Origin of the sequence: Pseudomonas sp. B21-054 (genome assembly GCF_026016345.1) — a bacterium.
Classification (GTDB): Bacteria; Pseudomonadota; Gammaproteobacteria; order Pseudomonadales; family Pseudomonadaceae; genus Aquipseudomonas.
In genome coordinates this window covers 2063997-2121667 of the sequence record NZ_CP087204.1, presented here as the reverse complement: position 1 = coordinate 2121667, position 57671 = coordinate 2063997, and the positions used below count along the sequence as shown (strand labels likewise).

Here is a 57671-nt window from a genome sequence, read left to right as displayed (position 1 = left end):
CCGGCATCGCCGTGCTGCGGGCCGACGGTTACAACGTGCCGGCCTCACCGTTGATCACCACCACCGGTATCGCTTCGCTGCTATTGGCTCCGTTCGGCTCCCATGGCATCAACCTGGCCGCCATCAGCGCGGCCATCTGCACCGGGCCGCACGCCCATGAAGATCGCAACAAGCGCTACACGTCAGCGGTCTGGTGCGGGGTTTTCTACGGGATTGCCGGGGTGTTCGGCGCGACCCTGGCGGCGTTGTTCGCGGCGCTGCCCAAGGAACTGGTGCTGTCCATCGCGGCGCTGGCATTGTTCGGGTCGATCATCAATGGCTTGAGCATCGCCATGAGCGAAGCCCGGGAACGGGAAGCGGCGCTGGTCACCTTCATGGTCACGGCATCGGGGCTGACGCTGTTTTCCGTCGGCTCGGCATTCTGGGGGATTGTGGCGGGGGTGTTGACCCTGGTGATTCTGAACTGGCGCAAGGATTGATCGTTCCCACGCTCTGCGTGGGCATGCAGCCCGTGACAGACAGGCACAAAAAAACCGGCACCCAGACGGGCTGCCGGTTTCGGAACATCATCGGAACATCAAGCGACCGGATTGATCGGCTTTTCCGGGTACCAGACGTCCATCAGCGGGCTGACTTCAACGCTGGTCAGCTCAGGACGCGCCTTGAGCCAGGCCTCAACGGCTGCACGCTGCTCTTCGGTCACCGAACCACGCTTCTGCAGGCAAACCAGACCGTAGTCGTCGCCGCCGACATAGCCCAGGCCATTGGCTTCCATGGCTTCTTTCAGGAACGCGTCGAGGAAAGCGTCAATAGCCTCATCGGCCAGATCTTCTTTGAAATCCAGGTTCAGTTCGAAACCCAGCTCTTGAAATTCATCCACGCACAGTTTTTTGCGCAGACGCTGGGAACGGTTAGTCGCCATTGGAACAATCCTCATAAGTAATAACGGCCGGCACTTTACCAGTTTGATGCGTCGATTGCCCGACTGATCGGGTGCATCGACCTACCGTCGGTAAAAAAATAGCGCCTGGAAGGGCTCAGGCACGGCACAAGCCGTTGCACCTTGGGGCATAATGCCGACACTTTCATGACCGTTGAGGGCGTTCATTTTCATGTCCTCGTCTTTTTCCCCCCTCGCCCGTAGGGTTTTATTTCACATGATCAAATCTTTGCGTCCACTGCTTCTGGCCAGCCTTCTGCTTCCCTTGGCCCTCCCTGTCACCACCAGCGCCGCCACGATCAATACCGCCCTGTCGCCCAACGTGCAAAAAGCCCTCAAGGCCAGCAAGCTGCAAGACGATGCCCTGTCCCTGGTGATGGTCCCGCTCAACGGCCCCGGCACCCCGACCCTCTACAACGCCGACGTCTCGGTGAACCCGGCGTCCACCATGAAACTGGTGACCACCTACGCGGCCCTGGAAATGCTCGGCCCCAATCATCAGTGGAAAACCGAGTTCTACACCGACGGCACTCTCAGCGGTGGCATTCTCAACGGCAACCTGTATCTCAAGGGCGGCGGCGATCCCAAGCTGAACATGGAAAAGCTCTGGCTGCTGATGCGTGACCTGCGGGCCAACGGCGTGCAACAAGTCACCGGCGACCTGGTGCTAGACCGCGGCTTCTTCATTCAGCCGCAATTGCCCGAGTTCAATGACGACGGTAACGACGAAAACAAACCGTTCCTGGTCAAGCCCGACTCGCTGTTGGTCAACCTCAAGGCCCTGCGCTTTGTCGCCCGCAATGACGGCGGCCGGGTGCTGGTGTCGGTGGAGCCGCCGATTGCCAGCATTCGTATCGAAAACCAGGTCAAGGCGGTCAACTCCAAGCAATGCACCGGCGGCGTACGCTACAACCCGGTGCCCCAGCCGGACGGCAGCGTGACCGTGACCGTCGGCGGCCAGCTGGGTGACGGTTGCAGCTCCCAGACCTACCTGTCGCTGCTGGACCACGCCACCTACACCGCCGGTGCGGTGCGGGCGATCTGGAAAGAACTGGGTGGCAGCATCCAGGGCAAGGACCGCCTGGCCGCGACCCCGAGCAACGCCAAGGTGCTGGCCCGGGCGTTCTCACCGGACCTGGCGGAGATCATCCGCGACATCAACAAGTACAGTAACAACACCATGGCGCAGCAGTTGTTCCTGAGCCTCGGCGCGCAGTTCCGTAACGAAGCCGACGGTGACGACGCCAAGGCGGCGCAACGGGTGGTGCGTCAGTGGCTGGCCAAGAAAGGCATCACCGCCCCGCACCTGGTAATGGAGAACGGCTCCGGCCTGTCTCGCGCCGAGCGGGTCAGCGCCCGGGAAATGGCCGCGATGTTGCAAGCCGCCTGGCGCAGCCCGTATTCGGCGGAGTTCATCAGTTCGATGCCGATTGCCGGCACCGACGGCACCATGCGCAAACGCCTGAAGACCACTGCCATGGCGGGCGAGGCTCACGTCAAGACCGGGACCTTGAACACCGTCCGCGCCATCGCTGGCTACAGCCGCGACATCAATGGCAACACTTGGGCGGTGGTAGCGATCCTCAACGATCCGAAGCCATGGGGCGCTTCGTCAGTGCTGGACCAGGTGCTGCTGGACCTGTACCGCCAGCCAAAACTGCCGCAGACGGCTTCGGTGCTCTGAGTTCTCGATTCGCCGGGGGCGATCAGAAAACATAGGTGGGAGCGAGCTTGCTCGCGATGGCGTCGGAACATTCAGCCTCTTTGCAGGCTGAACCACCGCTATCGCGAGCAAGCTCGCTCCCACATTTTGATCAAGTTACGGCTGCGACTCGACCCGATCCCGTCCTGCCTGCTTGGCCGCGTACACGCCCGAGTCGGCCCGCAACAGCAACGCATCCGCGCCCTCCCCGACGCGCCAACTGGCGATACCGAAACTGGCGGTGACGATACCCACGTCATCGATCGGCGCACCGCGCAGGCCTTCCCACAGGCCAATGGCCAATGCATAGGCACTGCTACCGTCGGTGTCAGGGCACAGCACGACGAACTCTTCCCCACCCAGCCGACAGAACACGTCGGTACGCCTGAGCCGCTGGGCAATGCGCTGGCAAACCGCCTGCAGTACGCGGTCGCCCACGGCATGGCCGTGCTGATCGTTGATACGCTTGAAGTGATCGATGTCGAGCATGATAACCGCCAGCTCGCTAGAGCCGCGTTCCACCCGGAGCATTTCCGAGGTCAGGCGTTCCTGGAAATAACGCCGGTTGCGGATGCCGGTCAAGGCATCGGTCACCGACAAGGCCCGCAGTTCCTCTTCCACCCGCTTGAGATCGGAAATATCCGAGATATAGCCGTGCCACAACACCCCGCCGCCGGGCAACTCCTCAGGCGTGGCCTCGCCGCGCACCCATCGCAGGCCGCGCAAGGGCAACTGCACCCGGTACTCCTCCCGCCACGGGCTCAAGGTATCGGCCGAAGCACGAATCGAGGCGCGGACCCGGGCGTTGTCCAGCGGGTGAATGCGCAAGAACACCGCTTCGGCGTTTGCCAGCAGTACATCGGGCTCCAGCTCATAGATCTCGCGAATGCCATCACTGGCATAGATCACGCTGAAGTGGCCATTGAAGTCCATCCGGAACTGGTAGATACCGCCGGGAACGTGGGCGCTGAGTTTTTTCAACAACAGGTCCCGGGCGGCCAGGGCCTCGTGGACACGCATGCGTTCGGTGATATCGATGCAGATCGCCAGATGCCCGACCCACAGCCCCTGGTCATCGAGCATCGGCGTGGCCAACATGTTCACAGTCAGGTGGCTGCCATCGCGACGCACCAGCGTCCACTCCCGGGCCTGTTGGCCACCCTGCTCGCCCCCTTCGACCAACATGGCGTGGCACGTGGGGATCGGTTTGCCGTAGCGCGCGCTGAGCTGCGCGGCCCGGGCCTGGAGTTCGCGCGGAACGTGCAGGCCCTCAAGCGTCATGCTGTGCAGGACCTCACTGCTGTCGTAGCCGAGCATCTGTTCAGCGCCGACATTGAACGTGGTGATGACACCGCGCAGGTCGGTGGCGATGATCGCGACTTGGGTCGCGGCATCCAGCACACCCCGCAACTGCCCATGGGTACCGCGCAACTCTTGTTCACGGGCGCGCAGTTCCTGGGTGCGTTGCTCCACCAGTTTCAGGGCCCGTTGCCGCTGGCTGACCAGCACATAGAGCAAGGCGCTCAGCAACAGACTGAGCAAACCACCCAACACCATCAGGCTCATCGCGGTGGAATGGTTAGTCGCCAGAAAGGTGCTGCTGGGACGCAACTCCACCCGGAAGTCATGATCGGCCAGGCGTAACAGGCGAATGATCGACAAATCACTATCAGCGGGTGTGTCGAGCGACTCGAACAGCACTTCCTCGCGATCATCCGTGGACAGATCCAGGACGCGCATCGACAGGTTGTCATGACCGGGCTCCGGCAGGCCATCACCGACCAGTTGGCGCATGCTGATGGCCGCCACGACGTAACCGAACGGTTCCTTGGCCGATGCCCTGGCAACAGGCGCCACCAGCAAAACCCCACGAGCGAAGTCCGGGTCTATGCCCACCAGGTCCAATGGCTGCGAGACCACCATCGTTCCGTACTGGCGAGCTCGCTCAAGGGTGGCTCGGCGCAATGGATCAGCCAGCAGATCCAGCCCCAAAGGGCTCCCGTGGGGCGCTTGGCCCTGGATGTAGAGCACTGGCGCGTACTCGTCCCGCTCCGCGGCCTGGCGCAGGCCGCCGGCGCCGTCGATCTCACGGATCGTAAAGGTGTCCGCCCCCTCCGCCCGGGCCTGATGTTCGAACCGCCGCCGTTGTTCCCGAAACACCCGTGGCGCCCAGGCGAACGCGAGGGTGCGTCGCAACAGAGCGTCGCCATAGCCACGGAACTCGTCGTTGGAAACCCCTTCCGAGTTGGAAAAGAAGCGCCTCAGACCGTCGAGACGTTGCTCCTGCCCCTGGAAGCGTTCCTCGATGCGGCTCAAGCGCTCTTCGGCTTGCAGCACGAAGCGTTGGCTCAACTGCTGGTGGAACAGATTCATCATCGCCCAGGTCAGCAAGCCAGTCAGGCACGTACCTGCCAGCAATACCAGCGAAGCCACCAGCCAGGCCGACACGTCTTCGCTGATAAAGCCCAGGATTCTGGGACGCACCTGATGTAATGCCATAAATACAACTCAGGAAAGGAGCCAGGCAGAGGAACAGCCCTGGACACAACCTAAGTTATAGCCATACGCCATCACTTTGACCAGCCCCTCGATGAGGCTAGAAGCCTTGAATTACAAGGCTCCGTGGATCCAATCAGCCCTGAATCAACGGGCCATGATCTTCCAGGCACGATGAATCTTGCCGTTGCGGGCAAAATCCGGATCAATGGTCTTGGCGGTGATCTCCTCCAACGCGTAGCGCTCGCCGAGATTGTCCTCGAGCTGGAACTTGCGGAAGTTGTTGGAGAAGTACAGCACGCCGCCCGGCGCCAGGCGAGCCATGGCCAAATCCAGCAACTGGACGTGGTCACGCTGCACGTCGAACACCCCCTCCATGCGCTTGGAGTTGGAGAAGGTCGGCGGGTCGATGAAGATCAGGTCGTACTCATCACGGCTGGCCTCGAGCCAGGCCATCACATCGCCCTGTTCCAGGCGATTTTTGTCGGAAAACCCGTTGAGCGACAAGTTGCGTCGGGCCCAATCCAGGTAGGTTTTCGACAAGTCGACGCTGGTGGTGCTGCGCGCACCGCCCTTGGCGGCATGGACGCTGGCGGTCGCGGTGTAGCAGAACAGGTTGAGGAAGCGCTTGCCGGCCGCCTCTTTCTGGATCCGCAGGCGCATCGGCCGATGATCGAGAAACAGCCCGGTGTCCAGGTAATCGGTGAGGTTGACCAGCAGCTTCACGCCGCCTTCGTTGACCTCGGTGAACTTGCCCTGGGCGCTCTGGCGCTCGTACTGCTTGGTGCCGCTCTGACGCTCGCGACGCTTGATCACCACGCGGTTCTTGTCGACGTTCAGTGCCTGGGGAATCGCCGCCAGGGCGTCGAACAGCCGGGCCGAGGCCTTTTCCGGGTCGATGGATTTTGGCGCGACATATTCCTGGACGTGTACCCAATCGTGGTACAGGTCGATGGCCATGGAATATTCCGGCATGTCGGCATCGTAGACCCGATAGCAATCCACACCTTCACGCTTGGCCCATTTGCTCAGCAACTTGAGATTTTTTTGCAGGCGATTGGCGAACATCTGCCCGCCTTCGCTCAAGCGCGCCTGCTCGACCACAGGGGCCGGTGCCGGAGCCGGTTTGATCGGGTTGCCGTTCTTGTTGTACTGGCGCTCTTGCGGGACTTCAGGCGCCTGATCATAGGCAGCCTGCTCACGCTCGGCCTGACGCTGTTCCGGGGTGCGACGCTCGCCGGTGACGAACTGATCCGGCAGCACCTTGATCAGCAGCAGCTTGCACGGCAAGGCACCGTTCCAGAACGAATACTGCTTGTGACTGCGAATGCCCATGCGCTTGCCCAGGTCCGGGGCGCCGGTGAATACCGCCGCCTCCCAGTTCAGGCACGCCTGGCGCAGACGCTCGCCGAGGTTCTGATAGAGGTAAAGCAGGCTGGCTTCGTCGCCCAGACGCTCGCCATACGGCGGGTTGCAGATCACCAGGCCCTTCTGGTTCTGGTCCGGACGCGGCTCGAACGTGGCGACTTCGCCTTGATAGATCTTGATCCACTCGCTCAGGCCCGCACGCTCGACGTTATTGCGGCCCGGCTGGATCAGCCGCGGGTCGGCTTCGTAGCCGCGGATCCACAACGGTGGCTTGGCCAACCCGGCGTCGGCGCGGGCGGTGGCTTCTTCATGGAGCTTTTTCCACAGCGCCGGCACGTGGCCGAGCCAGGCGGTGAAGCCCCACTGCTGGCGACGCAGGTTCGGCGCCATGTCGGCGGCGATCATGCCGGCTTCCACCAGGAACGTGCCGACACCGCACATCGGGTCGGCCAGTGCCCCGCCTTCAGCGGCAATGCGCGGCCAGCCGGCGCGGATCAGGATGGCGGCGGCGAGGTTTTCCTTCAGCGGCGCAGCGCCCTGCTGCAGGCGATAACCGCGCTGATGCAGGCTATGGCCGGAGAGGTCCAGGGAGAGAATGGCTTCGCCACGGTCCAGGCGCAGATGGATGCGCAAGTCCGGGTTGAGCTTGTCGATGGACGGCCGCTCGCCCGTCGGGGTGCGCAGTTTGTCGACGATGGCGTCCTTGACCTTCAAGGCGCCGAAATGGGTGTTATCGATGCCCGAGCCGTGCCCGCTGAACTCCACCGCCAAGGTACCATCGGCCAGCATGTGGTCTTGCCAGTCGACGTCCAGCACGCCGTGGTACAGGTCTTCGGCGTCCTTCATCGGGAAACGCTTGAGGACCAGCAACACGCGGTTGGCCAGACGCGACCACAGACACAGGCGATAAGCCGTCTCCATGTCGGCCATGCCACGCACCGCCGAAGTGTGCTCGCGCGCCTCTTCAAGGCCAAGCCCGACGGCTTCCTCGATGAGCAGGCCTTCGAGGCCCTTGGGGCAAGTGAGGAAGAGTTCGAAACGATCGGACATGGGTTTTCCAGAGCCTTTGGCTAAGTGGACCGGGCAACGCATTGCCGGGCCGGGTTCAATCAGGTGCTTTTCTCAAGAGCACCCGTGTGGCACGAAAATGTGCCGTGCCACCCTCGCCGCCCAGGTTAAAAGAGCTTAGATGCGAAGGCAGAAAAAAAATTCTGTGCAACAAATTGTGAAAACTCGACCCTTTCGTCGAATAGTACCCGAGTGCAACAGGGGGACATTCTCATTCGAGGGAAGGCCGCCCTCTTTGGCGCAGGGCCGATCATACAGGGGTCTTGCTCAAAAGCGGTCAACGAACATCAAGTTACTTATCACCCTAACGGCTTTTTTGTTACGTGCTTATGACAAAACGATCATTCCATCCCTGTGACGCTTTGGTTAGAACTCAACACAGGTTGACGTCGCAACGGCGTCAACACCTCGGCTCGTCACGCCGGCAACGAGCCACCAACGGCAGAATGATTCTGCCCCGGCCTCGATAGAGGTCGACGCTAAGCAACAGTCAACAAGTGAGGGCAACACCCTATGAGAAGACTTAAGCGTGATCCGTTGGAAAGAGCATTTTTACGCGGTTACCAATATGGCGTTGGTGGTAAATCCCGTGAGCTTTGCCCCTTTACTCTACCGTCGGTACGTCAAGCCTGGATCAATGGCTGGCGAGAAGGACGCGGCGACAACTGGGACGGTATGACCGGCACTGCGGGTATCCATAGACTCAACGAACTTCACGCCGTCGGCTGACACAGGGCTTAATACTCAAGAACTCGACAATTTGACACCCATATCGATTTAACCACGCACGTCCCATCCGGACGGCGGGCTACGGCCCAGGGGGCTCCTTCGAGGAGCCCTTTTTAATGCCTGGATTCTGATAAACACCACTCCTACCGGAGCTGTGAACACAGTTGTGGCGAGGGGATTTACCCCCGCTGGGCGGCGCAGCAGCCCCTATAACTACCGCCTCGGTGTGTCAGGTTGATCGGGTAGGTTCTTTCGGGGGCTGCTGCGCAGCCCAACGGGGATAAATCCCCTCGCCACAGATAAATCCCCTCGCCACCATGGGTTTCCAAAGATCAATCAACGCAACGCCGCGATCGCATCCACCGACTCACGGATCAGCGCCGGCCCTTTATAGATAAAGCCCGAATAAATCTGCACCAGGCTCGCCCCGGCGGTGATTTTCTCGGCGGCATGCTTGCCTTCGGTAATCCCGCCCGCCGCGATGATCGGCAAGCGTCCCGCCAGTTCGGCGGCCAGCACCTTCACGGTGTGGGTGCTCTTGTCGCGCACCGGCGCGCCAGACAACCCACCCGCCTCATCACCGTGCTCCAGCCCCTCGACACCTTCGCGCCCCAACGTCGTGTTGGTAGCGATCACCGCGTCCATGCCCGTCTCGATCAGGGCCTGGGCGACCTGGGTGGTTTCTTCGTCGGTCATGTCCGGGGCAATCTTGATCGCCAGCGGCACATGCCGGCCGTGCACCACCGCCAGCTCGGCGCGCCGCCGGGCCAGGTCGGCCAGCAGTTGCTTGAGGGAGTCGCCGAATTGCAGGCTACGCAACCCCGGGGTGTTCGGCGAGCTGACGTTGACGGTCACGTAGCTGGCGTGGGCGTAGACCTTATCCAGGCAGATCAGGTAATCGTCGACGGCGCGCTCCACCGGGGTGTCGAAATTCTTGCCGATGTTGATGCCCAGCACGCCCTTGTACTTGGCGGCGGCCACCCGGGCCAACAAGTGATCGACCCCCAGGTTGTTGAAGCCCATGCGGTTGATGATCGCCTCGGCTTGGGGCAGGCGGAAAAGCCGTGGCTTGGGATTACCCGGCTGCGGGCGCGGGGTGACGGTACCGATCTCCACAAAACCGAATCCCAGCTGGGCGAACCCGTCGATGGCCGCGCCATTCTTGTCCAGGCCTGCAGCCAACCCGACCGGGTTGGGGAACTCCAGGCCCATGACTGTTACCGGCAGGTTCGCCGGGGCCTTGCACAGCAAGCTGTTAAGCCCTAGACGCCCACCCGCACCGATCAGGTCCAGGGACAGATCGTGAGAGGTTTCCGGGGAAAGTTTAAACAACAGCTGACGGGCCAGGGTGTACATGGGCGGGTGTGACTCGTTCGACGAAATGAGGCGGGGATTATAGCCGGGGCGGAGGAGTGGGTGGGAACGAGCGCGCATGATTTGTCCTGCTCACCGGTCTCGTTTGCTGCGTAGCCTTGGAAGAGCCGACAGGATGAAAGACCCGGCGTCTCTAATCTTGATGCAAAGGTGATGGGGCACGCGCTGGCATATGCCTTGCACCCTTTTCGTTCATCGGCGCCCATGCCAATGGCGGAATGAGTGCCACACTGTTTTAAAGGACAACGGCGTCGTTATCCGGCTTGCCCTGGCAACCGTCCGGATACGGCGCTTTTTTATGTGGAAGGTGAAGCGCGATGAATGAAGTTCCAGCCAACCCCCTGGCCTGGGTCAATGGCAGCGATGCCCCGGAAAAGAGCGCGGTCAACCTCGGTTTCATGGCCTTGAGTGACTGCGCCCCACTGGTGGTAGCCGCCACCCAGGGCTTCGCCCAACCCTACGGCCTGACCCTGAACCTCAAGCGCCAGACGTCCTGGGCCAACCTGCGGGACAAGCTGGTCAGCGGTGAAATCGATGCCGCCCACAGCCTTTACGGCCTGATCTACGCCGTGCACCTGGGCATCGGCGGTGTCGCGCCGACCGACATGGCCGTGCTGATGGGCCTGAACCAGAACGGCCAGAGCATCAACCTGTCCCATGGCCTGCAGGCCCAAGGCGTGACCAGTCCTGAGGCACTGGAACAGCACGTGCACCAAACTCGCCCGAAACTGACCTTCGCCCAGACCTTCCCCACCGGCACCCATGCCATGTGGCTCTATTACTGGCTCGCCGCCCAGGGCATCCATCCGTTGTCGGATGTCGACAGCGTGGTGGTGCCACCGCCACAAATGATCGCGCACCTGCAAGCCGGGCGTATTGACGGGTTTTGCGTCGGCGAGCCCTGGTGCGCCAGCGCGGTGAAGCAGAACCTGGGCTTCACCCTGGCGACCACCCAGACCATCTGGCCCGATCACCCGGAAAAAGTCCTGGGTTGCACCCGCGCATTCGTCGAGCAGTACCCCAATACCGCCCAGGCCCTGGTGATGGCGATCCTCGAAGCCAGCCGCTTCATTGAACAAAGCAGCGAAAACCGTCGCAGCACCGCACAACTGTTGAGTGCGCCTGAATACCTCGACGCCCCACTGGACTGCATCGAGCCCCGGTTGCTGGGGATCTACGCCGATGGCTTGGGCAACAGTTGGCAGGATCCCCACGCCATGCGCTTCCACGGCAATGGCGAGGTGAACTTGCCGTACCTGTCCGACGGCATGTGGTTCATGACCCAGTTCCGCCGCTGGGGGCTGTTGCGCGAAGACCCGGATTACCTGGCCGTGGCCCGGGACGTCCAGCAGCTCAAGCTGTACCGCGAAGCCGCTGGCGCACTGGGCATCGTGTCCCCGCGCCAGGACATGCGCAGCAGCCAGTTGATCGACGGCACTATCTGGGACGGTTCGGACCCGGCCAAATATGCCCGCAGCTTCAAACTGCACGCCTTGAGCGATGCGGCTCCCCTTTTCGCCAGCCGCTGACAGGAGCCTCGACCATGCTGCGTATCCTGCTGATCAACGACACCGCGAAAAAAGTCGGCCGCCTCAAAGCCGCCCTGATTGAAGCCGGATTCGAAGTCATCGACGAATCCGGATTGACCATCGACCTGCCGGCACGCGTCGAAACGGTGCGTCCGGACGTGATCCTGATCGATACCGAGTCACCCGGACGTGATGTCATGGAGCAAGTGGTGCTGGTCAGTCGCGACCAGCCACGACCGATCGTCATGTTTACCGACGAGCACGACCCGGATGTCATGCGCCAGGCGATCAAGTCAGGCGTCAGCGCCTACATCGTCGAAGGCATCCACGCCGCACGCCTGCAACCGATCCTCGACGTAGCCATGGCCCGCTTCGAAAGCGACCAGGCCCTGCGCGCCCAGCTCCTGGCCCGCGACCAGCAACTGGCCGAGCGCAAGCGCATCGAACTGGCCAAGGGCATGCTGATGAAGATGAAGGAGTGCAATGAAGAACAGGCCTACACCCTAATGCGCCGCCAAGCCATGAGCCGCCAGCAGAAGCTGATCCAGGTGGCGGAACAGATCATTGCCATGAACGAGTTGCTGGGCTGAAGGCCTTGTAGCGCCTGGCCTGGCGCCATCGCGAGCAAGCTCCTACAGGCTCTGCGGCCACTGCGGATCCTTTGTGGGAGCGAGCTTGCTCGCGATAGCAATCTAACTTCCTACATCAATATCGACTGACCCACCGTCATCGCGAGCAAGCTCGCTCCCACAGGTTCAGAGGACACCGCCGATTCCTGCTGTTGGCACAGATCTCGCTTAAGCAACTGCACAGGTAACCAACGGCGGTTGCCCCACCTACGACAAAGACGTCGCACACCCTCCTTGCCTCTCTGGCGATCCGGGTTGCGGCGTTTTTTTGTTTTGGCCCTTCGGGGCCGGTGGTGCGACCACAGGCGGCGCACTGCTCAAAGCACTGACTCATTTCTCGAGACTTTTACAGCTGAGGTGCGCGATGAATTCAAGCTTCTGGAAATCCGGCCACACCCCGACATTGTTCGCGGCCTTCCTCTACTTCGACCTGAGTTTCATGGTCTGGTACCTGCTCGGTCCCCTGGCGGTACAGATCTCCGCCGACCTGCACCTGACCACCCAGCAACGCGGCCTGATGGTGGCGACGCCGATCCTGGCCGGTGCCGTACTGCGTTTGTTCATGGGCCTGCTGGCCGATCGGATTTCGCCAAAGACCGCCGGCATGGTCGGCCAGGTGATTGTGATCGGTGCGCTGTTCTGCGCCTGGAAACTCGGCATCCACAGCTACGAGCAAGCCCTGTTGCTGGGCCTGTTCCTAGGCGTGGCCGGCGCGTCGTTCGCCGTGGCGTTGCCGCTGGCCTCCCAATGGTATCCGCCACAACACCAGGGCAAGGCCATGGGCATCGCTGGCGCCGGTAACTCGGGCACCGTGCTCGCGGCGTTGATCGCCCCAGTCATGGCGGTGGCCTTCGGTTGGACCAACGTCTTCGGCTTCGCCCTGATCCCGCTGGTGCTGACCCTGGTGCTCTTCGCCTGGCTGGCCAAGAACGCTCCCGAGCGGCCGAAAGCCAAGTCCATGGCCGACTACCTCAAGGCCCTGGGCGATCGTGACAGCTGGTGGTTCATGTTCTTCTACAGCGTGACCTTCGGCGGCTTCATCGGCTTGGCCAGCGCCCTGCCCGGCTACTTCAACGACCAATATGGCCTGAGCCCGGTCACCGCCGGCTACTACACCGCCGCCTGCGTCTTTGGTGGCAGCCTGATGCGGCCCTTGGGCGGTGCCCTGGCGGATCGTTTCGGCGGCATTCGCACCTTGCTGGGCATGTACACCGTGGCGGCGGTCTGCATCGCGGCGGTGGGCTTCAACCTGCCGAGTTCCTATGCGGCCCTGGCCCTGTTCGTCTGCACCATGCTCGGTTTGGGTGCGGGCAACGGTGCGGTGTTCCAGCTGGTGCCACAACGCTTCCGTCGCGAAATCGGCGTGATGACCGGGCTGATCGGCATGGCCGGCGGTATCGGTGGCTTTGCCCTCGCGGCAGGCATGGGTGCGATCAAGCAGAGCACCGGCAGCTATCAACTGGCGCTGTGGTTGTTCGCCAGTCTGGGTGTCCTGGCCTGGTTCGGTCTGCACGGCGTCAAGCGTCGTTGGAGGACCACGTGGGGTTCGGCCGCTGTCACCGCGGCTCGGGTATAAATAGCCTCCATGAGTCTGCAACTGAGTTTCGCCGAAGCCAGTGCCATCGGCCCGCGGGAAGAAAACCAGGACGCCCTGCGCCTGGTCACCCCGGCGCCGGCCCTGGCTGCCAGCAAGGGATACCTGTTCGCCATCGCCGACGGCGTGAGCCAATGCGCCGATGGCGGACTGGCCGCCCGTTCGACCTTGCAGGCCCTGGCCCTGGACTACTACTCCACGCCGCAAACCTGGGGCGTGGCCCAGGCACTGGATCGGCTATTGCTGGCGCAGAATCGCTGGCTGCAGGCCAACGGTGGCGGGCAACCGCTGCTCACCACCGTCAGCGCCCTGGTCCTGCGGGGCCGGCGCTTTACCCTCGCCCATGTCGGCGATTGCCGGGTCTATCGCTGGCATGCCGAGCACCTGCAACGAGTCAGTGAAGACCACGTCTGGGAACAACAGGGCATGCAACATGTGCTCAAGCGTGCCCTGGGGCTGGATCAACACTTGATCCTGGACTTTCTTGACGGCGAACTGCGCACCGACGAAACCTTCGTGCTGCTCAGCGACGGCGTCTGGGCGGTCCTGGGGGACACGGCCATCGCCGGCATTCTTCGGGACCAACCGGACCTGGACCTCGCCGCCCAGACCCTGGTCAATGCCGCGCACTTGGCCGGCAGCCAGGACAACGCCAGCGCCCTGTTGGTGCGGGTCGATGCGCTGGGCGAAGCGAGCATCGGCGATGCGCTGATCCAATTGCAGCAATGGCCCCTACCGCCTGCGCTGAAACCGGGCCAGGTCTTCGAGGGCTGGCAGATCGAAAGCCTCCTCGGCCAGAGTCAGCAATCGTTGCTCTACCGGGTACATGACGGCCAAGGCCAACCCTGGCTGCTGAAAACCCTGCCCGTGCAGCTACGGGACGATACCCGGGCCGGACAGGCCTTGCTCTCGGAAGAGTGGTTTCTCAAGCGGGTCGCCGGGCGGCAGTTTCCCGAGGTCCATGGCGTTCCCCAGCGGCAGCATTTGTACTACGTGATGCGCGAATATCCCGGGGCGACCCTGGCCGAGCTGTTCAACCAGGGCGGGCCGCTGTCCCTGGCGCAATGGCTGGACCTGGCGCAACGGCTGGTGCGGGCGGTGGGCCTGCTGCATCGAAGGCAGATCTACCACCGCGACATCAAGCCGGAAAACCTCCACCTGGGGGACGATGGGGAACTGCGCTTGCTCGACTTCGGCCTGGCCTACTGCCCGGGCCTGTCCGAGGACCAGGCCAACGTATTGCCCGGCACGCCCAGCTACATTGCCCCGGAAGCCTTCGCCGGCACCGCGCCGACCGCGCAGCAGGACCTGTACTCGGTCGGCGTGACTTTGTACTTCCTGCTGACCGGGCACTATCCCTACGGCGAAATCGAAGCATTCCAGCGCCCACGCTTTGGCGTACCGGTCAGTGCCAGTCGCTATCGACCGGACCTGCCTGAATGGCTCGGGCAAAGCCTGGAGCGTGCCGTCGCCGCGGATCCGGAGCACCGCTTTGAAACGGCTGAGGAGTGGTTGTTGCTGCTGGAACAGGGCGAGCGCCGCAGCTTGAGCGTAAGGCCCCGGCCGTTGCTGGAGCGCGAACCGCTGAAGGTCTGGCGGACCTTGGCGCTGGTGTCGCTGGTGGCGAATGTTGTGCTGCTGTTTTTGGTGTTTCACGGCTCATGATTATTGTGGCGAGGGGATTTATCCCCGCTGGGCTGCGCAAGCAGCCCTAAAGCAATGATCTCAATCTTCCTGGCACACCGCGTTGCCTGGCTTGGGGCCACTTGCGCAGCCCAACGGGGATAAATCCCCTCGCCACAGGGCCTAGTTCACTACGCTCCATTACCGGGCAACACGCTTTGATTCGGTGCAATAAATCCGCCTTCACCCTCCCCGCCCCACGCTTCCCCCAATAAATCCGCACCCTCGCGGCACTTGGCACAACCACTGCATAACCTCCCTCACCATACATAAAGCAACGCCTCCAACGATGAAGGCGGTGCTTCCCGAGAGAACGGGACCAGGACAAAGGCGTCCTCGCTAGCTTGCTAGCGGGACGCCTTTTTTTGTTTTCGTAAAAATTGCCGAGCCAGTCCGATCGCCGTGACGAAACGGACCTGGCTTGCGGAGAACCCTGATGAAAAAACTCAAACTGGTAATGATCGGCAACGGCATGGCCGGGGTTCGAACCCTCGAGGAACTGCTCAAGCTGAGCAACGAGCTGTACGACATCACGGTGTTCGGTGCCGAGCCCCACACCAACTACAACCGCATCCTGCTTTCGCCGGTGCTGGCCGGTGAGCAGACCTTCGAAGAGATCGTGCTCAACGACCTGAGCTGGTACCTGGACAACGACATCAAGCTGCTGCTCAACCGCAAAGTGGTGGAGATCGACCGGGTCAAGCGCCGGGTCATCGCCGAAGACGGCAGCGAAGCCGAATACGACCGCCTGCTGATCGCCACCGGCTCCACCCCGTTCATCCTGCCGATTCCCGGCAACACCCTGGACGGCGTGATCGGCTACCGCGACATCGCCGACACCCAGGCGATGATCGACACCGCCAAGACCCACAAGCACGCCGTGGTGATTGGCGGCGGCCTGCTGGGCCTGGAAGCCGCCAATGGCTTGAAGCTGCGGGGCATGGACGTGACCGTGGTGCACTTGGGCGAGTGGCTGCTGGAGCGGCAACTGGACAAGACCAGCGGCCAGCTGCTGCAAACCGCCCTGGAAAACCGTGGCCTGAAATTCCGCCTCAGCGAGCAGACCCAGGCCTTGCACGACGCCGGCAACGGCCGGGTCGGCTCGGTCCAGTTCAAGAATGGCGACATCATCCCCGCCGACCTGGTGGTGATGGCCGCCGGCATCCGCCCCAACACCGAACTGGCGGAAAAATCCGGCATCCCGTGCAACCGTGGGATCCTGGTCAACGACACGATGCAAACCTACGACCCGCGCATCTATGCCATCGGTGAATGCGCCAGCCATCGCGGCACCGCCTACGGTTTGGTCGCACCGTTGTTCGAACAGGCCAAGGTCTGCGCCAACCACCTAGCGCAACTGGGTTTCGCCACTTACAAGGGCTCGGTCACGTCGACCAAGTTGAAAGTCACCGGCATCGACCTGTTCTCCGCCGGGGACTTCATGGGCGGCGAAGGCACCGAGACCATCACCCTTTCCGACCCGATCGGCGGCGTCTACAAAAAGCTGGTGATCAAGGACGACGTGCTGGTCGGTGCCTGCCTCTACGGCGATACGGCGGATGGCGGCTGGTACTTCCGCCAGATCCGTGAAAACCACGCCATCAGCGAGATCCGCGATCACCTGATGTTTGGCGAAAACGCCCTGGGCGACGTCGGCCACCAAGGCCAGGACAAGGCCATGAGCATGGCCGACAGTGCCGAAGTCTGCGGCTGCAACGGCGTGTGCAAGGGCACCATCGTCAAGGCGATCCAGGAACACGGGCTGTTCAGCGTCGATGACGTGAAAAAACACACCAAGGCCGCCAGCTCCTGCGGCTCCTGCGCCGGCCTGGTGGAACAGATCCTGATCAACACCGTCGGCGGCGCGGCGGACGTCAAGCCGAAAAGCGAAAAAGCCATCTGCGGTTGCAGCGACCTCAACCACGGCCAGATCCGCCAGGCGATCCGCGACCAGCACCTGCTGACCATCGCGGGGACCATGAGTTACCTGAACTGGCGCACCCCGAACGGCTGCGCCACCTGCCGTCCGGCGCTGAACTACTACCTGATCTCCACCTGGCCCGGCGAAGCCCAGGACGACCCGCAGTCGCGCCTGATCAACGAACGTGCCCACGCCAACATCCAGAAAGACGGCACCTACTCGGTCGTCCCGCGGATGTGGGGTGGCGTGACCAATCCTTCGGAACTGCGGCGCATTGCCGACGTAGCCGACAAATACAACGTGCCCATGGTCAAGGTCACCGGCGGCCAGCGTATCGACCTGCTGGGCATCAAGAAGCAAGACCTGCCCGGCGTGTGGAAAGACCTCGACATGCCGTCCGGCCACGCCTACGGCAAGTCCATCCGCACCGTGAAGACCTGCGTGGGCAGTGAGTTCTGCCGCTTCGGCACGCAAAACTCGACCCAACTGGGCATTGAGCTGGAGCACGACCTGTTCAACATGTGGTCGCCCCACAAGGTCAAGCTGGCCGTCTCCGGTTGCCCGCGCAACTGCTCGGAGGCCGGCATCAAGGACGTCGGCATCATCGGCGTCGATTCCGGCTGGGAGATGTACATCGGTGGCAACGGCGGGATCAAGACCGAGGTCGCCGAGTTTTTCGTCAAGCTCAAGACCGCCGAAGAAGTGCGCGAATACAACGGCGCCTTCCTGCAGTTGTACCGCGAGGAAGCCTTCTACCTCGAACGCACCGTGCATTACATGCAGCGGGTGGGCATGGAGCACATCAAGAAAGCCGTGCTCGAAGACCCGGACCGGCGCAAGGCCCTTCACGAACGCCTGAAGTTTTCCCTGTCGCTGGAACAGGACCCGTGGAAGCAACGCCTGGAACAACCCCAGCTGAAAAAAGAGTTCGAGGTCATTCCCGTGAAGACTCTGGAGGTGCTGGCATGAACTGGTTGGATATCTGCGCACTGGAAGAGATCAATATCCTCGGTTCGCGCATCATCAATGGCCCCAAAGGCGATATCGCGATTTTTCCGCACCAGCGACGATGAAGTGTTCGCCCTCGATGACCGTTGCCCCCACAAGGGCGGGCCGTTGTCACAAGGCTTGGTCTACGGCAAGCGCGTGGCCTGCCCACTGCACAACTGGCAGATCGACCTGGAAAGCGGCCAGGCCCAGGCCCCGGACGTGGGCTGCGCCCATCATCATTCGGCGCGAGTCGAGAACGGCCGGGTGATGCTGGCCCTGCGGGACGCAAGCTGATGAAGCGCCAGACCACTGCCTCGACCTGCTGTTACTGCGGGGTCGGTTGCGGCGTGCTGATCGAGCATGACGACGAGCGCATCCTCGGCGTCAGTGGCGATCCCGCCCATCCGGCCAACTTTGGCAAACTGTGCAGCAAGGGTTCCACCCTGCACCTGACCGGTGACCTCGCCGCCCGCGCCCTGTACCCCGAACTGCGCCTGGGCAAAGGCCTGGCCCGGGCCCGCACCGACTGGGACAGCGCCCTCGATCACGCCGCCAGTGTCTTCGCCGAGACCCTCGCCGAGCACGGCCCCGACAGCGTGGCGTTCTACATCTCCGGGCAACTGCTGACCGAGGATTACTACGCCTTCAACAAACTCGCCCGGGCGTTGGTGGGCACCAACAACATCGACAGCAATTCCCGGCTGTGCATGTCCTCCGCCGTGGTGGGCTACAAGCGCAGCCTCGGCGCCGACGCCCCGCCCTGCAGCTATGAAGACCTGGAGCTGAGCGACTGCGTGATGATCGTCGGCAGTAACATGGCCTACGCGCACCCCATCCTGTTTCGCCGCCTCGAAGAAGCCAAATCCCGCCGGCCGCAGATGAAGATCATCGTCATCGACCCCCGGCGCACCGACACTTGCGATCTGGCGGACCTGCACCTGGCGATCCTGCCGGGTACCGATGTCGCCTTGTTCCATGGGATTTTGCACCTGCTGCTGTGGGAAGACTGGGTCGACCGCGACTTCATCAAGGCCCACACCGAAGGTTTGGCGGACCTGAAAAACCTGGTGCGCGACTACACGCCGGCCATGGTCGCCCAGTTGTGCGGTATCAGCGTCGAGCAACTGCATCAGTGCGCCGAATGGGTCGGCACGTCGCCGAGTTTCCTGTCGCTGTGGTGCATGGGCTTGAACCAGTCCACCGCTGGCAGCGCCAAGAACAGCGCATTGATCAATTTGCATCTGGCCACCGGGCAAATCGGCCGGCCGGGTGCGGGACCTTTCTCACTGACCGGCCAGCCCAATGCCATGGGCGGACGGGAAACCGGCAGCCTGTCGAACCTGCTGCCAGGCCATCGCGAAGCAGCCAACCCGGAGCATCGCGCCGAAGTCGCCCGTTACTGGGGCGTCGAGCAATTGCCCGCCACCACGGGCCTGAGCGCCATCGAGTTGTTCGAGCAGGTTCGCAGCGGCAAAATCAAGGCTTTGTGGATCGCCTGCACCAACCCGGCCCAATCGATGCCAGACCAGACGGCGGTGCGTGAAGCGCTGCAAGCCTGCCCATTCGTGGTGCTGCAGGAGGCTTTCCGGACCACCGAAACCGCCACGTTTGCCGACCTGCTGTTGCCGGCGGCCAGTTGGGGCGAGAAAGAAGGCTCGGTGACCAACTCCGAACGGCGCATTTCCCACGTCCGCCGGGCGATCGGCGCACCGGGCGAAGCGCGGGCGGACTGGGCAATCACCGTGGATTTCGCACAACGCCTGGAGAAGCGCCTGCGGCCGGGCCAGCCCAGCCTGTTCGCCTTTGAAAACCCGGCCCAACTGTTCGATGAGTACAAGCAGTTGACCCGGGGTCGCGACCTGGACTTGTCCGGCATCAGCCATGAACTGATCGATCACCTCGGCCCGCAGCAATGGCCTTTCCCGGACGGCGCGACAGTCGGAACGGCGCGTCTGTACATGGACGGGATTTTTCCCACCGACAGCGGCCGCGCCCGGTTCGTGGCCGACCCGTATCGCGCCGCCAAGGAGCTACGCGACGCCCGCTACCCGCTGACCCTCAACACCGGTCGACTGCGTGATCAGTGGCACGGCATGAGCCGTACCGGCACCGCCGCGCAATTGTTCGGCCATGTGAACGAAGCCGTACTCAGCCTGCATCCCGACGAACTGCAGCGCCATCGCCTGCAAGCCGGCGACCTGGTGAGCCTCAAAAGCCGCCGCGGCGCCGTGATCGTGGCGGTGGAAAGTGACGAAAGCGTGCGCCCCGGCCAAGCGTTCCTGCCCATGCACTGGGGCGACCGGTTTCTCAAGGGCGGGGTCAACACCCTGACCCAACCGGCCTTCGACCCTCTGTCGAAACAACCGGAACTCAAACACAGCGGCGTACGCCTGGATCCGGTGAGCCTGCCCTGGCAGCTTTTCGCCTTGATCGAAGGCGATGTTCAACAGCATTTGGAGACGCTACGACCGCTGTGTGAGGCGTTTGCCTACGCCAGCCTGAGTCTGACCGGTCGTGAACGTCCTGCATTGCTGATTCGCGCTGCCAGCGCCGTTGCACCCGAACCGCAACTGCTCCAGGCGATTGACGAGCAATTGGGGCTGATCGATGGCCCGGTTCTGGCCTATGACGATCCACGGCGCTCCATCGGTAAACGGGTGCGCATCGAAAACGGTCGCATCACCGCCATCCGCCTGGCCGGCGAAACCCTGGCCCGGCACTGGTTGCAGAACCTGTGGCAGGAAGGTCGTGCCGATGAGCAATTGCGCCGTTGGCTGCTGGCGCCTTTGAGCGCGCCGCCGGGCAACGCCAGCTCCTCGCTCAAAGGCAGCAAAACACTGTGCAACTGCATGAACGTCAGCCAGCGTGCGGTCTGCGCGGGCATTGAACGTGGCCTGGATCTGCAGGGGTTGAAAAAGGAACTGGGTTGCGGCACGCAATGCGGCTCCTGTGTACCGGAAATCAAGCGCCTGCTGGTTGCCACTGCGCAACCGGTGGCCGTTATCTCGTGAGGAAAAACACTATGAACGCAAAAGTCTGGCTGGTGGGTGCGGGTCCCGGTGACCCTGAATTATTGACCCTCAAAGCCGTGCGCGCCTTGGGCGAGGCCGACGTGGTGCTGATCGACGATCTGGTCAATGGCGCCGTGCTTGAGCATTGCCCCGCCGCACGCATCATTGCCGTGGGTAAACGCGGCGGATGCCGGTCCACGCCGCAAGCTTTTATCCATCGCCTGATGCTGCGTTATGCCCACCAGGGTAAATGCGTGGTGCGTCTCAAAGGCGGCGACCCGTGCATCTTCGGCCGGGGAGGTGAAGAGGCGCAGTGGTTGCGTGAGCATGGCGTCGAAGTGGAGCTGGTCAATGGCATCACCGCGGGGCTTGCAGGCGCCACCCAGTGCGATATTCCGCTGACCCTGCGCGGGATTGCCCGTGGCGTGACACTGGTGACCGCCCACACCCAGGACGGCAGCAGCCTGAACTGGCAAGCCCTGGCCCAAAGCGGTACGACGCTGGTGGTGTACATGGGCGTGGCGAAACTGAGTGAAATCCGCGAGCAACTCCTGGCCGGTGGCCTGGCGGCGGACACCCCGGTGGCGATGATTGAAAACGCTTCCCTGCCCCACCAGCGTGACTGCCGCAGCGACCTGGCCTCGATGGAAGCCGATGCCAGTGCGTTCCACCTCAAGAGCCCGGCCATCCTGGTGATTGGGGCGGTGGCAGCGGCCGCTGAACTTGCAGGATCGCAGCCTGCGTGGGTCCAGGCTTCAGCGCTGTAACAAACAACATCGAACCTGTGGGAGCGAGCTTGCTCGCGATGGCGGCGTATCAGTCAACATCAAGGATGTAGACCCACCGCTATCGCGAGCAAGCTCGCTCCCACAGGTTTTGCTTTGCCTGACACATCCTCCATCTCCCATAAATCGCAGGCAAAGAAAAGCCCGGCCTAAGCCGGGCTTTTCTACAGCTTCGGGCTAATTACTTGCCTTGAGCTTCAACTGTCGCTTCTACGCGACGGTTAACTGCACGACCAGCTTCAGTGGCGTTGTCGGCAACTGGGCGGGATTCGCCGTAGCCAACAGACTGAACGCGGGACGATTCAACACCGTACTGGTTGGTCAGAACTTGCTTAACGGCGTTTGCACGACGCTCAGACAGTTTCTGGTTGTAAGCGTCAGGACCGACGGAGTCAGTGTGACCTTCAACAGTAGTGCTGGTGGATGGGTACTGCTTCATGAAGTCAGCCAGGTTCTTGATGTCGCCGTAGCTGTTAGGCTTGACGACCGACTTGTCGAAGTCGAACTTGACGTCCAGCTCAACACGTACAACTTCGGCAACTGCTGGGCAGCCATCAGCGTCAACGGTTACGTTGGCTGGGGTGTCAGGGCACTTGTCGACGTTGTCGCACACGCCATCGTTGTCGCTGTCGGAGCAGACTTCAGCCGGAGCTGGAACTGGAGCAGCAGCAGGCTTGGAGCCGCCACCGAAGTTCACACCGATACCGACGCTTGGCGCCCACTCGGTGTCGCCTTGGTCGATGTTGTACTGAGCTTCAACGCCTGCACGGGCGTAGAAGTTCTCGGTGAAATACAGCTTGGCGCCGCCACCAACGTTGGCGAAGGTGGAACGGTTACGACCGTTGCTGCCATTCTGGTCGATGCTCTGGTCGGAGAAACCGGCAGAGACGTAAGGACGCAGCATGTCACCTGGGTTGTTGAAGTGGTACAGAGCGTCCAGAGCGGTGTTGGCGCCCTTGACGTTCGTGCCGTCGTCGGTACGTGCGTTGTGCACTTCGTCGTAGGCCAGACGCAGTTCAACGTCGTCGGTCAGGAAGTAACCAACCGAACCGCCGAACAGGTTGCCGTTGTTCTTGAAGTTACGAGCGCTGTCGAATTGCTCTTTCTTAGCGAAGCCTTCGATTTCAACTGCGCCTTGGCCTTGTGCCAGAGCGCCGAACGAAGTGGCAGCAATAAGAGAACCAATGGCAAAGCCCAAGGTGTTTTTCAGTTTCATCCGTTAAATCCCCATCTGGTGATTGTGAAGCAGTCCCGCAAACCGGGGGACAACTCGGCGGCAAGTCTATCAGAACTTGCCTACACGTAAGAGATATTTGCGCCAAACTAAGTTTCAGCAATGCCTGCAAATTTCTCACGCAATTTGTCAAGAGCGCGCTTGTAACGCATTTTTGTCGCGCTCAAACCCATGTGCATTATGTCTGCGATCTCTTGGAATTCCAGTTCTGCGACAAATCGTAGCACCAGAATTTCCCGGTCGATCGGATTCACATAGACCAGCCAGCGATCGAGTCCACCCTTTTCCTCGGGTTTGGGCGCCTTTTCTTCAGACGCTTCCTCGAGAGGGTCCAGGCTCAAAGCGTCCATCAAGCGACGCTTTCGCCGTTCCTTGCGATACTGCGTGATGCATTCGTTGTACGTGATGCTGTAGAGCCAGGTTTTGAACTTCGATTTCCCCTCGAAGTTCTTCAGGCCATACAGCACCTTCAACATCACCTCCTGACAGACATCGTCAGCGTCGCGATCGTTCCCCAGATACCGTGCACAAACGTTAAATAATGTTCTCTGGTAACGCCGCATCAACTCTTCGTAAGCGCGTGTTACGTGGAACAGCTCCGTATGCGCGCGCGCGACCAACTCCTCATCGGAGAGATCACGGGGGTCGTAGCGCGTAGATAGCGATTGGGGTTTGTTCAAAACAAGTCGGGCCGACAGTCTAGGTCAATGTGCGCCGCAGCCTGCGATAACGGGCATTTTGCGGCGGCATACATTAGCAGGGTTTGCCGGGTTAGCGGCTACTCACATGCTGCTCCAGCAGGATCCGATTGGAGAGCGACACCAGTTCGCCCTCCTCGGTCAGCAATGTGGTCTTCACCGTGCCGATCTCTTCGATCTGGCCTTCGACCTCGCCAACACGCACTTGTTGCCCAACCTCATACAGCTCACGCACATAGATTCCCGCAAGAATCTGACCGGCGATTTCCCGGCTTCCCAATCCCATTGCCAGCGCAACCGCCAGACCAACGGTAATCAATACGATCACAATCACATGGTTAAGCAGGTCAGTCTTGACCTCCAACTGGCTGATCGCGACCGAAATACTGATGATGATCACCAGGCCCTGGGCAATCCTGCCCAAACCCTGGGCGTAATCCAGCCCTACGCCCTCGGCCGCACCGCGCACCAGCCCATTGGCCAGTTGCGCCAGCAGAACGCCAACCAGCAGCACCAGCGCCGCCCCGAAAACCTTCGGCAGATACAGCGCAAGCATATCGAGCGTAGCTGAAACTCGCTCAAGTCCAAGGGACTCAGCCGCGGAAACCAGAAAAATCAGCAAGACGAACCAATAGACGATCTTGCCGATCAGGGTCGAAATCGGTACCTGGATGCCGCCCCGGGACAGCAGCTTGGTCAGGCCGGTGCCGCCCATCAAGCGGTCGAGCCCCAGTTTGGCGAGCAACTTGGAAAGCAGCGTGTCCAGCAGCTTGGCGACGACGAAACCCAACAACAGCACGACCAGCGCGCCAAAAAGGTTGGGGATAAAGTTAGCCACTTTGGTCCACAACGCAGTCATTGCCGTGACGAGGCTCTGGGTCCAGAGATTCAGTTCCATATTCAATCAGCCTTATCAGCGGTGCGAGTAACAGGTTTACGACGGGACACCGGCGAGACGTGGGCCGACCCGTTATTCAAGGCGATCATCAGCGCGGGCAGCCAGCGGCCCAGCAGGCTGAACAGATCGCCGGCGCCGACCTGGCGGTTGGCGGTTTTCAGTACACGCCCCAGACATGCGTCGTCGTCCCGGCTGGATGGCGAAGCCCTGAGCATGTCGCGCAAAGACTGTTCGAACGGATCGTGCATACGCACCTCTCGTGATGTCTGTGGGAGACGCGGTCAAATTTCGTCGGGTCACATGAAGACTTCTTCACACCCAGCGCAAACGGCGGAATAACCACCACTGCCCCAGCGCCACGCAGACCATCAGCAGGCAGGCGACCAGGAAGCCGTAAGCGCTATCGGAGAACGGAATACCGCCGACGTTAATGCCCAAAAGGCCGGTGAGAAAACTCATCGGCAGGAAAATCCCGGTGATGATGCCAAAGCGGTACATGGTGCGGTTCATACGCACCGAAAGACGCCGGTCTTCGGCCTCCAGCACAAGCCCCACGCGCTCTCGGGTCAATTCCAGCTCCTCGAGGTAACGGGTCAGGCTGTTGTTCAATTCATTCCAATAGTCGCCGTCGTCGTCGACGAACCATGGCAATTTAAGCCGTGTCATCTGACCGAAAATATCCCGCTGTGGTGCCAGGAATCGCTTCAGCCCGGCCGCCCGTCGACGGATATGCAAAATGGCATCGTGCTCGGGAGTATACCGTTCGTCAGTATCGAGCTTCTCCTCCTCGCCGTCGACGATTTCAGAGAGGCAGGTAACCAAGTCCTGCACCTTATTGGTGAGGTACTGCGCCATATAAAGGATGAGTTCCGACGTGCTTTTCGGCCCCTTGCCCTCGGCCAGTTGCGCCAGCAGCTCATCGGTAGCGCGCAGTGGACGCAGGCGCAGGGAGATCACGCGCTGGGCGGACGCAAAGATCCGCACCGACACCATGTCTTCCGGCTCGGCGCCCGGGTTGAGGTTGATCCCCCGCAGGAACAGCAGCAGTTCGGCATTGGGCAATGGCAACAGCCGCGGCCGGGTGTTCTCTTCGAGCAGCAGGTCGCAGTTGAATTCGCTCAGGCCACTGGATTTGCGCAGCCAGGTATGGGTTTGCGGATGACTGCGATCCCAGTGCAGCCACAGGCTTTCGTGCGCCTGGAGCTGCAAATCGTCGAGTTCGGTCCGGGCTATGGAACGCGCGCCGCCTTTACCGTCCAGCACCAGGGCATGCACCAGCCCCCATTGCGCGTTTTCTTCCTCGAACATCCTCATCCCTTATGACTGTGGCACTTCATTCAGGCATTTTCAGCGGGCTTGGCGAGACGATCACGCCATTGTTGTCCGCATAGACATACTCGCCCGGACGAAACGTCACGCCGGCAAAGGTCACCGGCACATTGAGCTCGCCGACGCCACGCCGGTCGGTTTTCATCGGATGGCTGGCCAGTGCCTGGACCCCGAGGTCCGTCTGGGCGATGACGTCGACGTCGCGGATGCAACCGTAGATCACCAGCCCTTCCCAGCCGTTTTTCGCGGCTTTTTCCGCCAACATGTCGCCCAGCAGTGCCCGACGCAGGGAGCCACCACCATCGACCACCAACACCTTGCCGTTGCCCTGGAGTTCAACCTGCTCCTTGACCCGCGAGTTGTCCTCGAAGCACTTGATGGTCACGATTTCGCCGCCGAAGGAATCGCGGCCGCCGAAATTGCTGAACATCGGCTCCAACACCTGCACCAACTCCGGGTAGGCGTCGCACAGGTCGGGCGTGAGGTAATGGTTCATCGAACAACTCCTGTAGGGCTTGAACGTCAGGTTGAATGAACAACCGTTTATGACCGTAACAGCGCAACGCGTCATATCTTAGCCGCAAGCCGACCAGAGCGAAATGCCCCTGTCAGAGCCTTTCGCTCAAACCGCCTCGGCCAGGACCGGCAGATTTTCCAGCAACGGCGCGTGCTGATCCTCCAGCCAACGCGCCACCAGAGGCCAGACCTCCGTGTGCGCGGCTTTGCTGACCAGCATTTCGACATGGCCGAAATCGTCACTGAAACCGTGCTTGCGGCCGAGGCAGACAAACTGTTTGTGCTCGGAACCGATCTGCTCGAAGAGTTTGCGGCAGGCCCAGGTCGGGTCCTGGTGATCAGCCACTGCACTCACCGCCAGCACCGGCACTTGCACATCGGCCAGGCCCGCCCACCAGTTCTTCTCGGCATCGCCGAAACGCCCGAACAGGCCGTACCAACGCATGCTCTCCAAGGCCAGGCCGATGGGCTCGTCCTCGGGGCCGCGCTTGAGCCTTGCGCCGGATAATTGGGCAAAGCGTTTGAGAATGAAGCGGCCACTCCATTCCACCGGAGGGATCTTCAGCGGCCAGTAGGTGCGGCTGACCTGGGTGCCAAAAAATGCCGCCGACGCCACGGCAGGCTCGCCCAGGTAGTGGCCGCCCAAGGCTGCCGCCAGGGTGATGCCGCCCAGGGAATGGCCGATCCAGTGCGGCACTTGCCCGCTCTGCTCGCGCACGAAGGCACCGATGGCCGGCAAGTCGTAACGGGCGTAATCGGCCACGCGATTGTTGCGGTAGCCCTGGTTGCGCTGGGACAACCCATGGCCGCGCATTTCGGGGATCCAGACATCGAAGCCCAGGCGTGTCAGGTACGCCCCCAGGCCCAAACCCTTGGGCGAATACCAGAAGCGCCGGTTGGAAAAGCTGCCATGCAACAGGATCACGGGAACGCCACGGGTTTGGGTGGCGTCGGCCATGCCCAGCCGGGTGACGGCCAATTCGACGCTGTAGTCCGGGCTGTTGCCGGGTTTCAAGCGATAGACGTCTTCGCTCAGATCGCCGCGCCGCTCGGCGCTGATCAGGGCGACAGGAAAAAGGTTGCTGCTGCTTTGCATAATGCTCTTGCACAAAAAAGGGCGGCATCCATCAGGAGCCCGCCCTACTTCAATCAAAAGGGGCCGTGTGACCGGCCCCTTCACTCGATCAGACCGCTGCCTGACCCTCAGCCAGGAAGAACCAGGTTTCCAGCACGGAGTCCGGGTTCAACGAAACGCTTTCGATGCCCTGCTCCATCAGCCACTTGGCCAGATCCGGGTGGTCCGAAGGGCCCTGGCCGCAGATGCCGATGTACTTGCCGGCCTTGTTGCAGGCGGCGATGGCATTGGCCAGCAGCTTCTTGACCGCCGGGTTCCGCTCATCGAACAGGTGAGCGATGATCCCGGAATCGCGGTCCAGGCCCAGGGTCAACTGGGTCAGGTCGTTGGAGCCGATGGAGAAACCGTCGAAGAACTCGAGGAACTCTTCTGCCAGGATCGCGTTGGACGGCAGCTCGCACATCATGATCACGCGCAGGCCATTGTCGCCACGGGCCAGGCCGTTTTCCGCCAACAGATCGACGACCTGGCTCGCTTCGCCCAGGGTACGGACGAAGGGCACCATGATCTCGACGTTGGTCAGGCCCATCTCGTTACGCACGCGCTTGAGGGCGCGGCACTCGAGCTCGAAGCAGTCACGGAAAGCCTCGCTGATGTAACGCGAAGCGCCGCGGAAGCCCAGCATCGGGTTTTCTTCTTCCGGCTCGTAGAGCTTGCCGCCGATCAGATTGGCGTATTCGTTGGACTTGAAGTCCGACAGGCGCACGATGACCTTTTTCGGCCAGAACGCCGCCGCCAGGGTGCTGATACCTTCCACCAGCTTCTCGACGTAGAAACCGACCGGATCGTCGTAGCCGGCAATGCGCTTGTCGACGCTGTCCTTGATCTCCGACGGCAGGCCGTCGTAGTTCAACAGCGCCTTGGGGTGCACGCCGATCATGCGGTTGATGATGAACTCCAGGCGGGCCAGGCCCACACCGGCGTTCGGCAATTGGGCGAAGTCAAAGGCACGGTCCGGGTTGCCGACGTTCATCATGATCTTGAACGGCAGGTCCGGCATGGCGTCCACGGAGTTCTTCTTGATGTCGAAGCCCAGTTCGCCTTCGAAGATGTAGCCGGTATCACCTTCGGCGCAGGAAACAGTCACGCCTTGGCCGTCCTTGAGCAGTTGGGTGGCGTTGCCGCAACCCACCACGGCCGGGATACCCAGTTCACGGGCGATGATCGCCGCGTGGCAAGTGCGCCCGCCACGGTTGGTGACAATGGCGCTGGCGCGCTTCATCACCGGTTCCCAGTCCGGGTCGGTCATATCGGAAACCAGTACGTCGCCGGCCTGGACCTTGTCCATCTCCGAGACGTCCTTGATGATCCGTACCTTGCCGGCGCCGATGCGCTGGCCGATGGCACGGCCTTCCACCAGCACGGTGCCGGTTTCCTTGAGCAGGTAGCGCTCCATGACGTTGGCCTGGGTGCGGCTCTTCACGGTTTCCGGACGGGCCTGCACGATGTACAGCTTGCCGTCGTCACCGTCCTTGGCCCATTCGATGTCCATCGGGCACTTGTAGTGCTTCTCGATGATCATCGCCTGCTTGGCCAACTCGCTGACTTCGGCGTCGCTCAGGCAAAAACGCGCGCGCTCGGCCTTGTCCACGTCGACGGTCTTCACCGAACGACCGGCCTTGGCTTCGTCGCCGTAGATCATCTTGATGGCCTTGCTGCCCAGGTTGCGGCGCAGGATGGCCGGGCGACCGGCTTCCAACGTGCCTTTATGGACGTAGAACTCATCCGGGTTCACCGCGCCCTGGACCACGGTTTCACCCAGGCCGTAGGCGCCGGTGATGAACACCACGTCACGGAAACCCGACTCGGTGTCGAGGGTGAACATCACACCGGCAGTGCCGGTTTCGGAGCGGACCATGCGCTGCACACCAGCGGACAAGGCGACCAGCTTATGGTCAAAGCCCTGGTGAACACGGTAGGAAATGGCACGGTCGTTAAAAAGAGAGGCAAAGACTTCCTTGGCCGCGCGGATGACGTTTTCCACGCCACGAATGTTCAGGAAGGTTTCCTGCTGGCCGGCGAAGGAGGCGTCCGGCAGGTCTTCGGCGGTGGCCGAGGAACGCACGGCGACGGCGATATCGGGATTGCCTTCGGACAGTTTGGCGAAAGCGGTGCGGATCTCGGCGTTCAGTTTCTCGGGGAACTCGGCTTCCATGATCCATTGACGGATCTGGGCGCCGGTCTTGGCCAGGGCGTTGACGTCATCGACGTCCAAGGCATCGAGCGCTTCGTGGATCTGCTGGTTCAGCCCACTCAGTTCCAGGAAATCACGATAAGCCTGAGCGGTCGTGGCGAAGCCACCTGGCACCGATACGCCGGCACCGGCGAGGTTACTGATCATCTCGCCCAGGGATGCGTTCTTGCCCCCCACATGCTCTACATCATGGACGCCGAGCTTATCGAGGGAAACTACGTACTCTACCAAGGTGATCTCTCCACTAACTGTGTTGGAAAAGCTCAAGGCACCGACGGCTCCAGGGGAGCGATTGTCGGCGATATGGCCTGGACCTGGAAAATAAGTGAGAATGCGGGCCACTGGCGGCCAGCAAATCGCGCCTATCATATCCAAGAATCGTTACTAGCTTAAGGCCCAAGGCACAAATGAAACGATCTGCTTTTTTTATCTCCGACGGCACCGGCATCACGGCCGAAACGCTGGGCCAAAGCCTGTTGGCGCAATTCGAAAACATTACCTTCGCCAAGTTCATACGTCCGTACATCGACAACGTCGACAAAGCGCGGGCCATGGTACAGCAAATCAATAAAGCCGCCGAAACCGACGGTTTTCGCCCGATTATCTTCGATACCATCGTCAATCAGGACATCCGTGAGATTCTCGCAACGTCCAATGGTTTCATGATCGACATTTTTTCCACCTTCCTGGCGCCCCTGGAACAGGAACTGAGCGAGCATTCCTCCTACTCGGTCGGCAAGTCCCATTCCATCGGCCACAACTCCAACTACATGGAGCGGATCGAGGCGGTCAACTTCGCGCTGGACAACGATGACGGCGCCCGCACGCATTATTACGACAAGGCCGACCTGATCCTAGTGGGGGTGTCGCGCTGTGGTAAGACGCCGACGTGTCTGTACATGGCGATGCAATTCGGCATCCGCGCGGCCAACTATCCGCTGACCGAAGACGACATGGAGCGCCTGCAACTGCCCAGCGCCCTGCGCGCCCACCAGCACAAGTTGTTCGGCCTGACCATCGACCCGGACCGCCTCACCGCGATCCGCAACGAACGCAAGCCCAACAGCCGTTATTCGAGCTACGCCCAGTGCGAGTTCGAAGTACGCGAGGTGGAAAATCTGTTCCGGCGCGAGAACATACCGCATATCAATTCCACGCATTTTTCCGTGGAAGAGATCTCGGCGAAGATTCTGGTGGAGAAAGGGGTGGAGCGGCGGTTTAAATAACCAGGTGGTGTGCCGGAAAAACCTGTGGGAGCGAGCTTGCTCGCGATTGCGGCGGGTCAGCAAGATCAATGTTGGCTGACACTCCGTCATCGCGAGCAAGCTCGCTCCCACAAGGGATAGGAAGTCTTCCGGCCTATGGTTTCAACCGCTCAACCAACGCCTGCCCCACCGCCAGCGCCGAGGCCGGATTCTGGCCGGTAATCAGTTCCCGATCCGTCACCACATGGGACGTCCACGGCGAGGTGTTGCTACTGTACTGCCCGCCAGCCTGCTGCAACGCGGTCTGAGGGTAGAATTTCATGCTCCCACCGCCCAGCAGCCCCTTGGCCAGTTCCTCTTCCTGATTGCTGATCACGGTCATTTTGTACCCGGCGTAGATCCAATCCGACGGGGCCGAGGCCTGTCTTTTAGCCGTCAACTGGTCGACGAATCCTTGGGCGTTGGGCAATGTCGACAGCAACGCGATCGGTCCGTGGCAGACCAGTGCGGTGGTCTTGCCCTTGCCATGGAAGTGCGTCAACACCCGACCCAGCGGCGCACTGGTGAGCAGGTCCTGCATCGGTGCATGACCGCCGGGGATATACACCGCGTCAAACTGCTCCAGGCCCATCTGTTCGACACGGGCCAGGCTGACCACCGGCGACTCCTGTGTCGAAGTGATCTTCAGTTGCGCCAGCAACGCCTGGTAGCGCTCCAGCTCCGCCACATCGTTGTTGAAATACATCTTGTCCACTGACGACCGGTCCAGCGTCGGCGCCTTGCCTTCCGGGGTGGCGAACGTCACCTGATGGCCGGCGTCCAGCAGGAGCTTGACCGGTTGCAACAGTTCGTTGAGGTAGAACCCAGTGGAGAAGACCTTGCCGTCTTGCAGGTCCAGGTGATTGGCGTCCGACAGGACCACCAGCACATGGTCGGCATGGGCTGCGACGCTGGTGGCCGCCAATGTGGCAGACAGCGCCAGGGTAGTGAGTTTTTTCATGATGACTCCAGGAGGTCTCGATCAAAGATGACCTCACTGTATTGATGTCTTTATCGGCGATAAACTCGCCACCCGGAACATCACTTGGCCTCTGGAGGCAACAATGGCCCGTCGATTCGATTACCTGGCCGATGTGGAGGCCTTTGTCACCGTGGTGGAAAAAGGCACCCTCAGTGCCGGTGCCGTGGCGCTGGGCACCACGCCTTCGGTATTGAGCCGGGCCATTTCCCGCCTCGAAGCCCGGCTCGGCGTACAGCTGCTGCGACGCACCACGCGGCGGCTGAACCTGACCGACGCCGGCACGTTGTACCTGGAACAGTCGCGCTCGGCCTTTGCCCTGATTGACGACGCCGAGCGGCGAATCCAGGGCCAGGACGGTGTCTTGACCGGTCGTGTGCGCTTGAGCGTACCGACCACCTACGGTCATTACCGCCTGCCATCGCTGCTGGCGCGTTTCGCCGAGGCTTACCCGCAAGTTCGGGTCGAGCTGAGTATCACCAACCGCAATGTCGATCTGGTGGCCGAGGGGTATGACCTGGCGATCCGCCTAGGGCCACTGCCGGACAGCGGCTTGGTCGGGCGCAAGCTCGAAGACGCCCGCCTGTGCCTGGTGGCCGCACCGCATTACCTGGAACGTGCCGGAACGCCCCGGCACGTCGATGAACTGACTGGCCACGCCTGCCTGCCCTTCGTAATGCCCAGCAGCGGACGCATCGCTCCCTGGCTGTTTCGCGACAATCATGAAGACCGGGAATGGCTGCCGGCGGGCAATGCGCAGGTGTCCGATGATGTATTGGGCATCGTGTCCCTGGCACAGGCCGGGATGGGGATCTGCCAGACCTATGAATTCATTGTCCGGGAGCGAATCGAGCGCGGGGAACTGGTGGCTTTGCTGGAGGACTTTGGCGGGCGCAGCCGACCCTTTTCAATCATCTACCCGCCCCATCGGCAATTGCCGGCGGCGGCACGGGCGTTGATTGATTTTTTGATCGAGCAATAGCGGGTAACGCCGGCCTCTGTGGGAGCGAGCTTGCTCGCGATTGCGGAGTGTCAGCCGGCATCAATGTTGCCGATCCACCGCTATCGCGAGCAAGCTCGCTCCCACAAGGGTTCTGATGTGGCTGCAAGATTCGTATTCTCCCGCAGCCTTCCTGTGGAAAGCTTTCTTGCTGCCACAGGCTCCTCATTTAGTGGGCCGCAGCCGCCTGCTCTTCCATCTTCTTGCGCAGGCTCAGCGGGCGCATGTCGGTCCAGACTTCTTCGATGTAGGCCAGGCATTCCTTTTTGAATCCGCTTTTGCCAGCGGTGCGCCAGCCTTCGGGAATCGCCTTGTAGTCTGGCCAGATCGAATACTGTTCTTCGTGGTTGACCACGACCTGAAAGACGATGTCCTCGCGGTCGAATACTGAAGTCATGAGTGTTTCTCCATCTATGCTCGAGGTTCGCTGCGACACATGCGCAGCCAGGATATGAAAGGAACGTATGGGGCCAGGGGAAAATTAGCTGTCGACCACGGCGGCCTTCAAGGCTCGTCCGAAAATCTCGGCGACCCGGTCGATTTCTGCCGCGGTAATGATCAGCGGCGGCAGGAAACGCACCACGCCGCCCTGCCGGCCACCCAACTCCAGGATCAGTCCACGCTTGAGGCATTCGCGCTGCAACCGTGGCGCCAGGCCTGCATGCACCGGCGGATGACCAAGGGTGTCCGGCTTGCCTGCCGGGTCCACCAGTTCGACACCGAGCATCAGCCCACGACCACGAATATCGCCCAGTTGCGGGAAATCCCGCTGCAGGATGAGCAAGTGCTCGCGCAAGCGCTCGCCCATGGCAGCGGCGTGGGCCGGCAGGTTGTGCTCCAGCAGATAGCGCATTACCGCAGAACCTGCAGCCATGGCCATTTGATTGCCACGGAAAGTCCCGGCATGGGCCCCTGGCAACCAGGTGTCGAGCCAGTCGCGATAGACCACCACCGCCAGCGGCAGGCTGCCGCCGATGGCTTTGGACAGGACGACAACGTCCGGAATGATCCCGGCATGCTCGAACGCGAACATTTTGCCGGTGCGGCCGAAACCGCTCTGGATTTCGTCGACGATCAGCGCCACGCCGGCCTGCTCGGTAATGCGCCGCAAGCCGCGTAGCCAATCAAGATCGGCCGGGATCACCCCGCCCTCGCCCTGCACCACCTCGACAATCACCGCCGCCGGCAATTGCACACCGGCCTCGGGGTCGTTCAGCAGGTTTTCCAGGTAATGCAGGTTGGCCTTCACGCCCTCGGCACCACCCAACCCGAACGGACAGCGGTAATCGTAGGGGTATGGCATGAATTGCACGCCGTTGCTGAGCAACGCCCCCAAGGGTTTCTTCGGCCCCAGGCTCCCCATCAGGCTCAACGCGCCTTGGCTCATGCCGTGATAACCGCCCTGGAACGACAGCACGGTGCTGCGCCCGGTGGCGGTGCGCACCAGCTTGAGGGCGGCTTCCACCGCGTCGGTGCCGGTGGGGCCACAAAACTGGATCTTCGCCTCGACGGCCAACTGCGCCGGCAACAGGCCGAACAGGTCCTGGACGAAGCGGTCCTTGACCGGCGTGGTCAGGTCCAGGGTATGCAAGGGCAGCTCATCGGCCAGCACCTGCTGGATCGCCTCGATCACCACCGGGTGGTTATGCCCCAGCGCCAGCGTGCCGGCTCCAGCCAGGCAATCGATGAAGGTCCGGCCTTCGACGTCCTCGACATACAACCCCCTGGCGCGCTTGAGGGCCAGGGGAATGCGCCGCGGATAGCTGCGGGCGTTGGACTCTTGCCGATTCTGGCGAACCAGCAGTGGCGACTCATTGAATTGATAGAGCGTCTCGGCCGGGGCGACGTTGACCCGCGCCGGCTGTGCTTCGATAAGGCTGTTGGCGACTGACATCTCTCGACCCCGCAATCCACTGTAAGTAGCGACCCAGATGGCATACCGCGCAGGTGCGTATCCGGTCGGGCGCACGTGCAGGTTTCCTGTTGTGGAAACGCATCAGCGCGGCAAGGATTTACTCTCGGGCCGAACTTTCCCCATGGGCTCGATCAATGGTTTGTGCATTGCAATGACCGTGACGCCGTCGATGACCGAGGCCTCGGCATTTTGTTCGAACCCCAACTGCCGATAGAACGCATGGCTCGTGCTCGTGCTGTCGAGTCGCACCTGGATGACCCCGCGCTCGCGCAGCCACGCCTCGATGTCGCGCACCAGTGCTTGTCCGACGCCACGGCGAAACCACTCCGGTTGCACATAGCAAAACGCGATCCGGCCCTCGACCGAGGCCATGGCAGTGCCCACCGGCCGTCCCTGCAAACGCGCCAGGGTCAGGCGCAACCGAGGATCGGCCAGCCAGGGCCGTACATGAGTGAGGGTGTTACCGCGGACCCAGGCCTCCACGATGCGCAGGTCATTACGGTGTGCGACGGCACAGCCGACCCGGATGGAGCGCTCGGCGATCCGGCTGATGATGCCGGCATCGCTGGGCGTGGCCGTGCAGATTTCGATGAAGGTGTCCATGGCGCGGTTTTCCTCATTCCTTGAGTCAAGCTGAAAAAAACATAGACCCGGACAAGGTGGGCGCGCCAATGGGAAGTTGTAGCTTCAAGCTTCAAGCGCTCCATCTTGTCGCTTGCAGCGGCCCGCTAGCGGGCCCCCACCGGCATCGTCAATTCAACCCGCAGCCCATCCGGGCGGCTGTCGAAATGCAGGCCGCAGCCGCAACGCTGGACGATGGCCTGGACGATCGCCAGCCCCAACCCGCAGCCGGTACTCTGGCCGTTGCGCCAGAAGCGTTGGGTCAGGTGCTGGATATCGTCGGCGGCAATGCCGGGACCGTGGTCACGCACCTGGAAACGCACGCGCTGGCCGATCATCTCCAGGCTCAGCTCCACATCGGTATCGTCCGGCGTATGGCGCAGCGCGTTATCCAATAGGTTGCGCAGGGCGGCGATGGAAAGCACCGCCGGCATCTGCACGGGTGCGTCGGACAGTCCCGGCGATATTTTCAGCTTGATCCGCCGCGAATCACTGCTGGCCGCGTCCTGGATCGCCAGCCGGGCAACCTGCTCGGCGTTGCATTGCACGCCGTCGTCGAACGACAGGCTGCCCTCGACCCGAGCCAGCAGCAACAACTGTTCGAGTGTGCGGTGCAAGCGGTCGGCGCCCTCCTCGGCCCGGGCCAGGGACTGATCGCGGGCGGCGCCTTCGGTCATCCGCGCCACTTGCAGGTGGGTCTTGATGGCGGTCAGTGGGCTACGCAGTTCATGGGCGGCATCGCCGGTCAACCGACGCTCGCGCTCGATGGTCTTGCCAATGCGCTGGAACAGCTGGTTCTGGGTTTCCAGCAGGGGCCGCAGCTCGCTGGGCAGCGGATGGATCTGCAAGGGTTCCAGCGAATCGGCATTGCGCCGCATCAGCGCGTCACGCATGCGATTGAGCGGTGCCAGGCCCTGGCCGATGCCCAGCCAAAGCAAACACAGGCAGCCGAGCAACGCCACGCCAACCGGCACCGAGGCCGCCAGCAGGATCGACATGTTCAAGGCTTCACGTTCAATCTGACGGTCGGCGGTGGTGATGCGCAGATCCCCCCGGGCCAAGGTGAAGCTGCGCCAGGGCGCGCCGTCGATCATCTGGTCGTGAAAGCCCATTTTCTCGGCCTCCAGGGCTTGCTCTGGCGTGCCGTGGCTGCGGGCCAGAATTTCGCCACGCAAGGAGCTGACCTGACAGGCCATGCCGCCGGGAATGCTCAATTGCTCAGCGCTGAAATGCGTGCCTTCGCCCTTGCTGGGCAGTGGTGGCAACTGTTCCAGCAGCCCCGCGACCATGCGCGCCGAGGCCACCAGACGCTGGTCGAGGGAGAACATCATCTGGTTGCGCAGATCGCTGAGCATCCATGCCGCGGCCAAGGCCCAGATCAGGGCGAAGGCCGCGCCGAGGGTCAGGCTCAGGCGCAGTCGCAGGCTCATCACTTCGAAGATTCCCCGCCGTCGGCCGGACCCAGGCGATAACCCAGCCCGCGCACGGTCTCGACGATCCCGTTACCCAGTTTGCGTCGCAGGTGATGGATATGGACGTTGAGGGCGTTGCTTTCCAGCTCGTCATTGAACCCGTAGACACTGTCCTTCAGTTGCTCGGTGGACAGCACCCGGCCACGGTTGTGCAGCAGCGCTTGCAACAGCGACTGCTCCCGACGTGACAAGTCCACCGGCTGGCCGGCCAACGTGGTTTCCCGGCTGCTGGGGTCGTAGGTCAGGCGGCCGTGCTCAATCAGATTGACACTGCGCCCCGCCACCCGCCGCAGCAGCGTGTGCAGGCGCGCCGCGAGTTCGCGCAGGTCGAAGGGCTTGAGCAAATAGTCATCGGCGCCGGCCTGCAGGCCATCGACCCGATCGGTTACCGAATCCCGGGCCGTGAGGATCAACACCGGTATCTCCAGGCCTTGCTGGCGCAGTTGCTTGAGCAATTTCAGGCCGTCCTCGTCGGGCAACCCCAGGTCCAGCACCATGACATCGAACTCGGCCACGCCGACCATCGCCCGCGCCGCCGATGCCGTGGCGACGTGTTCGACGGTCAGGCCCTGGGCCGTGAGCCCGGCAACGATCCCGCTGGCGATCAACTCATCGTCTTCGCAGACCAGTACGTGCATGGTAAGCCTCGTGGAAAAAGGTACATTAGGCCGCTGGCCGATTAAGCCGACATTATGCGACGAGTACGGCAAACATGGGCGATCGTCGCGGCTTACCGGTCGTCGCCGGGTTAATCGACGGTTAATCGCCAGTCGCCATTGTGCTTTCCACTCGCTCCGTTCTAAGGCTTTATCCATGCGTCGATTGTTTTTGCTGTGGCTGCTCCTGATTTCGGGCCTGGCCCAAGCCGCCAATCCCTTCGAGACCAAACCCGATTTCCTGCCGGTGGAAAAGGCGTTCGTGTTCACCTCCGAACGCCTGGACTCCGGTGAAACCCAGCTGTTCTGGCAGATTGCCGATGGCTATTACCTGTACCAGAAACGACTCAGGTTCGACGGGCTTGCCGAGGCGCAAAAACCACAGCTGCCGGAGGGCGAAGCCCACAGCGATGAGTTTTTCGGCGACCAGCAAGTCTATCGCCAGGCGCTGGAGCTGAAGATTCCAGCCGGTGCCACCGGCAAGATCAAAGTCGGCTTCCAGGGCTGTGCCGACGCGGGCCTGTGTTATCCGCCCCAGACTCAAGTGGTGGACCTGGGGGGCAGCAGTGCAACCGCGACAGCCACTGGCGAGGCGCCGGACCAGGCCCTGGCCAGCGGCTTGCAGCAACGGGCATTGGGCTGGAGCCTGCTGGTGTTCTTCGGCCTGGGACTGTTGCTGGCGTTCACGCCGTGCTCCCTGCCCATGTTGCCGATCCTGGCCGGGCTGGTGGTGGGCAGCGGCGCCGGGCCTCGGCGCGGGCTGGCCTTGGCCGGCAGTTACGTGATCAGCATGGCCTTGGTCTACGCTGCCATGGGCGTGCTCGCCGCGCTGTTGGGGGCCAACCTCCAGGCACTGCTTCAACAACCCTGGCTGCTGGGGACCTTCGCAGCGGTATTCGTGTTACTGGCGCTGCCTATGTTCGGCTTCTTCGAATTGCAGTTACCCGCCGCCCTGCGTGACCGACTGGAAAACGCCGGGAGCCAGCGGCGCGGCGGCAGCCTGATGGGCGCCGGGATCCTCGGGGCGCTGTCTGGCCTGCTGGTGGGTCCGTGCATGACCGCCCCGCTGGCCGGCGCGCTGCTGTACATCGCCCAGAGCGGCAATGCGCTGCACGGCGGGCTGATCCTGTTCACCATGGGTATCGGCATGGGCCTGCCGCTATTACTGCTGGTGACCGTGGGCAATCGCTTCCTGCCCAAGCCCGGCGCCTGGATGAACCTGGTCAAGGGCGTGTTCGGTTTCCTGTTCCTGGGCACTGCATTGCTGCTGATTCGCCCGGTCATCGACGGTTCGTTGTGGCTCGGCCTATGGGGCGTGCTGTTGTTGATTGCTGCTTATAGCGCCTGGCGCCAGACCGAAGGTTTCGGTCGCATCGCCTATGTCTGCGGCAGCGCCTCGCTGCTGTTCGGACTCTGGGGCAGCCTGCTGGTGATTGGCGCGGCGGGCGGCGGCGACGATTTCTTCCAGCCGTTGAAGGTGTATGCCGGCACCGAAGGCAGCGGGACCGTCAGTGCCCACGAGGCTTTCGTCACGGTCAGCGAGCCCGCTGCCTTGCAACGGCAACTGGACGCGGCCAAGGCCCAGGGGCAATGGGTACTACTGGACTATTACGCCGACTGGTGCGTGTCCTGCAAGATCATGGAAAAACAGGTGTTCGGCCGCGCCGAGGTGCTGGACGCCCTGAAAGACGTGCGCCTGCTGCGTCTGGACGTGACCGCCGACAATCCCGCCAGCCGCGAATTGCTGGGTCGCTACCAGGTACCTGGGCCGCCAAGCCTGCTGTGGATCGGCGCCGACGGTGAAGAACGGCGCAGCCAGCGGATCACCGGAGAAGTCGACGCCAAGGTGTTCCTGGAGCGCTGGAACCTCACCCGGGACACGCGCTGATGCTGACGTTCACCCTCGGCACCTTTGCCATCGCCCTTAATCATCTGTTGCTGATCAGCGCCCTCGCACTGGCGACTTTCGTCGGTTGGCGAGTGGCCAAGCGCGGTGGCGAAAATCCCGAGTCGGTGTTGTTCGTGCTGTTTTTGCTGGGCCTGCTGGTGGCGCGGATCGGCTTTGTCGCGGCCTACTGGAGCCATTACCAGGACGACCCATGGCAGATCGTCGATCTGCGCGACGGCGGTTTCCTGGCCTGGCCGGGCGTGCTGGCGCTGGTGATCGGCGCACTGCTCTGGGCTCGGCGCCGGCCGGTCCTGCGTCGACCATTGGGTTTCGGCGTCGGCAGTGGCCTGCTGTTCTGGTTGGTGGCGACGATGTCGTTGACGATCTACGAGCAAGGCACCCGGTTGCCGGACATCACCCTGCGCACCGCCGACGGTGAGACCGTGAAACTCACCGATTATCAGGGCGGCCCCCTGGTGATCAACCTCTGGGCCACCTGGTGCCCGCCCTGCCGACGGGAAATGCCGGTGCTGGAAGAAGCCCAACAGCAGCGCCCGGACCTGACCTTCCTGTTCGTCAACCAGGCCGAAAGCATGCAAAGCGTCAGCACTTACCTCGCCACCCAGGGTTTGAGCCTGGACAACGTGCTGTTCGATGGCAGTGGTCGCCTCGGCCAGGCCGTCGGATCCATGGCCTTGCCGACCACGCTGTTCTACAGCGCCGACGGCCGCCTGCTGGGCAGCCATCTGGGCGAATTGTCGGAAGCGAGCCTGGCCCATGCCCTGGAAAACTTCGATACGCCGGGCTCGACCGCGGCGTCCCACCCTGCCACAAGGAAACCGCCATGCCCCGCCTCCACCGTCTGCTGACGCTGGCGTTCGCCAGCGCACTGCTGCAGGCACCGCTGCTACAGGCCGAAGAACTGCCTGCGGCCATCAAGAAAATCGAAGCCAAGGGCGCGAAAATCATCGGCACCTTCGAGGCCCCGGACGGCTTGCGCGGTTACGCGGCGCAATACCAGAACCGTGGCATGGCGCTGTACCTGACGCCTGATGGCCAGCACGTCCTGCTGGGCAATCTGTACGATGCCGACGGCAAGGACCTGAGTGTAGAGCCGCTGCAAAAGCTGGTGTATGCACCGATGGCCAAGGAAGTCTGGGCGAAGATGCAAGCCAGCAACTGGATCGCCGACGGCAACAAGGACGCCCCACGCACCGTGTACCTGTTCAGTGACCCGAACTGCCCGTACTGCAACATGTTCTGGGAACAGGCTCGCCCCTGGGTCAAGGCCGGTAAAGTGCAGTTGCGCCACATCATGGTAGGCATCATCCGCGAAGACAGCCCGGCCAAATCCGCCGCGCTACTGGCCGCCAAGGACCCGGAAAAAGCCCTGGAAACCCATGAAAAGGCCGGCAAGGGCAGCGCCCTCAAGCCGCTGAAGGACATACCGCCGGCCATCCAGGCAAAACTGGACGCCAACCAGCAGTTGATGGACGAACTGGAACTCTCCGCCACCCCGGCGATTTTCTATCTGGATGACAAGGGCGACCTGCAACAACAGCAAGGCGCGCCATCACCGGACAAACTGGTGAAGATTCTCGGGCCGAAGTGATCCCAAAAGCCCCGAATACCTGTGGCGAGGGGATTTATCCCCGCTGGGCTGCGAAGCAGGCCTGAAACCTGACACCTCGGTGAACCTGATAAACCAGGTCGACAGCATTGGGCCGCTTCGCGACCCAGCGGGGATAAATCCCCTCGCCACAATTTCAGTGCTTGCGCGTCAGAATCGCTAACAACGCCTCAGTCACGAACTCCGGGTTCTCCAAGTTAGAGATGTGCCCCGCCTCCGGGATCAGCAGACAAGGGCAACCGATCAGCTCCGCCATCTCCTGAGCCTCGGACGGTGGACGCGGTTTGTCCTGGTCGCCGCAGAGCACGATCGTGCGCCCGGCATCCAGTTCATGCAGGCGCGGCAGGATATCGTCCCGCCCGAAAATGATCCGCCCCAACGGTACGATGCTGTCGCGCAGGCGGTCGGCCGGCAGTGCGGCCAGCGAGGCGCGGAACTGCTGGTACAGCGCTGACTGCGGATCGATGCCCGGCCGGAAGAAAATCGGCACGACGATGTCCAGCAAAGGTTCGGGAATGCTGCCGCTGGCTTCGATCTTGTCGAACAGCGAGAAGTAATACTGGCGAGTCGGCTCCGGCTCGACGCCCACGTAGGTGTCCATCAGTACAAGGGACGTAAGTCGTTTCGGCGCCGCCAGCGCCAGCCGCGCGCCCCACATCCCACCCACCGAGAGCCCCACCAGGTTGAAGCAGTCGATATCCAGGTGATCCATCAGCGCCAGCGCCTGGCGGGCCAGGTCGTCCAACGAGGTCATGCCCTCGGGCAAGCGCCCGGATTGGCCGTGGCCCCACAGGTCCAGGGCGATCACTCGATAATGGCAGGACAAGGCTTCGATCTGCGGAGCCCACATGGTGTGGTCCCACAAATAGCTGCTACCCAGCAACACCACCGGGCCTTGGCCCTGGTCCAGGTAATGCAGCGTTTTTCCGTCAACAGTTGCAAAGGGCATCGATGACCTCCTTGGTTGAATGGTGGAAAAGCCCTGGGGAGCCTGAGCCGTGCAGGGCGAGGCGTCAACCTTGAGTTTGGCGGTGTCAGGGCTGACGCTATCGCGAGCAAGCTCGCTCCCACAGGGTTTGTGATCGACACAAATCCAATGTGGGAGCGAGCTTGCTCGCGATGAGGCCGCCACAGGCACTGTAAAACTACAGCCCCTCCAACTCCGCCATCAGATCATTCAGCCGATCCACCTTCTCCTCGGTGATTTCACTGGCCGCCAGTCCATCGATATATTCAGCCAGTTCCTGCACCGTGCTGCACTCGAACATCGCCCGCAGCGGTACGTTGCGTTGCAGGGCCTTTTGCACCCGCGAGGCAATTTGCGTCGCCAGCAACGAATGCCCGCCCAGTTCAAAGAAGTTGTCCCGCACCCCCACCCGCTCGACTTTCAGCACTTGGGCCCAGATGTCTGCCAGGGTCTGTTCCAGCGCATTGCCGGGGGCCTGGTAGTCCTGGCTGTGCAATTGGCCGATCTCCAGGGCCGGCAGGGCCTTGCGGTCGAGTTTGCCGTTGGCGTTGAGCGGCAAGCGGTCAAGCCATAGCCAGTGCAGCGGCACCATGTATTCCGGCAGCTCGCTGCGCAAGCGTTGCTTGATGCGCTCCAGGCGTTCGCTCGGCTTCAGCGCCGAGTCAGTGGCAACCAGGTAGCCCACCAGATGCTTGCCATTGGCGCCTTCCTGCACAGCCACCGCGCCATCGCGCACTTCGGGTTGTTCATGCAGCCGCGCTTCGATTTCCCCCAGTTCGATGCGGTAGCCGCGGATCTTCACCTGATGGTCGATGCGCCCGACATATTCCAACACCCCATCGCTGCGGCGCCGCGCCAGGTCGCCGGTGCGGTATAGCCGCTCCCCCGGCGCGCCGAACGGATTCGGCACGAACACTGGGGCGGTGCGCAATGGATCGCTGACATAACCGCGGCCAACCCCGGTGCCCGCCACGCACAACTCGCCGACGGCGCCCAGCGGCACCAGCTCCAGCGCGCCATCGAGCAGGTACAGACGGTTGTTGTCGGTGGGCGTGCCAATCGGCAGGTAAGTGCCGCGGGTCGAGGCCATGTCGACCTGGAAGAACGCCACGTCATCGGAGCATTCCGCTGGCCCATAGGCATTCACCAGGCCGATGTCCGGGTAACGCAGCAACCATTGATGGGCCAGTTCCGGCGGCATCGCTTCGCCGGTGGGCAGCATCCAGCGCAGGCCGTCCAGGCCAATGCGCTCCTGGGCGAGCATGCCCTGGATCAGTGACGGCACGCTTTCCAGCACGGTGATGCCTTGCTGCTGCACATGCTCCAGCAGCCCCTGGGGATCGTGGGCGATGGCGTTGGGCACGATGTCCACCCGAGCGCCAAACAACGGCGCGGCGAGGAACTGCCAGACCGAAATATCGAAGCTCTGGGACGCCGTCTGCGCGATCACATCCGCCTCACTCAGCGCCAGGTAAGGCACCTTGCTGAGCTGGTTGTTGAGCATGCCCCGCTGTTCGACCATCACGCCTTTGGGCAGCCCGGTGGAACCGGAGGTGTAAATCACGTAGGCCAGGTTGTCCGGCCCGCTGTAGACGCCAGGGTTTTCCAGCGAGACATCGCTGGCCTGGACGTCCTCCCACACCAGCAGCCTCGGCCGCCCGGAACAGGCGAACGCGTCCAGCAGCGCCAGGGCCTGGGCATGACAGGCCTGGGTGCAGACCAGCAGCGGTGTGCGGCTCAGTTCAATGATGCGGCTCAGGCGCTGGCTCGGCAGGCCCGGGTCCAGCGGCAGGTAACCGGCACCGGCCTTGAAGCTGCCGATGATCATGCCCAGTAGATCTGCATCCCGTTCGGCCAGCAGCGCCACCGGTTGATCGAGCCCGACACCGGCGGCGATCAGGGCATGGCCCAGGCGGTTGCTGCGGGCATTCAACTCGGCGTAGCTGTAGCACGTGTCCAGGCAACTGACCGCGATGCTCTGCGGATCGGCCGCAACCCGCGCCTCGAACAGCGCGACATAGCTTTGCTCCAGCGGATAGGCCCGCTCGCTCTGGTTGCAGCCGTCGAGCAGGAACGCCTGTTCCTCGGCGCCAATCAGCGGCAGCTCGGCCATGTCACCGTGGAACCCCTCCATCAACGCCAGCAACAAGCGCTTGAACTCGCCCAGCAGCCCCTGGACGGTGGATTCATCGAAGTAGCGCTGGTCGTAGGAAAGGTGCAGCCCCAGGTCATCCCCCGGGTAGCAGACCGCCGTCAGCGGGAAGTTGGTGTGGGTGCGGCCCGAGTCCGAGGTGGCGTTGAGGCTTTGGGCGCGGTCCAGCACCGAGACTTCCACCGGCGCGTTCTCGAACACGAAGAGGCTGTCGAACAGCGGCTGGCCCTTGGGCAGTTCACTGACTTCCTGGATGCTCACCAGCGGCAGGTATTCGTACTCACGCAGTTGCATGTTGCTGTCCAGCAAGCCGCTGAGCCATTGGCGCACGCTGCAACGCTGGCCGTCCTCGGGCATTTGCACCCGCAGCGCGACGCTGTTGATGAACAACCCCACCGTGCGTTGCATCTGCGGCAGTTCCACCGGACGCCCGGCGACAGTGACGCCGAACAGCACGTCCCGGTCGCCGCTCACCCGCCGCAAGACCAAGGCCCACGCCGCCTGGGCGAAGGTGTTGATGGTCAGTTGGTGGGCCTGGGCCAGTTCGCGCAAGCGGGCACCGTCACGCACGTCGAGGCGGGTGTAGCAGTCGCCGACGATCATGCCTCCGCTGTCACCGGCATGTTCGCGCAGGAACGGCCGGTCGCCGGGGATCGGCGTGGTCCGCTCGAAGCCTTGCAGATTGCCCTTCCACCACTGCCGGGCTTCGGCCAGGCTCTGGTGTTGCAGCCAGCCGATGTAGTCGCGATAGCGCGGCGGCACCGCCAGTTGCGCCTCGCGCTGTTCGCCCAAGGCGGTGTAGATCTCGAAGAAATCATCCATCAGCAGCGAGCGGCACCAGGCATCGATCAGGATGTGGTGGTTGCTCATCATGAACCAGTAGCGCGCTGCGCCAACCCGGATCAGCCGCAGGTGGAACGGCGCCTGGTTCAACAGATCGAAACCGGCCTCGCGCTCGTCCTTGAGCAGTGCCTGGAGCTTGGCTTCCTGAGCGTCTTCGGGCACCGCGGACCAATCCAGATAATCCACCGGCGTGCTGCCGGGTTTGTGGATAATCTGCAGCATGTCTTCGCCAACGTTCCAGCAGAACGACGCACGCAAGGCTTCATGCCGGGCGATGACCGCCTGCCAGGCCTGGGCGAATCGCTGCGGCTCCAGCTCGCTGTTGATGCGGTAGCGATCCTGCATGTAGTACAGACCGGTACCCGGCTCCAGCAGGGTGTGCAGCAACATGCCTTCCTGCATCGGCGTCAGCGGGTAGACGTCTTCGATCTGCGCGGCCGGCACCGGCAGGCTGTCGAGTTGGTCCTGGGTCAGTTTCGCCAGGGGGAAATCCGACGGCGTCAGGCCGCCCGCCTCCTCCGTCAGGCAATGTTCGACCAGGCGTTGCAGCTCACCGAGGTAGGCATCGGCCAGGGTCGCGATGGCCTGCCTGTCGTGGCGTTCGCGGCTGAAGGTCCAGCGCAGTACCAGCTCGCCGCCGCTGACCTGGCTGTCGATGCTCAGCTCGTTGGGCAATGGCGCATCAGGGTCGTGGATGGCGCCCAGTGGTGTGTCCAGCGGCCGGAACAGCGCGTCCTGGCCGAGGGTCTGGTCGAGCTGACCGAGGTAGTTGAAGGTAATCGCCGCTTGCGGCAGGCCGGCCATTGCCTGGCGAGTCGCCGGGTCGGCCAGGTAGCGCAGCACGCCATAGCCGAGACCCTTGTGGGGCACCGCGCGCAGTTGCTCCTTGATGGCCTTGATCGACGCGCTGAAGTCTTCACCCGACGGGCTCAGGCGCACCGGATAAACGCTGGTGAACCAGCCCACGGTGCGGGTCAGGTCGATGTCATCGAACAACGCCTCGCGGCCGTGGCCTTCGAGCTGGACCAGGGTCGAAGCATGGCCACTTGAACGGCACAGTACCCGAGCCAGCGCCGTGAGCAGCAGGTCGTTGACCTGGGTGCGGTAGGCACTCGGGGCCTGTTGCAGCAGTTGCCGGGTGCGCTCGGCGTCGAGGCGCACGCTGAGCGTTTGCGCGTGACGCTCCTGGCGCCCACCCTCAGGACACGCGCACGGCAACGCTACCTGCGGGCCGCTCAACTGCGCTTGCCACCCATCCAGTTCTTCGCGCAGGGATTCGCTGCTGGCGTAAGCCTGCAAGCGCGCGGCCCAATCACGCAACGGGCTGGTCTTGGCTGGCAGTTGGGCGTCTTGGCCGGCCGTGACCTGGCGGTAGACGGTTTGCAGATCGTCCATCAGCACTCGCCACGACACCCCGTCGACCACCAGGTGATGGATGACGATCAGCAGCCGTTGCCGGCCATCAGGCATTTGCGCCAGCACGGCACGCAGCAGAGGGCCGGTTGCAAGATCCAGGCTGCGTTGGGCCTCGGCGAATACACGCTCACAGGCCTCCACGCCCTCCACGGACACCTGCTGCAACAGCGCCGCCTCGGACAATGGCCGATGCTCGGCGCGCCAGTGCCCGGAAGATTCGTCAAAGCCCAGGCGCAAGGCATCGTGGTGTTGGAAGACGGCGCGCAGTGCCTGCTCCAGCGCTAGCGGGTCCAGGGTGATGGCCGGTTCCAGCAACAGCGCCTGGTTCCAGTGATGACGGTTGAGGATCGGACTGTCGAAGAACCAATGCTGGATCGGCGTCAGCCCGGATTCACCCTGCAACAGGCCCTGCTCGGCGCTTATCTGCTGGCTGTGGGTAGCGACAGCGGCCAGGGTCTGCACGGTCTGGTGCTGGAACAGGTCGCGGGGAGTGAAATGAATACCCTGCTGCCGAGCGCGACTGACCACCTGGATGGACAGGATCGAATCACCGCCCAGCTCGAAGAAATTGTCGTTAAGGCCCACCTGGCCCACGTTCAGCACAGCGCACCAGATCGCCGCCAGGGTCTGCTCCAAGGCGTTGCTCGGCGCCACGTAGTGCTGGCGATTGAGCTCAGGATCCGGCATCGGCAAGGCGCGGCGGTCAAGCTTGCCGTTGGCGGTCAGCGGCATGCTCGCCAGCAGGATCAGGTGCGCGGGCACCATGTAGTCGGGCAGCTGTGCCTTGAGGTGGTGCTTCAGGGCATCGCGCAGGGCCGCCTGTTGTTCGGTACCCTGTTCGGCGACATCGCTCACCAGGTAACCGGCCAGTTGCTTGCCCCCCGGCGTGTCGAGGGCGAGCACCACCGCCTCGCGTACCCCGTCATGTTCCAGCAGGCGGGTTTCGATCTCCCCCAGTTCGATGCGGAAACCACGGATCTTCACCTGATGGTCGATCCGTCCCAGGTACTCCACCAGACCGTCGGCACGCTGACGCACCAGGTCACCGGTGCGATAGAGCCGCCCGCCATCGGCAGCGAACGGGTCGGCAACAAAACGCTCGGCGGTCATGCCCGGGCGCTGGTGATACCCCTGGGCCAGGCCGGCGCCGCCGACGTACAACTCGCCCGTGGCGCCCTGGGGCACCAAGGCCAGGTCGGCGTCGAGAATGTAGGCCACCCGGGCACCGATCACACGGCCAATCGGCACACTGGCCGCGCCCTCCTCCAGGTGCTCCGGGGCCAGGCTCGCCAGCGGCATGACCACGGTTTCGGTCGGGCCATAGGCATTGAAGAACAAACTCGGGCTGAACGCGGCGCGGATCCGTTGCAGGTGCTCGCCGGTCAAGGCTTCGCCGCCTGTGATGCACATGCGCACCGGCAGGGTCTGCCCCTGGGTCGCCAGCCATTGCGCCAACTGGCTGCCGTAGCTGGGGGTGAAGCCGAGAATGTTAATGCGATGCTGGCGAATCAGCCCACAGATTTCCTCGGCGTCCCACTGGCCCTGGGCCCGCAGCACCACATGGGCGCCACTGAGCAACGGCACCAACAGACGCTCGGTGGCGGCGTCGAAGTTGATGGAATAGAAATGCAGCTCGCAATCGTCCGGGCGCATGCCGAAACGCTCGATCACCGCCTGGCAGTGCATGGCGATTTCACCGTGGGACACCACCACGCCCTTGGGCTTGCCGGTGGAACCGGAGGTGTAGATCAGGTAGGCCTGATGTTGCGGCAGATTGATCAGTGGCAGTGCCTGGTCCGGGTATTGCGCCAGCGCCGCCGAATCATCTTCCAGGCACCAGCGCTCGATGCCATCCGGCAATGGACCCAAGGCGTGGAACATCGCCCGGTCACTGAGCAGCACCCGCACACCACTGTCTTCGATCATGTAATGCAAGCGGTCCAGCGGGTATTCCGGGTCCAGCGGCACGTAGGCGCCGCCGGCCTTGAGGATCGCCAGCAGGCCGATGACCATTTCCAGCGAACGCTCCAGGGCCAGGCCGACCCGCACCTGCGGCCCGACACCGCGCTCGCGCAACATCCAGGCCAGGCGATTGGCGCGGCTGTCGAGTTCGCCGTAGGTCAGGGTCTGCCCGGCGAAGGTCAAGGCCGGTGCGGCGGGACGCCCCCGGGCCTGTTCGTCGAACAGTTCGTGGAGGCATTGGTCCAGGCGATGCTCACCGGGTTCGACACCCAGGCTGTCGAGCATCTGTTGCTGCTCGCCGGCTTCCAGCAGAGGCAACTCGCTCAACCGTCGAGCGGGATCAGCCAACAGCGCTTCCAGCAGATTGCGCCAGTGCCCGGCCATGCGAGCGATGCGCGGTTCGTCGAACAGGTCGGTGCTGTAGGTCAGGCAGCAACCCAGGCGATGGTCCAGGTCGGTGACCTCCAGGTTCAAGTCGAACTTGGTGGCCCGGGCGTCGTTGGCCAGGTATTCGACGGTCATGCCTGCCAGGGTGCGGCTCTGCTGGAATTCCCAGCGCTGCACGTTGCACATGACCTGGAACAGTGGGTTGTACGCCGCACTGCGCGGCGGTTGCAGGGCTTCCACCAGATGATCGAACGGCAGGTCCTGATGGGACTGGCCTTCGATCACGGTGTGGCGCACCTGCTCGAACAGTTCGCCCACCGACATTTGCCCATCGAGCTGGCAACGCAGCACCTGGGTGTTGAGGAACGCGCCGATCAGCCCTTCGCTTTCCGGGCGGATGCGGTTGGCCACCGGCGCGCCGATGCGCAGGTCGGTCTGGCCGCTGTAGCGATAGAGCAGCACGGCCAGGGCGGCGGTCATGGTCATGAACAGGGTCAAGCCCTGTTCAGCGTTGAAGTGGCGGACTCGCGCGGCCAAATCATCGCTGAGGTCGAACCGGAACAGCTCGCCGCGATGGCGTTGCACCGGCGGACGCGGACGGTCGCCCGGCAATTCCAGCAGCGGATGCTCACGGCCCAATTGCGCGGTCCAGTAATCCAGTTGCCGTTGACGCTCACCGGACTCCAGCCACTGACGCTGCCAGACACTGTAGTCCAGGTATTGCACTGGCAAGGGTTCCAGGGGCGATTCACGGTCGTCGATAAAGGCTTCGTACAGGGCACTCAGTTCGCGGGCGAAAATGTCCATCGCCCAGCCTTCGGTGACGATGTGGTGCAGGGTCAGCACCAGGTAATGTTCCTGCTCGGCGGTCTTGACCAGGCAGGCCCGCAGCAACGGTCCGGTTTCTAGGTCGAAGGGCTTGTGCGCCTCGCTGTCGGCCAATTGCAGCACCCGCTGCTCGCGAACATCGGCGGCCAATCTGGAGAAGTCCTTCCAGTCCATGCGCAGGCCCGCTTCGGTGTGCACCTGTTGCCGGGCCACGCCGTCGACGCTGGGGAAGGTGGTGCGCAGGGTTTCGTGGCGCAGGATCAGCGCCTGCAAGGCCGCTTCGAAGCGCCCGACATCCAGCACCCCGCGCAGGCGCGCCATGCCGCCAACGTTGTAGGCCGGACTGTCCGGCTCCATCTGCCAGAGAAACCACATGCGCTGCTGGGAATACGACAGCGGCACCGATTGGCTGCGATCGACCGTCTCGATCGGCGGCTGGCGGTTGGTCTGGCCGCTGGCCTGGATCAAGCGCACCTGTTCGCAGAACGCCCCCAGTTCACTGGCCTCGAACAACGTCCGCAACGGCAGCTCGACGTCGCACGCCTGGCGGGTTCGAGAAATGATCTGGGTCGCCAGCAGCGAATGGCCGCCCAAGGCAAAGAAATCGTCCCGCAGGCCGATGCGTGCAAGCCCCAATACGTCGCGCCAGATGCCGGCGATCTGCTGCTCAAGGACGCTGACCGGCTCGACGTGCTCGCGCACCTGCCATTGCGGCTCGGGCAAGGCGCGACGATCGAGTTTTCCGCTCGGGCTCAGGGGCATGGTATCCAGGCGCAGTAACTGAGCAGGCACCATGTAGTCAGGCAGTTCGGCGGCCAGTGCGGCGTTGAGCCGGGTGTTCAACGCGTCCTGATCTTCCGCCACATCGGGGGCGGTGTAATAGCCGATCAGCTGCGGGCCGGCCACAGTGTCGCGCACCTGCACCGCCACTTGGGCGACGCCGTCCTGGGCCAGCAACCGCGCTTCGATTTCCTGCGGCTCGATCCGGAAGCCGCGCAGCTTGACCTGTTGATCGAGGCGACCGAGGTACTCGATCACGCCGTCGGCGCTCCAGCGGGCCCGGTCGCCGGTGCGGTACAGTCGCGCCCCGGCGGATCCCAGCGGATCGGCGACGAAACGCTCGGCGCTCAGGCCCGGACGGCCGAGGTAACCCCGGGCCAGGCCCAGGCCGCCGATGCACAACTCGCCCGACACACCGGCCGGTACCGGGTTGAGTTCGCTGTCGAGCACACGGCACAGCGCGTTGCCCAGGGGACGGCCGATTGGCGAGCGTTCACCATCGGCCTCGGTGCAGTGCCAATGGGTGACGTTGATCGCGGTTTCGGTCGGGCCATAGCGGTTGTGCAGTTGCGCCGACGGCAGTTGCGCCAGCACGCGGTTGCGCAGCTCGGCCGGCAAGGCTTCGCCGCCGGAAAACACCCGGCGCAGGCTGGTGCATCGGGCGCTCAAGGGTTCGTCGATAAACAGGCTGAGCAGCGGCGGCACGAAGTGCAGCGTGGTCACGCCGAACTCTTGCACCAACTGAGCGATGCGGTGCGGGTCGCGATGTTCACCGGGGCCGGCGAGCAGCAGTTGGCTACCGGTGATCAGCGGCCAGAAGCACTCCCACACCGACACGTCAAAACTGATGGGGGCTTTTTGCATCAGCACATCGCTTTCATCCAGGCGGTAGGTGGCCTGCATCCACTGCAGGCGTTCGGCCAAGGCCGCGTGGGTGTTGCCGACGCCCTTGGGCTGGCCGGTGGAACCGGAGGTGTAAATCACGTAGGCCAAGTGCTCGCCGTGCAGGTGCAAGCCCGGCGGGTTGCTTGGCCATTGCTCCAGATGCAGGGCGTCCATGGCGATCACGCTGACGCCCTCGCAGGCTGGCAAACGTTCAAGCAACCCCGTTTGGGTCAGCAACAGATCGACGCCGCTGTCCTGGAGCATGTAGGCCAGGCGCTCGGCCGGGTAATCGGCATCCAATGGCACGTAGGCGCCACCGGCCTTGAGGATTGCCAGCACGCCAATGAGCAACTGCGGCGAGCGTTCGGCGGCAATTGCCACGCACACGTCCGGGCCGACGCCTTTGTCCCGCAGGTAATGGGCCAGGCGATTGGCCTGGGTGTGCAGCTCGGCGTAGTCCAACTGGCCGCCGTCCCACAGCAGCGCGGTACGTTGTGGCGTGCGCCGGGCCTGTTCGTTCAACAGCTCCGGCAACCACTGGCTGGCCGGCGCGCACGGGGCCGCGCTCCACTGTTGCTGCCGCGCATGTTCCTCGGCGGTCAACAACGGCACATCGCCGATGGTTTGTTGGGGATCGGTACAAACGGCGCGCAACAGGTTGCAGAAATGCTCGGCCAGGCGGGCGATAGTCGTCGCCTCGAACAGCTCGTCGGCGTAGTCGAACGACAGCGTCAGCCGGCCGTTGCGATCCTCTTCGCTGTGCAGTTGCAGGTCGAACTTGGCTTCGCGGCTGTGCCACGGCAACTCATCGGCCAACAACCCCGGCAGGCGCCGCAAGGCGCTCAGGTCACGTTGCTGGTGGTTGAACATCACCTGGAACAGGCCATGTTCCCGGGCTTGGGGAAACGCTTCGAGCAGTTGTTCGAACGGCAAGTCCTGATGGGCCTGGGCACCGAGGGTGGCTTCCCGGGCCTGGGCCAGCAGCGCGGTGAACGTTTGCCGCGGATCGACCTGCCCGCGCAGCACCTGGGTGTTGATGAAGAACCCGATCAGGCCCTGTATTTCCAGGCGCGGGCGGTTGGCGTTGGGCACACCGATGCGGATGTCGGATTGGCCGGTGTAGCGCTGCAGCAATGCCTGGAACGCCGCCAGCAACAACATGAACGGCGTTGCGTCATGGGCCTGGGCCACGCGACGCAAGGCATCGCCGAGGCCTTTGTCCAGGCGCAGGCTATGACGCGCGGCACTGCGATGGCGTTGTGCACTGCGCGGATGATCCGTGCCGAGGGCCAAGGTGGGATGCTCGTCACCCAATTGCTGTTTCCAGTACGCCCGTTGGCGTTCGGCCTCCCCTTGGGCCAGCCATTGCCGCTGCCAGCTGCCGTAGTCGGCGTACTGCAAGGGCAGCGGCGCCAGTTCGGCAACCTGCCCTTGGCGGGCGGCGGCGTACAGCCGCGAGAACTCCTCGATCAACACATTCATCGACCAGCCGTCGGCAATGATGTGGTGCATCGTCACCAGTAATTGATGGTCGTCCTCATCGAGGCGCAGCAAGGTGACCCGCAGCAGCGGGCCCTTTTCCAAGTCGAACGGCGTGGCCGCTTCCTCGTCTCGAACCTGCCGCGCCCGGGCTTCGCCCTGGTCGGCAGGCACGTCGCTGAGGTCGAGCACTTGCAGGTTGAACTCAGCAGTCGGATCGACCTGTTGCAGGGCTATCCCTTCACGTTCCAGAAACCGCGTGCGCAGGGACTCGTGACGCTCGATCAGTTGTTGGAAGCTGGCGCGCAATGCGTCTTCGTCCAGCTCACCGCGCAGGTGCAAGGCGCCGGGAATGTTGTAGGCGCGGCTGGCAGGATCGAGCCGCCAGGTGATCCACAAACGGTTCTGGGCCAGGGATTGCGGCAGCGCTTCGTGGCGCGGCAAGGCGCTGATCGCGCCTTGGGCCTGGCCGCCGTCTTGCTGCAGGCTCGCCACCGCTGCGGTGAAAGCCGCCAGGGTCGGGGCTTCGAAGAGCAGGCGCAGGTTGAGTTCCAGGCCCAGTTGGTCCCGCAGTCGCGCGATGACTTGGGTGGCGGCGATGGAGTTACCGCCCAGCAGGAAGAAGTGGTCGTCGGCCTGGACCTGTTCGACCTGCAAGTGCTCGCACCAGACTTGGCCGATCAGCGTTTGCAGCGCCGATGATGGGCCCGTCTCACGAGCGTCCTCACGCTCGGCCGACGGGAACAGCGCATAACTGTCGAGGCAGCCATCCGCCAATCGGGAACGGCAGGCCGAACGCTGCAACTTACCGCTGGAAGTCTTGGGTAACGCGCCGGGATTGAGCAGCACCACCACGCTCGGGGCTTGCTGGCAGGCTTCGGCCACGGCCTGGCGAATGGCTTTGATCAAGGCCTCGGGGGGCAGGATTTTCTGCACGCTGCGGCTGATTTCCGCGGCGATGCCAATGCCTTCCTCGCCCCCCTCATCGACCGCGAATGCCGCCACCCGGCCTTTGCGCACCACTTCCACTTCGCGCTCGATGGTTTGTTCGATGTCCTGGGGATAAAGGTTGTGACCGCGCACGATCAACAGGTCCTTCAGGCGCCCCGTGATGAACAGCTCACCGTCGCGCAGGAAACCCAGGTCGCCGGTGCGCAGCCAGGTGCGGCCATCGTGCTGGACAAAGGTCCTGGCCGTGGCCTCGGGGTTGCGCCAGTAGCCGTGGGCGATGCTTGGCCCGGTGGCCCAGACTTCGCCGACCCGATTGTCCGCCAGTGTCTGCAACGTATTGGGCTCGACAATCAGCACCGCGTGCCCGGGCTGGCTGACACCGCAACTCATCACCGCACTGCCCTGCCCCGGTTCGGCACGGTTTTGCGCCAGTGCCGCGTCATCCACCCGCAGCGAAGGAATGCCATGACGGCGCGGCGTGCCGGCCACGAACAAGGTCGCTTCGGCCAGGCCATAGGAAGCCATGAAATTGTCCGGCATGAAGCCGCACGGGGCGAACTTCTCGGCGAAGCGTTCCAGGGTGTCGAGGCGGATCGGCTCGGAGCCGGAATAGGCCACGCGCCAGCCGCTCAGGTCGAGACGCGCCAGGGCTGAATCGCTGACCCGTTCGCTGCACAACCGATAGGCGAAGTCCGGGCCGCCACTGATGGTGCCGCCGTACTCGCTGATCGCTTCGAGCCAACGCAGTGGCCGGGCGAGGAAGTACGCGGGCGACATCAGCACACACGGTACGCCGCTGAACACCGGCTGCAACAAGCCGCCAATCAAGCCCATGTCGTGATACAGCGGCAACCAGCTGACGATGACGTCGTCGGGATTCAAGTCGATGCCAAAACCGTGACGAATCAACAATTCGTTGGCCACCAGGTTGCCGTGGCTGACCTGCACGCCCTTGGGCAATGCGGTGGAGCCAGAGGTGTATTGCAGGAAGGCGATGTCATCGTCTTGCAGCGTCGGCAACACCCATTGCCCGGCGATGGCTGGGTCGAGGGTATCGACACACAGCACCGGCGGGGCCGATTCGATGGCTTGCAAGGGCGCGCGCAGATCGCTGCTGGTCAGCAGCAGGCGTGGTTCGGCGTCGGCGATGATCGACAGCAGGCGTTCCTGATGATGGCGACGGGCGGTTTCTGGAGGATAGGCCGGCACGGCAATCACCCCGGCATAGAGGCAGCCAAAAAACGCCGCGACGTAATCCGGGCCGCTGGGGAACAGCAACACCGCGCGCTCGCCAAAGGCCGCTTCGGCTTGCAAGGCGGCGGCGATGGTCCGGGCGCGCAGGTCCAGGTCGCGATAACTCAACACCACACCCTGCTCCGGGGTGTCGGCGAGGAAGCGCAAGGCCACCCGGTCCGGCGTCAACGCGGCGCGGCGCTGGAGGGCATGAGCCAGGGTGCTGGGGAGTTCAAACGCGTCGGTCATGGGGTTTCCTGCCTGAAATTCGACTTGCAAGTGGTCCCCCATGGAACGGATAACGCCGACAAATAATTAGTCAGCGACCGTCCGCGTCACTCCCTTTGACGGCAATGTGCCGCGGCAACGGGTCGCACGCCTCATGCTGGACTTTCGCACATCAATAATTCTTCTTCTCAATTGACAATCATTATCATTCAGCCTAATTTGTCGCTCGATGCGTAGGACGAGCCTGACCGTTCGGTCGTCCTCCCAACTCTTTGCAGCAAGGTGAATTCCATGACGGAACAAGTATCCACAAGCAGGTGCGACTCACCGCTACTCCAGGCATTCGTCGACAACCGAATGATCCTGGTCAAAATCGCGGCACGCATCACCGGTTGCCGGTCTCGAGCAGAAGATGTGGTGCAGGACGCTTTTTTCCGGCTGCAATCGGCGCCACAGATCACCTCTTCGTTCAAGGCTCAGCTCAGCTATCTGTTCCAGATCGTGCGCAACCTGGCGATCGACCACTACCGCAAGCAGGCGCTGGAACAGAAATACTCGGGCCCGGAAGAGGAAGGGTTGAACGTGGTGATCCAGGGTGCTTCGCCAGAAACCTCCCACATCAACTTTTCCACGCTGGAGCACATCGCCGATGCGCTGACCGAATTGCCCAGCCGCACCCGCTACGCCTTCGAGATGTACCGCCTGCACGGCGTGCCCCAGAAAGACATCGCCAAGGAACTGGGGGTCTCTCCGACACTGGTGAACTTCATGATCCGCGATGCCCTGGTGCATTGCCGCAAGGTGTCGGGGGTTCGGGGGGATACGTTCGCCCGGCGGTAACTTGCGGTGGTTTTGCCGGCCTCATCGCGAGCAAGCTCGCTCCCACAAGGGATTTGGGTGTTCACAACGTTGGTGTTCACCACAAATCCCTGTGGGAGCGAGCTTGCTCGCGATGGCGGCCTGATGACCGCCCCTGCCCTCACATCAACCCACACCGATCAAAAAACCGCTCACGTCCCAGGATCATCAGCGCCGCACGCTTGTGAGGGAAATCGAATTCCTTTTCACAATGAAAGCACTGGTTGTGCAGATGACCGATCATCCGCGCGTTGTCGGCACGGGGTTCGGCCACCACGCGCTGGGTGCGCGGGTCGTCGAGAAACAGGTAATGCACCAGCGCCGACAACCAGCTCGCCACCTTGTGCGGGCCCCGGTGCTGCTCTTCGCCCACCAGCATGTGGATGCCGCGATCGTAGTTCCCGGCGTCATAGAATGGCGCGATTCGATCTTCCTTGGCCCAGTAGGCTTCGAAATAGGCGAACGGCTGGTCATCGAAGCAACCGATCAAGGTCAAGACCCGGGGATCACTCTGCAGCTTGCCCAAATACTCGCGATGCTGTTCCAGGCTGCCCTCCTCCTGCCAGAAATTCGCCACCCGGGGACTGTTCTGCCAACGGTTGAAGCGGGACAGGTCCTGCTCGATTTCCAGGGTGCGCAAGGACACCCAGGCACCCAGCCGCGCATCGAAGCGTCGATACACTTCCCCTCGCGGTTTCACGGGCCGACGCGGATGGCGCTTGCCATCGGTGATGATCATCTGCTGCGGGTAACTGCCGCTGAACGACTCCCCCAGCCAGGGCTGCGGCAGTTGCCAGAACGTCGTGCGCTCGCAGGCGTATTCGCCGGGGCGCTCGGTGCTCGTCAACAAGCCGCTGAGCAAGGCTTCGCCAGGACGCTCGTTGAGGTGCCAGGTCAGGCGCTGGCAGCTGCAATCGCGGGCAAACAGCCAATAGCAGGCGGCCCACAGCGCCGGGCCGACGGGCCGGTCGTTGATTTCCTGCAAGTGCACGTGCAGTTCAGGACCGCGCTCCAGGCGCAGCCGGATCAGCGGCGCGCCTTCAAGCATCAGGCTCAGGTGACGTTCGGTTTCATCGGCGCCGAGGCGACGACCGCCGGGCAAGGGCAGCGTCGTCGGGTGGGTGAGGTTGGACATGGAAGGGGCTCGCGTATTCGTCGGTAGTCAACGTGTGACGTGAGCCAGGAACGGAAATTTAGTGGCGCATCAATGGGAATGCGTCGGCACCAGGGCAATTTGATAGGGGCTGAAAATCGCCAGCAGTTGGCCGTTGTCCCGCAGTTTCTGCAGCAACTGCCCAAACGCTTCGGCTGAAATCGGCGCCTGCGGCCGGATCAGCGCGTAATGGTGATAAACCTGATCGATACGTTCGGAGACCAGCAACTGCGGGCCGACTTCGGGATTGCGCAACACGTAATCGTTGAGATACGAACGAGTCACCAGCGCAACGTCCGCTCGCCCCCGCAACACCATCAG

General features: G+C 62.7%; 38 protein-coding genes and 1 pseudogene (2 of these 39 cut by a window edge). 17 read left to right on the top strand and 22 right to left on the bottom strand.

Annotated features, from left to right (window positions below; translation table 11 throughout):
• Positions 1-479 carry the 3' portion of a benzoate/H(+) symporter BenE family transporter gene (locus LOY70_RS09425; RefSeq protein ID WP_265035748.1) on the top strand. The gene continues 712 nt to the left of window position 1, outside the view, so the window shows 479 of its 1191 coding nt (coding positions 713-1191); the start codon falls outside the window, past its left edge; the stop codon is at positions 477-479.
• Positions 480-577: 98 nt separating this feature from the next.
• On the opposite strand, the gene LOY70_RS09420 is transcribed toward LOY70_RS09425, so the two are convergent.
• Positions 578-922, bottom strand: a complete 345-nt coding sequence (locus LOY70_RS09420; RefSeq protein WP_072407906.1) for a YggL family protein — start codon at positions 920-922, stop codon at positions 578-580.
• Positions 923-1157: 235 nt separating this feature from the next.
• On the opposite strand from LOY70_RS09420, the gene dacB reads away from it, so the two are divergent.
• Positions 1158-2624: a D-alanyl-D-alanine carboxypeptidase/D-alanyl-D-alanine-endopeptidase gene (gene dacB / locus LOY70_RS09415; RefSeq protein WP_265035747.1), complete on the top strand. Its 1467-nt coding sequence runs from the start codon at positions 1158-1160 to the stop codon at positions 2622-2624.
• Positions 2625-2759: 135 nt separating this feature from the next.
• On the opposite strand, the gene LOY70_RS09410 is transcribed toward dacB, so the two are convergent.
• Entirely contained in the window at positions 2760-5141 is a 2382-nt protein-coding gene (locus LOY70_RS09410; RefSeq protein ID WP_265035746.1) for a GGDEF domain-containing protein, read from the bottom strand.
• 144 nt (positions 5142-5285) lie between these two features.
• Positions 5286-7556 carry a bifunctional 23S rRNA (guanine(2069)-N(7))-methyltransferase RlmK/23S rRNA (guanine(2445)-N(2))-methyltransferase RlmL gene (rlmKL, locus tag LOY70_RS09405; RefSeq protein ID WP_265035744.1) on the bottom strand — a complete coding sequence of 757 codons (2271 nt, stop codon included), beginning with the start codon at positions 7554-7556 and terminating at the stop codon, positions 5286-5288.
• 531 nt (positions 7557-8087) lie between these two features.
• Here rlmKL and rmf point away from each other — a divergent pair.
• Positions 8088-8303, top strand: coding sequence for a ribosome modulation factor (rmf, locus tag LOY70_RS09400; protein ID WP_003223300.1), 216 nt, complete (start codon positions 8088-8090; stop codon positions 8301-8303).
• A gap of 336 nt (positions 8304-8639) precedes the next feature.
• Here rmf and LOY70_RS09395 read toward each other — a convergent pair whose 3' ends face one another.
• The gene (locus LOY70_RS09395; protein ID WP_265035742.1) at positions 8640-9659 is read right to left on the bottom strand and encodes a quinone-dependent dihydroorotate dehydrogenase; all 1020 of its coding nucleotides are present in this window, start codon (positions 9657-9659) and stop codon (positions 8640-8642) included.
• Positions 9660-9994: 335 nt separating this feature from the next.
• Here LOY70_RS09395 and LOY70_RS09390 point away from each other — a divergent pair, with 335 nt between their 5' ends.
• From LOY70_RS09390 to cobA, 8 genes and pseudogenes are all read left to right on the top strand, one after another.
• Positions 9995-11206 (top strand): CmpA/NrtA family ABC transporter substrate-binding protein, encoded by a 1212-nt coding sequence (locus tag LOY70_RS09390; protein ID WP_265035740.1) that lies wholly within the window; start codon positions 9995-9997, stop codon positions 11204-11206.
• Between the two features lie 14 nt (positions 11207-11220).
• On the top strand, positions 11221-11796 hold the full coding sequence (locus tag LOY70_RS09385) for an ANTAR domain-containing response regulator (RefSeq protein WP_025212689.1): 576 nt from the start codon (positions 11221-11223) through the stop codon (positions 11794-11796).
• A gap of 403 nt (positions 11797-12199) precedes the next feature.
• Entirely contained in the window at positions 12200-13411 is a 1212-nt protein-coding gene (locus LOY70_RS09380) for a nitrate/nitrite transporter (RefSeq protein WP_025212688.1), read from the top strand.
• A gap of 9 nt (positions 13412-13420) precedes the next feature.
• Positions 13421-15094, top strand: coding sequence for a bifunctional protein-serine/threonine kinase/phosphatase (locus LOY70_RS09375; RefSeq protein WP_265035736.1), 1674 nt, complete (start codon positions 13421-13423; stop codon positions 15092-15094).
• 454 nt (positions 15095-15548) lie between these two features.
• Entirely contained in the window at positions 15549-18002 is a 2454-nt protein-coding gene (gene nirB / locus LOY70_RS09370) for a nitrite reductase large subunit NirB (protein WP_265035734.1), read from the top strand.
• Positions 17999-18317, top strand: a pseudogene (gene nirD / locus LOY70_RS09365) (nitrite reductase small subunit NirD). The gene nirB and the pseudogene nirD overlap by 4 nt, the downstream one beginning before the upstream one ends.
• Positions 18317-21034: a nitrate reductase gene (locus LOY70_RS09360; RefSeq protein WP_265035732.1), complete on the top strand. Its 2718-nt coding sequence runs from the start codon at positions 18317-18319 to the stop codon at positions 21032-21034. The pseudogene nirD and the gene LOY70_RS09360 overlap by 1 nt, the downstream one beginning before the upstream one ends.
• A gap of 11 nt (positions 21035-21045) precedes the next feature.
• Positions 21046-21801, top strand: coding sequence for a uroporphyrinogen-III C-methyltransferase (gene cobA / locus LOY70_RS09355; RefSeq protein WP_265035730.1), 756 nt, complete (start codon positions 21046-21048; stop codon positions 21799-21801).
• 199 nt (positions 21802-22000) lie between these two features.
• Here cobA and LOY70_RS09350 read toward each other — a convergent pair whose 3' ends face one another.
• The 8 genes from LOY70_RS09350 to ppsA form a co-directional block, all read right to left on the bottom strand.
• Positions 22001-23035, bottom strand: a complete 1035-nt coding sequence (locus LOY70_RS09350) for an OmpA family protein (protein ID WP_265035729.1) — start codon at positions 23033-23035, stop codon at positions 22001-22003.
• Between the two features lie 107 nt (positions 23036-23142).
• A complete protein-coding gene (gene sigX / locus LOY70_RS09345; protein WP_025212681.1) occupies positions 23143-23733 on the bottom strand; it encodes an RNA polymerase sigma factor SigX in 591 nt (196 codons plus the stop codon).
• A gap of 91 nt (positions 23734-23824) precedes the next feature.
• Positions 23825-24649 carry a mechanosensitive ion channel family protein gene (locus LOY70_RS09340; RefSeq protein ID WP_025212680.1) on the bottom strand — a complete coding sequence of 275 codons (825 nt, stop codon included), beginning with the start codon at positions 24647-24649 and terminating at the stop codon, positions 23825-23827.
• 2 nt (positions 24650-24651) lie between these two features.
• Complete coding sequence (locus tag LOY70_RS09335) at positions 24652-24897, bottom strand: hypothetical protein (RefSeq protein WP_025212679.1); 246 nt, start codon at positions 24895-24897, stop codon at positions 24652-24654.
• Positions 24898-24961: 64 nt separating this feature from the next.
• Entirely contained in the window at positions 24962-25957 is a 996-nt protein-coding gene (locus LOY70_RS09330) for a zinc transporter ZntB (RefSeq protein WP_123342011.1), read from the bottom strand.
• Between the two features lie 25 nt (positions 25958-25982).
• Positions 25983-26474 carry a ribonuclease E activity regulator RraA gene (rraA, locus tag LOY70_RS09325; RefSeq protein WP_123342012.1) on the bottom strand — a complete coding sequence of 164 codons (492 nt, stop codon included), beginning with the start codon at positions 26472-26474 and terminating at the stop codon, positions 25983-25985.
• Positions 26475-26600: 126 nt separating this feature from the next.
• Positions 26601-27590: a lysophospholipase gene (locus LOY70_RS09320; RefSeq protein ID WP_265035724.1), complete on the bottom strand. Its 990-nt coding sequence runs from the start codon at positions 27588-27590 to the stop codon at positions 26601-26603.
• 88 nt (positions 27591-27678) lie between these two features.
• The gene (ppsA, locus tag LOY70_RS09315; RefSeq protein WP_265035722.1) at positions 27679-30054 is read right to left on the bottom strand and encodes a phosphoenolpyruvate synthase; all 2376 of its coding nucleotides are present in this window, start codon (positions 30052-30054) and stop codon (positions 27679-27681) included.
• A gap of 176 nt (positions 30055-30230) precedes the next feature.
• Here ppsA and LOY70_RS09310 point away from each other — a divergent pair, with 176 nt between their 5' ends.
• The gene (locus tag LOY70_RS09310) at positions 30231-31049 is read left to right on the top strand and encodes a pyruvate, water dikinase regulatory protein (RefSeq protein ID WP_014337326.1); all 819 of its coding nucleotides are present in this window, start codon (positions 30231-30233) and stop codon (positions 31047-31049) included.
• Positions 31050-31182: 133 nt separating this feature from the next.
• On the opposite strand, the gene LOY70_RS09305 is transcribed toward LOY70_RS09310, so the two are convergent.
• Entirely contained in the window at positions 31183-32028 is an 846-nt protein-coding gene (locus tag LOY70_RS09305; RefSeq protein ID WP_265035715.1) for a type 1 glutamine amidotransferase domain-containing protein, read from the bottom strand.
• 103 nt (positions 32029-32131) lie between these two features.
• On the opposite strand from LOY70_RS09305, the gene LOY70_RS09300 reads away from it, so the two are divergent.
• The gene (locus tag LOY70_RS09300; RefSeq protein ID WP_265035713.1) at positions 32132-33028 is read left to right on the top strand and encodes a LysR family transcriptional regulator; all 897 of its coding nucleotides are present in this window, start codon (positions 32132-32134) and stop codon (positions 33026-33028) included.
• A 187-nt stretch (positions 33029-33215) separates the two neighbouring features.
• Here the strand turns inward: LOY70_RS09300 and LOY70_RS09295 are convergent, their stop codons facing one another.
• The 5 genes from LOY70_RS09295 to LOY70_RS09275 all read right to left on the bottom strand — a co-directional run bounded on the left by LOY70_RS09295 (position 33216) and on the right by LOY70_RS09275 (position 37692).
• Positions 33216-33443: an MbtH family protein gene (locus tag LOY70_RS09295; protein ID WP_265035712.1), complete on the bottom strand. Its 228-nt coding sequence runs from the start codon at positions 33441-33443 to the stop codon at positions 33216-33218.
• Between the two features lie 84 nt (positions 33444-33527).
• Entirely contained in the window at positions 33528-34940 is a 1413-nt protein-coding gene (locus LOY70_RS09290; protein WP_265035710.1) for an aspartate aminotransferase family protein, read from the bottom strand.
• A 102-nt stretch (positions 34941-35042) separates the two neighbouring features.
• Positions 35043-35564 carry a GNAT family N-acetyltransferase gene (locus tag LOY70_RS09285; RefSeq protein WP_265035708.1) on the bottom strand — a complete coding sequence of 174 codons (522 nt, stop codon included), beginning with the start codon at positions 35562-35564 and terminating at the stop codon, positions 35043-35045.
• Between the two features lie 125 nt (positions 35565-35689).
• Positions 35690-37015, bottom strand: a complete 1326-nt coding sequence (locus LOY70_RS09280; RefSeq protein WP_265035706.1) for an ATP-binding protein — start codon at positions 37013-37015, stop codon at positions 35690-35692.
• Positions 37012-37692 carry a response regulator gene (locus LOY70_RS09275; protein WP_025212669.1) on the bottom strand — a complete coding sequence of 227 codons (681 nt, stop codon included), beginning with the start codon at positions 37690-37692 and terminating at the stop codon, positions 37012-37014. Before LOY70_RS09275 ends, LOY70_RS09280 begins: the two co-directional genes overlap by 4 nt.
• A 175-nt stretch (positions 37693-37867) precedes the next feature.
• Between LOY70_RS09275 and dsbD the strand changes: the two genes are divergently transcribed.
• The 3 genes from dsbD to dsbG are packed head-to-tail and all read left to right on the top strand — an operon-like array spanning position 37868 to position 41210.
• On the top strand, positions 37868-39598 hold the full coding sequence (dsbD, locus tag LOY70_RS09270; RefSeq protein ID WP_265035703.1) for a protein-disulfide reductase DsbD: 1731 nt from the start codon (positions 37868-37870) through the stop codon (positions 39596-39598).
• On the top strand, positions 39598-40467 hold the full coding sequence (locus LOY70_RS09265) for a TlpA family protein disulfide reductase (RefSeq protein ID WP_265035701.1): 870 nt from the start codon (positions 39598-39600) through the stop codon (positions 40465-40467). The genes dsbD and LOY70_RS09265 overlap by 1 nt, the downstream gene beginning before the upstream one ends.
• Positions 40443-41210, top strand: a complete 768-nt coding sequence (gene dsbG / locus LOY70_RS09260) for a thiol:disulfide interchange protein DsbG (RefSeq protein ID WP_265035699.1) — start codon at positions 40443-40445, stop codon at positions 41208-41210. Before LOY70_RS09265 ends, dsbG begins: the two co-directional genes overlap by 25 nt.
• Before the next feature lie 154 nt (positions 41211-41364).
• On the opposite strand, the gene LOY70_RS09255 is transcribed toward dsbG, so the two are convergent.
• Positions 41365-42177 carry an alpha/beta fold hydrolase gene (locus tag LOY70_RS09255; RefSeq protein WP_265035697.1) on the bottom strand — a complete coding sequence of 271 codons (813 nt, stop codon included), beginning with the start codon at positions 42175-42177 and terminating at the stop codon, positions 41365-41367.
• 196 nt (positions 42178-42373) lie between these two features.
• Entirely contained in the window at positions 42374-55360 is a 12987-nt protein-coding gene (locus tag LOY70_RS09250; RefSeq protein WP_265035695.1) for a non-ribosomal peptide synthetase, read from the bottom strand.
• Positions 55361-55630: 270 nt separating this feature from the next.
• Here LOY70_RS09250 and LOY70_RS09245 point away from each other — a divergent pair, with 270 nt between their 5' ends.
• Complete coding sequence (locus LOY70_RS09245) at positions 55631-56179, top strand: RNA polymerase factor sigma-70 (RefSeq protein WP_025212663.1); 549 nt, start codon at positions 55631-55633, stop codon at positions 56177-56179.
• A gap of 139 nt (positions 56180-56318) precedes the next feature.
• On the opposite strand, the gene LOY70_RS09240 is transcribed toward LOY70_RS09245, so the two are convergent.
• Positions 56319-57332 carry a GNAT family N-acetyltransferase gene (locus tag LOY70_RS09240; protein ID WP_265035691.1) on the bottom strand — a complete coding sequence of 338 codons (1014 nt, stop codon included), beginning with the start codon at positions 57330-57332 and terminating at the stop codon, positions 56319-56321.
• 69 nt (positions 57333-57401) lie between these two features.
• Positions 57402-57671, bottom strand: the 3' portion of a protein-coding gene (locus LOY70_RS09235) for a substrate-binding periplasmic protein (protein WP_265035689.1). Its footprint extends 507 nt past the window's final position; 270 of the gene's 777 nt are visible here — the last part of the coding sequence; its start codon lies beyond the right edge, outside the window; the stop codon is at positions 57402-57404.

Bases quoted from the DNA above. Each gene is read 5' to 3' on its own strand.
- rlmKL (WP_265035744.1), bottom strand. From the start codon at position 7,556: ATGTCCGATCGTTTCGAACTCTTCCTCACTTGCCCCAAGGGCCTCGAA.
- LOY70_RS09335 (WP_025212679.1), bottom strand. From the start codon at position 24,897: ATGCACGATCCGTTCGAACAGTCTTTGCGCGACATGCTCAGGGCTTCG.
- LOY70_RS09340 (WP_025212680.1), bottom strand. From the start codon at position 24,649: ATGGAACTGAATCTCTGGACCCAGAGCCTCGTCACGGCAATGACTGCG.
- LOY70_RS09310 (WP_014337326.1), top strand. From the start codon at position 30,231: ATGAAACGATCTGCTTTTTTTATCTCCGACGGCACCGGCATCACGGCC.
- LOY70_RS09240 (WP_265035691.1), bottom strand. From the start codon at position 57,332: ATGTCCAACCTCACCCACCCGACGACGCTGCCCTTGCCCGGCGGTCGT.
- LOY70_RS09390 (WP_265035740.1), top strand. From the start codon at position 9,995: ATGAATGAAGTTCCAGCCAACCCCCTGGCCTGGGTCAATGGCAGCGAT.
- dsbD (WP_265035703.1), top strand. From the start codon at position 37,868: ATGCGTCGATTGTTTTTGCTGTGGCTGCTCCTGATTTCGGGCCTGGCC.
- cobA (WP_265035730.1), top strand. From the start codon at position 21,046: ATGAACGCAAAAGTCTGGCTGGTGGGTGCGGGTCCCGGTGACCCTGAA.
- LOY70_RS09285 (WP_265035708.1), bottom strand. From the start codon at position 35,564: ATGGACACCTTCATCGAAATCTGCACGGCCACGCCCAGCGATGCCGGC.
- LOY70_RS09250 (WP_265035695.1), bottom strand. From the start codon at position 55,360: ATGACCGACGCGTTTGAACTCCCCAGCACCCTGGCTCATGCCCTCCAG.
- LOY70_RS09275 (WP_025212669.1), bottom strand. From the start codon at position 37,692: ATGCACGTACTGGTCTGCGAAGACGATGAGTTGATCGCCAGCGGGATC.
- LOY70_RS09295 (WP_265035712.1), bottom strand. From the start codon at position 33,443: ATGACTTCAGTATTCGACCGCGAGGACATCGTCTTTCAGGTCGTGGTC.
- LOY70_RS09330 (WP_123342011.1), bottom strand. From the start codon at position 25,957: ATGTTCGAGGAAGAAAACGCGCAATGGGGGCTGGTGCATGCCCTGGTG.
- LOY70_RS09420 (WP_072407906.1), bottom strand. From the start codon at position 922: ATGGCGACTAACCGTTCCCAGCGTCTGCGCAAAAAACTGTGCGTGGAT.
- dacB (WP_265035747.1), top strand. From the start codon at position 1,158: ATGATCAAATCTTTGCGTCCACTGCTTCTGGCCAGCCTTCTGCTTCCC.
- LOY70_RS09385 (WP_025212689.1), top strand. From the start codon at position 11,221: ATGCTGCGTATCCTGCTGATCAACGACACCGCGAAAAAAGTCGGCCGC.
- LOY70_RS09290 (WP_265035710.1), bottom strand. From the start codon at position 34,940: ATGTCAGTCGCCAACAGCCTTATCGAAGCACAGCCGGCGCGGGTCAAC.
- LOY70_RS09360 (WP_265035732.1), top strand. From the start codon at position 18,317: ATGAAGCGCCAGACCACTGCCTCGACCTGCTGTTACTGCGGGGTCGGT.
- LOY70_RS09255 (WP_265035697.1), bottom strand. From the start codon at position 42,177: ATGCCCTTTGCAACTGTTGACGGAAAAACGCTGCATTACCTGGACCAG.
- LOY70_RS09350 (WP_265035729.1), bottom strand. From the start codon at position 23,035: ATGAAACTGAAAAACACCTTGGGCTTTGCCATTGGTTCTCTTATTGCT.
- LOY70_RS09305 (WP_265035715.1), bottom strand. From the start codon at position 32,028: ATGAAAAAACTCACTACCCTGGCGCTGTCTGCCACATTGGCGGCCACC.
- LOY70_RS09245 (WP_025212663.1), top strand. From the start codon at position 55,631: ATGACGGAACAAGTATCCACAAGCAGGTGCGACTCACCGCTACTCCAG.
- rmf (WP_003223300.1), top strand. From the start codon at position 8,088: ATGAGAAGACTTAAGCGTGATCCGTTGGAAAGAGCATTTTTACGCGGT.
- LOY70_RS09380 (WP_025212688.1), top strand. From the start codon at position 12,200: ATGAATTCAAGCTTCTGGAAATCCGGCCACACCCCGACATTGTTCGCG.
- LOY70_RS09265 (WP_265035701.1), top strand. From the start codon at position 39,598: ATGCTGACGTTCACCCTCGGCACCTTTGCCATCGCCCTTAATCATCTG.
- LOY70_RS09375 (WP_265035736.1), top strand. From the start codon at position 13,421: ATGAGTCTGCAACTGAGTTTCGCCGAAGCCAGTGCCATCGGCCCGCGG.
- LOY70_RS09320 (WP_265035724.1), bottom strand. From the start codon at position 27,590: ATGCAAAGCAGCAGCAACCTTTTTCCTGTCGCCCTGATCAGCGCCGAG.
- dsbG (WP_265035699.1), top strand. From the start codon at position 40,443: ATGCCCCGCCTCCACCGTCTGCTGACGCTGGCGTTCGCCAGCGCACTG.
- nirB (WP_265035734.1), top strand. From the start codon at position 15,549: ATGAAAAAACTCAAACTGGTAATGATCGGCAACGGCATGGCCGGGGTT.
- LOY70_RS09410 (WP_265035746.1), bottom strand. From the start codon at position 5,141: ATGGCATTACATCAGGTGCGTCCCAGAATCCTGGGCTTTATCAGCGAA.
- rraA (WP_123342012.1), bottom strand. From the start codon at position 26,474: ATGAACCATTACCTCACGCCCGACCTGTGCGACGCCTACCCGGAGTTG.
- LOY70_RS09300 (WP_265035713.1), top strand. From the start codon at position 32,132: ATGGCCCGTCGATTCGATTACCTGGCCGATGTGGAGGCCTTTGTCACC.
- LOY70_RS09395 (WP_265035742.1), bottom strand. From the start codon at position 9,659: ATGTACACCCTGGCCCGTCAGCTGTTGTTTAAACTTTCCCCGGAAACC.